The following is a 54,505-nucleotide window of genomic DNA, read 5'->3' on the forward strand; positions in this document are numbered from 1 at the left end:
CGCTCCGGATGAATATGATGATCTCATATCAGGAACTTGTTCGCACCTTCCCTAACATCTGGCGGTTCCGCGTTCATGGCAGTGATGATGTACAGGATTACCGGGTTACCGGGAATTATATTTGCGACAATACGCAAACTGCCCTGGAGCTGGCGAGGAATAATCTCGGTATCGTCTTTGCGCCGAAAGAGAGCCTGAGAAAAGAGTTAAAAAACGGTTCACTTGTTCCCTGCTTCCCGCATCAGGAAGAGTGGTGGCTGGATCTGACGGCCATCTTCCGCAAGCGTGAATACCAGCCATGGCGCGTGCAATACGTTCTGGATGGCGTCCTGAATAATCTTCGCCAGCAAATAGCTCAGGCCGCCCACGGACGGCCTGAGCTGGATGACTAGAACAGCCCCAGCGGTTTATCGGAGTAGCTGACCAGCAGGCATTTCGTCTGCTGATAATGCTCCAGCATCATTTTGTGCGTTTCACGCCCGATGCCTGACTGCTTATAGCCCCCAAAGGCCGCGTGCGCCGGGTAGGCGTGATAGCAGTTGGTCCATACGCGTCCGGCCTGGATCCCCCGGCCCATTTTATACGCCAGATTGCCGTTGCGGCTCCAGACGCCTGCCCCCAGGCCATACGGCGTATCGTTGGCAATCTCCAGCGCCTCCTCCATCGTTTTGAAGGTGGTCACGGCCAGCACCGGTCCAAAAATTTCCTCCTGGAAAACGCGCATATTGTTTTTGCCAGACAGAATGGTCGGCTCAAGGTAATACCCTTCCTGCAGATCGCCGCCGAGCACTTTACGGCGTCCACCGGTGAGGACATCCGCCCCTTCTTTTTTGCCGATATCAATGTAATTGAGGATGGTTTCCAGCTGTCCATGCGACACCTGCGCGCCCATCTGCGTCACGTTATCTAGCGGGTTACCGCTGCGTATCGACTCCACGCGGCGAATGGCCCGTTCCATAAAGCGCTCATAGATGGACTCCTGCACCAGCGCGCGGCTTGGGCAGGTGCAGACTTCGCCCTGGTTAAAGGCAAACAGCGCAAACCCTTCCAGCGCTTTATCGAAGAAGGCGTCCTCTTCCGCCATTACGTCCTCGAAGAAGATGTTTGGGGATTTTCCGCCCAGCTCCAGCGTCACCGGAATGATGTTCTGGGTGGCGTACTGCATGATCTGCTGACCCACTTCCGTCGAGCCGGTAAACGCCACTTTGGCGATGCGTTTTGAGGTCGCCAGATATTCCCCAATCTCCCCCCCGGCCCCGTTGACCACGTTAATCACCCCCGGGGGCAGCAGGTCACCGATAATGTCCATCAGCAGCAGTACTGAAAGCGGCGTTAAGCGGGCCGGTTTCAGGACAATGCAGTTCCCGGCCGCCAGCGCGGGCGCCATTTTCCAGCTCGCCATCAGCAACGGGAAGTTCCACGGGATAATCTGCCCCACCACGCCCAGCGGTTCGTGGAAGTGATACGCCACGGTGTCGCTATCGACTTCACTGATTCCCCCCTCCTGAGCACGAATACAGGAGGCAAAATAGCGAAAGTGGTCAATCGCCAGCGGCACATCGGCCGCCATCGTTTCACGGATCGGCTTGCCGTTATCCCAGGTTTCTGCCGTCGCCAGCAGCTCAAGATTTTGCTCCATCCGGTCGGCAATTTTGAACAGGATCGCCGCCCTGTCCTGCACGGAAGTCTGTCCCCATTTATCTTTGGCTTTATGCGCCGCATCCAGCGCCAGATCGATATCGCGCTTGCCTGAGCTGGCTATCTCGCACAGCGGCTGGCCGGTGACGGGAGTCAGGTTGGAATAGTATTCGCCGTCGACGGGTGCCACCCAGTCGCCGCCAATAAAGTTGTCATAACGGGGTTTTAGCTTGAGAGGGAAACCGTACTCGCCTGGCTGAATGCGTGAAGAGGGAGGATTGTTTGTCATGACCGTCTCCTTGCTGTTGGTGTACAACAAGGGTAGTACCGGCTGGTGATTTTATCGCCAGCCGGGAGTGGTGTTTACGACAGGGGTCACGCTGTTTCTGGAAAGAGCAACGAATCCCGTAATAAATGGTCGTTACCGCGACGGCGGGTAAAACCGATGCGGTTGAAATATTCCAGGATCTGAATGGCAAGCTTTCGCCCCACGTTCAGACGATCGCGGAAATCAGCCGCACAGGTGGAGCCTCGCGCCTGATCCAGTTCGCGGATCAGACTGGCAAACGCGACGATACGATCGTTGCGGTAATAACGATCTTTCACGATCGCAACGATGAGCCCCTGCTGCGCGGCATGGCGCAATACCTGGCGCATCACCTGCTCGTCGGTATTCGTTTCGCGGGCGAGATCGCGAACCCACCAGGGCTCATCGCCAAACAGAGGGGCCGCTTTTTGCCAGATTGCCTCTTGCTCTGCGGTGAACCCGGCTTTGTGATCCGGCAGATGCAGCCAGCCGTGGTGGCTTTTGATCACGCCGCTTTCACGCATGTTTTCTATCAGCAACAGCACCAGCGCATCGTCTTCCATTGGCAGCGCCATACGACGCAGGCGCTCGCGCCCCGGGCCAGGCTCATCCTGATGCTGTTCATGGTAGGTGGCAAGTGTGTTTAACACCTTTAGCTGCCAGCACGCCGCAACCGGCGCGTTCAGCAGGTTATTACCGGCCTGGATAAATCCCGGCTGCTGGGTCAGCGGGAGGAGGCCTTCGTTGCTGAGCTGTCGTGCCCAGGCGAAGTCGGTCAGGTTCACCGCACCGCGTTCAAGATGCACCTCCAGCGCAGCCTTGTCGTTACTGGCCTGCGCCAGTGCCGACAGCCACTGCAAATACTCCGGTTTACGCTTCCCGCGACGCGGCGGGTTGAGCGTCACCACCCGCGCCCCGGCCAGCGTTTCTCGCGCCGAGATATCACGCAGCACCAGACGGTCATTATCTGCCAGCCAGAGTGGCGTATCGAAAACCAGTTCAGCGAGATCGTTTTCCAGCAGCGACACGCGCCCGGTGATATGGCTGGCCGCATGGTGGATATGCAGCGGCTGCCACTGGCTGAGCGGGATATGCGTCTGCAGGGAGACAATCACCCGCTCAGACGGTTCTGGCGGCGCCTCAGACAGCAGCCAGTCGCCGCGGTTTAGCTGCGCTTTCTCCGCATCGCCGGCAATATTGAGGGCGATACGCTGCCCGGCATGGGCATGATCAACGGGCTGGTTTTGTGCATGCAACCCGCGCACCCGCATCGGCTTGTTAATACCCGTCAGCCATACGGTATCGCCCACCTTCACTTCCCCACTCAGGGCGGTACCGGTCACCACCAGACCCGCACCTTTAACGGTAAACGCCCTGTCGATGGCCAGACGAAAGCGATGATGGCTGGCATGTTCCCGCGACGAAAGCTGCTGCAAATGGTGGCGAAGTGCGTCGATCCCGCGCCCTTCTGTGGCGACTGTTTCAAACAGCGCAGCATCGGTAAAGCCATATTCGCGCAACGTGGCCTGCACCGCCTCGCGCACCTCGTTAATACGCGTCGCGTCCACACGATCGGCTTTAGTCAGCGCCACGGTTAGCTGTGGGTTGCCCGTCAACTGCAGGATCGCCAGGTGTTCACGCGTTTGCGCCATAACGCCGTCATCACATGCCACCACCAGCAGGGCATGGTCAATACCTCCGACCCCCGCCAGCATGTTGGAAAGAAACTTTTCGTGTCCGGGGACATCAATAAAGCCCAGCACGCGGCCATCGGGCTGCGGCCAGTAGGCATAACCCAGATCGATGGTCATACCGCGCTTTTTCTCTTCCGGCAGGCGATCGGCATTCACGCCCGTGATGGCCTGCAACAAGGTGGTTTTTCCGTGGTCAACATGACCGGCGGTGGCAATAATCATTTCAACAGCATCTCCAGAAATCGCTCTTCATCTTCAAGACAGCGTAGATCCAGCCACATTCGGCCATCGTAAATTCGCCCGATAACCGGCGTAGGCAGAGCACGCCAGCGCGCAGAGAGCGCATCAAGCCTGCTGCCGCGGCCATCGCGCGGGGTGAAGGTCAGGGCCGCGCTGGGCAGCCGATCCACCGGTAACGAGCCACTGCCAATTTGCGACTGGCAGGACTCAATGCGCACGTCGAAATCGGCGTAATGCGACGCGACATTCGGCAACAGTAACTCGGCCTGCGCGCGAATCGAGGCGGCATCACGCGTTAACAGACGCAGCGTTGGCAGGCGTTCCGCCAGTTTCTCCGGGTGGAGATAGAGCCGCAGTGTCGCGTCCAGCGCGGCAAGCGTCATTTTATCGGCACGCAGGGCGCGCTTCAGCGGATGCTGCTGCAGTTTCGCAATCAATTCACGCTTACCGACGATGATCCCGGCCTGCGGCCCGCCCAGCAGCTTATCACCGGAAAAACTGACCAGGCTAACGCCCGCCGCAATCATCTCCTGCACCATCGGCTCTTTCGGCAGACCATACTGGCTCAGATCCACCAGCGAGCCGCTGCCGAGATCGGCAACGACCGGCACATTCAGCTCCTGGCCTATCGCCGCCAGCTCGGCCTCTTCAACGGCTTTAGTGAACCCTTCGATATGATAATTACTGGTGTGGACCTTCATCAGCAGGGCGGTGTTTTCATTAACCGCCGCACGGTAATCTTTCGCATGGGTCCGGTTAGTGGTACCCACTTCATGCAGGGTACAGCCCGCCTGGCGCATCACGTCCGGGATGCGAAACGCGCCGCCAATCTCCACCAGTTCGCCGCGCGAGACGACCACCTCTTTGCCGCTGGCGGTCGCTGCCAGCATCAACAGGACCGCCGCCGCGTTGTTATTCACAATGCAGGCATCTTCAGCACCGGTGAGCTGGCAAAGCAGATCCGCCAGGGCCCGATCACGATGCCCGCGTCCTGCACCGTCGAGATCGTACTCCAGCGTGACAGGCGAACGCATGGCCTGCGTTACGGCATCTACCGCCTCTTCCGCCTGCTGCGCACGCCCGAGATTGGTATGCAGGACAGTCCCCGTCAGGTTAATCACCGGGCGCAACGCGCTTTGCCCTTTCTCAACCAGTCTCTGTTCCAGCTCCTGCTCCCACGCCACGCACCAGCCGGGCAAGGCATTTTCTGCCTGAATATGGCGCCGGGCCTCGTCCTGAAGCAGACGTAACATCTCAACCGTCGCGGTATGACCGAACCGCTCGACAGCGGAATGAATAAGGGGTTCACGAAGGAGTCGGTCGGTAGCGGGGATCTGGCTGTACAGGGAGTGATGAGTAGTCATGAAAGCGCCTGGCGAGTAAATATCATCCCCCCTCCCGACGGGAGAGGGAGTTAACATGTGGAGGGATTGTACCGCCTCCTGACACGAAGTGTTATAACCCGCGTCAAGCCTTTGGCGGTTCGGTACGGGCGAAGCTCTCGCGCTGGAAGAGCGTTTCGGCGAGCTTCACCAGCAGCGGACGGTCGACGCACCAGCCAGGGGAGACGCGACGAAAGTTGAGATAACCAATGGCGCAGGCGATAGCAATCGTCGCCAGATTCAGGCTATCCGTTGCTATTTTGCCCTCCTGGATGAGCTGCTCGCACCTGTCCAGGCTGCGGCTGATTTTCTCACGCTGGCGCAGCAGCTCCGTTTCCGACTGCTGAGCAACGGGCCTTGCCTGCTCGCGCACGGAAGTTAACGCCGCATCCATGATGCCATCGGCCAGCGCTTCAATTTGCTTCACTGCCAGGGCCGCCTTCGGATCTGCCGGTAACATGGCTGGCGCAACGCCGAGCAGCTCGATGTACTCAGCGATAATCGGGGAATCAAACCAGTATTCGCCCTCGTCCGTTACCAGCGCCGGGACTTTCCCCAGCGGGTTGTACTGCGCAACGCCGTTTTCGGCGTTGTAGGGCTGTTCATTAACGAATTCAAATTCAATCCCTTTCTCCAGCAGGAGAATCGAGATCTTTCGCACGAAGGGACTGGTGTAGCTGCCGATGAGTTTCATTGCCTGATCCTTGATGCCAGAAAAAGTCAGTATGGATCAAGCGCTGAAAAAAGGGCAGGTATGCATGTCGCATTCCTGCCCGGCGAGGATTAATGATCAAGATAGAGATAGTGCATCCAGCTGGTCATGCGCAGCAGGACTTTACGCATCACCGAGACGTGCGCGAAATGGTCGGAATAGACCGCCACCTGCGCGTAAATACCGTCCGGCAACGCATCAACGTCGGCGTTAGGCTCCAGTTCTATCAGCGCCTGCACGCCATCCGTGCCCGGTGTTACCGTTAGCGATTGCAGTGCCCCCTGCGCCTGATATGAGCCCCCTGGCACCACCGGCAGAATGCTGGTGAGCTTGCCGGAGAAGACCTGTCCCGGCAGAGCGTTAAACACCACTTCCGCTTCATCGCCCGGCTTCAGACGCAGCAGCGAGTTCTGACGGAACTGGGCCACAATCTGGCGTTTCTGTTCAGGAATAAAGACCATGACCGGGCGCAGCGGCAGCGCGGCGGCATACGTTCCCGGGCGAATCAGCACCTGGGTGATGTAGCCATTGCTCGGCGCACGTACCACGGTCTGATCCAGGTTGTATTTGGCTTCGGCCAGCTGGGCGCGTAAAGAGGCAATCTGCGACTGTTCGCCGTTCACCATGCTGTCTAACTGGCTTTTGATCTGCGTCTGTTCCGCCACTGAGCCTTTTACCAGCGCGTCCTGAGCCAGATAGTTCTGCCGCGCGTTGTCGATATCGCTCTCAGAGAACGGGTTTACCTTCGCCTGGCTGCCTTTGAGATAGCGCTGGTAATCTTTATACAGACGGTCCCGCTCGGCGGACACGCGCGTGGTGTTGGCTACTGCTTCCGACAGTTGCGCTTTGAGCACGTCGATATTGTGCGTCGCGGTCACCAGGTCGGCCTGCAGTATGTCGACCCGTGCCTGATAGCGGCCCGGGTCAAGTTTAAATAACACTTCGCCTTTTTTAATAAGCTGGTTATTTTTATCAGTGACTTCGCTGACCACGCCGGTCACCTGCGGCGTAATCGGAATGGAAATAACCGCTTTTTGCGCCGTAAACGTATACGGGTGGTTATAGTTCATTAATAAAATAAGGCCCGCCACAATAAACACCCCACCTAATGTAGCGGTGGCGAGCGTCCACTGGTTGACCGGAATACGGAATATTTTAAAAATCGCCCAGGCAAACGCCACGTAGGTCAAAATAATCAACAGATCCATAATTAGCGCTCCAGCGTTTTCGTATCAGCAGTGGGCTGTACCGCTGCCAGCTTTTTTTCTAATTCGGCCACGCGTTTGGCCAGCGCATCCATACCCGGCACCTCATCAGGTTTGGTGATGTGGTTTTGCATGCCCCAACCGCGATCTTCCCGGTACAGCGTGGCCCAGATCCACAGGAACGGCCAGATGGCATGGAGCGTAAACAGGCTAATCCAGCCCGCCGTGTGGATTGCATCGGCATGGGGATGATTACGCTTTTTGGCCATGTTATAGGGGATGTCATGAATGGCGATGATTCCATAAAACAGAACCAGAAAAACAAAAATCAATACGCCCAGCGCAAAATAGTTGAGAAACATATTCTCCTCACTTAAACAACGTCAACTCATTAAATTAATAAAACAGTACGCAACCTAATTAATTTATTTTTAAACATAAAAGGTAGACTGGTTATTTCAGAGCCGGGGAGTATCGGTTTTTATAATATCTCCATGCAAGTTTATAAACGTGTCAAAATATATCCTGAATAATAATATACTTAACCTTACATTATGAGCGTAATCCACGTTTTCGCTTTTCGCCATACCACACAGGAAAAGTGGTTTTTTAGCTTTGCGTGTTGCCCAGATCCATCGTGACGCTCATTCGTCAGGCAGAATTTGCCGCCGATCACAGCCGGAGAAATCCGCATAAAAATTTTTTGTGAATTAAATCACAACTCAGAAACAAACTCGCGACAACTAAATGTGATACATCTCACAAAAACAGGGGTGTTTTGCCGATTTTCTCCCCATTGTGTTTTTTTTAGACTGTGGTTTTGTGATTCAGATCACCTCATTTCCCGCCACACCCCCTGCATTTACGTGATTGTGATCACACAATTTTTCGCCGTCTGGACAGTTGAACGATTCAGTGCCAGATTTCACAGCATCAGAACAGGGCCCGGCTACCTCTGCCGCCTCATTAACAATAAACCTCGGGCCGCAAGCCTAAGCGTAAACAGAAGAAGGGGTGTTTTATGTCATCCGATTTCAAGATCAAAGTTCAAAGCTTTGGTCGTTTCCTCAGCAATATGGTGATGCCAAATATCGGCGCGTTTATCGCGTGGGGTATCATCACTGCATTATTCATTCCGACAGGGTGGTTGCCTAACGAAACGCTGGCGAAACTTGTTGGCCCAATGATTACTTACCTGCTGCCGCTGCTCATCGGTTATACCGGTGGTCGTCTGGTGGGCGGTGACCGTGGTGGCGTAGTGGGTGCCATCACAACCATGGGTGTTATCGTCGGTGCGGATATGCCGATGTTCCTCGGTGCGATGATCGCCGGTCCTCTGGGTGGCTGGGCGATTAAGAAATTCGACGTTTGGGTTGATGGCAAAATCAAATCCGGCTTCGAGATGCTGGTGAACAACTTCTCTGCGGGCATCATCGGGATGATCCTCGCGATTCTGGCGTTCCTCGGCATTGGCCCGGCAGTTGAAGTCCTGTCCAAGATTCTGGCGGCGGGCGTTAACTTCATGGTGGCGCACGACATGCTGCCGCTGGCGTCTATCTTTGTTGAACCGGCGAAAATCCTGTTCCTGAACAACGCCATCAACCACGGTATCTTCTCACCGCTGGGTATTCAGCAGTCTCATGACCTCGGCAAGTCCATCTTCTTCCTGATTGAAGCGAACCCGGGTCCGGGTATGGGCGTTCTGCTGGCGTACATGTTCTTTGGTCGCGGCAGCGCGAAGCAGTCTGCTGGCGGTGCGGCTATCATTCACTTCCTGGGCGGTATTCACGAAATTTACTTCCCGTACGTGCTGATGAACCCACGTCTGATCCTGGCCGTTATCCTCGGCGGTATGACCGGTGTGTTCACTCTGAGCGTGCTGAACGGTGGTCTGGTTTCTCCGGCGTCTCCGGGCTCTATCCTGGCGGTACTGGCAATGACGCCGAAAGGTGCCTATTTTGCTAACATCGCGGCTATCTGTGCGGCAATGGCGGTCTCCTTCGTGGTCGCTTCTATCCTGCTGAAAACCAGCAAAGTGAAAGAAGATGACGATATCGAAGCGGCAACCCGTCGTATGCACGACATGAAAGCCGAGTCCAAAGGCGCAACGCCGCTGTCAGCGGGTGATGTTTCTAACGACCTGAGCCACGTGCGTAAAATCATCGTTGCCTGTGATGCCGGTATGGGTTCCAGCGCAATGGGTGCCGGCGTGCTGCGTAAGAAAGTGCAGGATGCGGGCCTGACCAATATCTCAGTGACCAACAGCGCCATTAACAGCCTGCCACCGGATGTTGACCTGGTGATTACGCACCGTGACCTGACCGAACGTGCCATGCGCCAGGTACCGCAGGCACAGCATATTTCGCTGACCAACTTCCTCGACAGCGGCCTGTACACCAGCCTGACTGAACGTCTGGTGGCCGCACAGCGTCACGAAGACAACGAAGTGAAAGTGCGGACCAGCCTGCAGGACAGCTTTGACGAGAGCAATGCTCACCTGTTTAAGCTGGGCGCGGAGAACATCTTCCTCGGTCGTACCGCAGCCACCAAAGAAGAGGCAATTCGCTTTGCCGGTGAGCAGCTGGTTAAAGGCGGCTACGTTCAGCCTGAATATGTCGACGCGATGCTGGAACGCGAAAAACTGACGCCAACCTACCTGGGCGAATCCATCGCGGTGCCGCACGGTACGGTGGAAGCGAAAGACCGCGTGCTCAAAACCGGCGTGGTGTTCTGCCAGTATCCTGATGGCGTGCGCTTCGGTGAAGAAGAAGACGACATTGCCCGCCTGGTGATTGGTATCGCCGCTCGCAATAACGAGCACATCCAGGTGATTACCAGCCTGACCAACGCGCTGGATGATGAGTCCGTCATCGAGCGTCTGGCACAGACTGAAAGCGTTGAAGAAGTGCTGGCACTCCTCAACAAATAACAGCGTATCTTCCCTCTCCCCTTTGGGGAGAGGGCTAAGGTGAGGGGTATACGTTCCTCACCCCAGCCCTCTCGGGTAAAAACATTGATAAAGGTTAACACTATGAAAGCATTACATTTTGGCGCAGGTAATATCGGTCGTGGCTTTATCGGCAAACTGCTGGCAGACGCGGGCATTACGCTGACATTCGCCGATGTGAATCAGGTCGTTCTGGATGCCCTGAATGCCCGTCATAGCTACCAGGTACACGTGGTGGGAGAAAACGAGCAGGTTGAAACGGTCTCTGGCGTCAACGCGGTAAGCAGCATTGGCGACGATGTTATCGACCTCATCGCCAGCGTTGACCTGGTGACCACCGCGGTGGGCCCGGTGGTACTTGAGCGCATCGCGCCTGCGGTCGCAAAAGGCCTGGCAAAACGTAAAGCGCAGGGCATCGATACCCCGCTGAACATCATTGCCTGTGAAAATATGGTGCGTGGCACCACACAGCTGAAAGGCCACGTTCTGGCCGCCGTTGCGGACGAAGACAAAGCCTGGGTTGAAGCGCACGTTGGCTTCGTGGATTCTGCCGTTGACCGTATCGTTCCGCCGTCAGAATCTGCAACTAACGACCCGCTGGAAGTGACGGTAGAAACTTTCAGCGAGTGGATCGTGGACAAAACCCAATTTAAAGGCGCGCTGCCGACCATTCCAGGTATGGAATTAACGGATAACCTGATGGCATTTGTGGAACGTAAACTCTTCACGCTGAACACAGGTCATGCTATAACCGCGTACCTCGGAAAATTGGCCGGTCATCAGACTATTCGTGATGCGATCCTCGACGAGAAGATCCGCGCGGTGGTAAAAGGGGCAATGGAAGAGAGCGGCGCGGTGCTGATCAAACGCTACGGTTTTGATGCTGATAAACACGCAGCATATATCCAGAAAATCCTCGGTCGTTTTGAAAACCCGTATCTGAAAGATGACGTTGAGCGCGTGGGCCGCCAGCCATTGCGTAAGCTGAGCGCGGGCGATCGCCTGATTAAGCCGCTGCTGGGTACGCTGGAATACGGCCTACCGCACGCCAACCTGGTGAAAGGGATTGCCGCCGCGATGCACTACCGCAGCGAGCAGGATCCGCAGGCGCAGGAGCTGGCTCAGCTGATTGATGACCAGGGCGCACAGGCTGCGCTGGCGCAGATTTCCGGTCTGGACGCCAACAGCGACGTGGTTGCGGAGGCGGTTAACGCATATAACGCAACCAAATGATGCACAGTGAGGCGCAGGTGATCCTGCGCCCTGATTACAGATTGTCAGATATGCAGGCAATAATGGAACAAACCCAGGCCTTTGAAAATCGTGTGCTTGAGCGTCTGAATGCTGGCAAAACCGTACGAAGTTTCCTGATTACCGCCGTCGAGTTGTTAACCGAGGCGGTGAATATCCTGGTACTTCAGGTGTTTCGCAAAGACGACTACGCGGTAAAATATGCTGTAGAACCGTTACTGGACGGCGACGGACCGCTGGGCGATTTATCCGTGCGTCTGAAGTTGATTTATGGTCTTGGCGTGCTGAACCGGCAAGAGTATGAAGATGCGGAGCTGTTGATGGCGCTGCGCGAAGAGCTCAATCATGACGGTAATGAGTACACCTTTACCGATGACGAGATCCTTGGCCCCTTCGGCGAGCTGCATTGCGTTACCGCGCTCCCCCCTGCCCCCCATTTTGATAACAGCGACCCGGAACTGTACGCCATGCAAAAGCTGCGTTATCAACAGGTTGTCCGTTCCACGATGGTTCTTTCCCTGACTGAGCTGATTTCCCGAATCAGCTTAAAAAAAGCGTTTCAGAAGTAAGCCTGCTCACATTGGTGTATCCTTCCCTCTAAATTCCCCGTTTTCAGAGTTATTTGTCATGAAAGAAGTCGAAAAGAACGAAATTAAACGCCTGAGCGACCGCCTGGATCTGATCCGCCATCAGATGGCCGGTCTCTCGCTGGTAGACTCCGCCGAGAAGTACGCCGAGCTTGAGAAAGAGACCGCGAAGCTGGAAGCGGAGATCGAGCGCCTGCGCGAAGTGAAAAGCCAGAAGCTGAGTAAAGAAGCGCAGAAGCTGATGAATATGCCGCACCGCCGCGCCATTACCAAAAAAGAGCAGGCCGATATGGGCAAGCTGAAGAAAAGCGTACGGGGTCTGGTGGTGGTCCACCCGATGACCGAGCTTGGCCGCGAGATGGGCCTGAAAGAGATGACGGGTTTTTGTAAGACGGCGTTCTGATTATTCCCCTCTCTGTGGGTGAGGGCATCAGGCCCCACCCTGCTTTTAATTGGCCCAACCAATCCCCCCTTTCTTTCTTCCCTGGTTCACAAATCCATTATTTCCGCTCACAAAACCATTGCCAGCCCATAACATCTGGTTAACCATTTGTTGTCATTACCCCTACAACACAATATTGGCAGGACCACTTTTACACAGACTGTGACGCAGAGATGAGCGGAGACTCACCCGCAGCATAGGCTGTCTGGTCCCCAGGAGACCTGCATGAGCCTCTGGCAACAAAACTACGACCCGGCCGGGAATATCTGGCTGTCCAGCCTGATCGCATCGCTGCCGATCCTGTTCTTCTTCTTTGCGCTGATTAAGCTCAAGCTGAAGGGCTACCTCGCCGCGACGTACACCGTCGCCATCGCGCTGCTGGTGGCGCTGTTCTTCTACAAAATGCCGATCGATCGCGCGCTGGCATCCGTTGTTTACGGTTTCTTCTATGGCCTGTGGCCGATTGCGTGGATCATCATCGCCGCAGTGTTTGTCTATAAAATCTCAGTCAAAACCGGGCAGTTCGACATCATTCGCTCGTCGATTCTCTCCATCACGCCGGACCAGCGCCTGCAGATGCTGATTGTCGGCTTCTCCTTCGGGGCGTTTCTGGAAGGGGCGGCAGGGTTTGGTGCGCCGGTGGCAATCACCGCCGCGCTACTGGTGGGGCTGGGCTTTAACCCGCTCTATGCCGCCGGTCTTTGCCTGATCGTCAACACCGCGCCGGTGGCGTTTGGCGCGATGGGTATTCCGATTCTGGTCGCAGGCCAGGTGACTGGCCTGGACAGCTTCGAGATTGGTCAGATGGTTGGCCGCCAGTTGCCGTTCCTGACCATTATCGTGCTGTTCTGGATCATGGCGATTATGGACGGCTGGCGCGGCGTGAAGGAGACCTGGCCTGCGGTGATGGTGGCGGGCGGTTCGTTCGCGATTGCCCAGTATCTCAGCTCGAACTTCCTTGGCCCGGAGCTGCCGGACATTATCTCTTCCCTGGTGTCGCTGGTCTGTCTGACGCTGTTCCTGAAACGCTGGCAGCCAGTACGTATTTTCCGCTTTGCCGATATGGGCGCGTCGCACGTGGATCAGACGCTCGCCCGCACGGGCTATACCGCCGGGCAGATCGTTCGCGCCTGGTCACCGTTCCTGTTCCTGACCGCCACCGTAACACTGTGGAGCATCCCGCCGTTTAAGGCCCTGTTTGCCCCGGGCGGTGCGCTGTACGACATGGTGATTAACATCTCCGTGCCGTTCCTCGACAAGATGGTCGCCCGTATGCCGCCAGTGGTGCACGACGCCACGCCGTACGCGGCAGTGTTTAAGTTTGACTGGTTCTCCGCCACCGGCACGGCCATCCTGTTTGCCGCACTCCTTTCTGTGGTGTGGCTGCGCATGAAGCCGGCCGCCGCGGTACAGACCTTTGCGGCGACCATTAAAGAATTGATGCTGCCGATCTACTCCATCGGCATGGTGCTGGCGTTCGCGTTTATCTCAAACTACTCTGGCCTGTCATCAACGCTGGCACTGGCGCTGGCCCATACCGGCCACGCCTTCACCTTCTTCTCGCCGTTCCTCGGCTGGCTGGGGGTGTTCCTGACCGGGTCAGATACCTCGTCTAACGCCCTGTTCGCCGCCCTGCAGGCGACGGCGGCTCAGCAGATTGGCGTCTCTGACGTGCTGCTGGTGGCCGCGAATACCACCGGCGGCGTGACCGGGAAGATGATCTCTCCGCAGTCCATCGCCATTGCCTGTGCGGCAGTAGGGCTGGTGGGTAAAGAGTCCGACCTGTTCCGTTTTACCGTGAAACACAGCCTGATATTCACCTGCATGGTCGGGGTGATCACCACCCTGCAGGCCTATGTCTTAACCTGGATGATCCCATGATAGTCATGCCCAGACGCCTGTCCGACGAGATTGCCTCTCGCGTGCGGGCGCTGATTGAAGAACAACAGCTGGAAGCGGGCATGAAATTGCCCGCTGAACGTCAACTCGCCGCCCAGCTTGGCGTGTCGCGCAATTCCCTGCGTGAAGCGCTGGCGACACTGGTCAGCGAAGGAGTACTGGTAAGCCGTCGCGGCGGCGGCACCTTTGTGCGCTGGCAACATGACGACTGGTCCGAGCAAAACATCGTCCAGCCGCTCAAAACCCTGATGGAGAATGACCCGGACTACAGCTTCGACATCCTCGAAGCCCGTCACGCCATCGAAACCAGTACCGCCTGGCATGCGGCCATGCGGGCAACCGAAGCCGACAAAGAGAAGCTCAGGGCCTGCTTCGACGCCACGCAAAGCAGCGACCCGGATATCGCTTCGCAGGCGGATGTCCGCTTTCACCTGGCGATTGCCGAGGCATCACACAACGTGGTGCTGCTCCAGACCATGCGCGGTTTTTTCGACCTGCTGCAATCCTCCGTGAAGCAGAGCCGCCAGCGCATGTATCTGGTCCCGCCGGTCTTTGCTCAACTGACCGAACAACACGAGGCGGTGCTCAACGCCATTCTGGCCGGTGATGCCGAGGCCGCACGCAAGGCGATGATGGCGCATCTGGGCTTCGTCCACACCACCATTAAACGATTTGATGAAGATCAGGCCCGACAGGCGCGTATTACCCGTCTGCCTGGCGACAGTGATATATCCAGGGAGAACAAAGCATGATTATTTCAGCAGCCAGTGACTACCGCGCCGCGGCGCAGCGTATTTTGCCGCCGTTCCTGTTCCACTATATCGACGGCGGGGCCTATGCCGAATATACCCTGCGCCGTAACGTGGAAGATCTGTCGGAGGTGGCTCTGCGTCAGCGCGTGCTGAAGAATATGTCGGATCTGAGCCTTGAGACGAAACTGTTTAACGAAACGCTCTCCATGCCAGTAGCGCTTGCCCCGGTCGGGCTGTGTGGCATGTACGCCCGTCGCGGTGAAGTGCAGGCCGCAGCCGCGGCGGATGCCAAAGGCATCCCGTTTACCCTCTCCACCGTGTCTGTCTGCCCGATTGAAGAGGTGGCCCCGACCATCAAGCGCCCGATGTGGTTCCAGCTGTACGTCCTGCGCGATCGCGGCTTTATGCGTAACGCGCTGGAGCGCGCCAAAGCGGCGGGCTGTTCCACGCTGGTCTTTACCGTTGATATGCCCACCCCCGGCGCGCGCTACCGTGATGCCCACTCCGGCATGAGCGGCCCGAACGCTGCTATGCGTCGTTACTGGCAGGCGGTAACACATCCGCAGTGGGCGTGGGACGTGGGCCTGAATGGTCGTCCACACGATCTGGGGAACATCTCGGCTTATCTCGGTAAGCCTACCGGGCTGGAAGATTATATCGGCTGGCTGGCGAACAATTTCGATCCGTCCATCTCCTGGAAAGACCTGGAATGGATCCGCGAATTCTGGGACGGCCCAATGGTGATCAAAGGGATCCTCGACCCGGACGACGCCCGCGACGCGGTGCGTTTTGGCGCAGACGGGATAGTGGTCTCGAACCACGGCGGACGTCAGCTCGATGGCGTGCTCTCATCCGCACGCGCCCTTCCGGCGATTGCCGATGCGGTTAAAGGCGACATCGCTATCCTCGCCGACAGCGGTATTCGTAACGGGCTGGACGTGGTGCGAATGATTGCGCTGGGTGCCGACAGCGTACTGCTGGGACGCGCTTACCTTTACGCGCTGGCCACCAGCGGCCAGGCAGGGGTAGCAAACCTGCTCAACCTGATTGAGAAAGAGATGAAGGTTGCAATGACTCTCACCGGGGCGAAAACAATCGGCGAGATCAGCAAGGATTCTCTGGTGCAGGAGCTGAGCAAGATCCCTGCGGCACTGGCACCGCTTACCCACGGAGACGCGGCCTGACCCCCTCCGCTTAACCAACCTTACTCACGCGTCCGATCTCCTCCATCGGGCGCGTTTTTGTGTCGTAAATAACATCTAGATAACATATTAGATAAGAATATTTGACATCCCCCGCCACACGCAATTGTATAGACAAGCAAATACAAGAACACAAAAACAACATCACATCAGAGAGGAGCGTATGGCCTATTCAGGTAAGGTGGATATTCAGCAGGTAATCGACGACAGTTCCTTTTCATGGTTTCACTGGCTACTCATTGTGCTGGGCTTTCTGGTGCTGGCAATCGATGGTTTCGATACAGCGGCAATGGGCTACATTGCCCCGACGCTCTCGGCAGAATGGGGGATCCACAAACAGGATCTGGGGCCGGTACTGAGTGCCGCGCTGCTGGGACTGTCGCTGGGTGCGCTGATCGCAGGTCCTGTATCGGACCGGATGGGCCGCAAGCGCGTGCTGGTCTTTTCGTGTTTATTCTTTGGTCTTGCAAGCCTGGGCGCCGCCTGGGCGCAAACCCTGAACACCCTGACGCTGTGGCGATTTCTCACCGGCCTGGGTTTGGGTGCGGCAATGCCTAACGCCATCACGCTGATCTCAGAGTTTGCCCCTAAGCGCTGTCGCGCCATGGCGATCAATACCATGTACTGCGGTTTTCCTCTGGGCGCGGCGGGTGGTGGGGCAATCTCCTCCTGGCTGATTCCTCACCACGGCTGGCGAAGCGTACTGCTGACCGGCGCAATTGCCCCGCTGATCCTGACGCTGCTGCTGGCGCTGTTTTTGCCGGAGTCGGTGAAGTTTCTGGTTCAGCGTGGAAGAGACGTGATGCAGATCCGCCGTATCGCCAGCCGCTTCGCCCGCGGCACGCTGGATGGCGTGACCGGCTTTTTCCTGGCGGAGGAGCGGGTCGCGTCTAAGAAAGGGAGCGTGGCACAGCTGTTTTCTATGCCCTGGCTGCCCGGCACCCTGATGCTGTGGGTGACCTACTTTATGGGGCTGGTGATTTATTACGTCCTGCTGAGCTGGATGCCGACGCTGATGCTGGGGATGGGTTATCCGCTCGCGGAATCTGCCTGGCTCACCTCGCTGTTCACCTTCGGCGGTACCGCAGGCATTCTTCTCGCCGGGTGGATGATGGACCGCTGGGAGGCGCACAGGGTGGTGGCAGGTGGGTTTATGCTGACCATGGCGCTCATCCTGCTGCTCGGCATGGAGCATAATCACATCGCCCTGTTTGGCGGATTGATTTTCCTGATGGGGATCGCCATGAACGGCGCGCAATCAGGGATGCAAACTTTGGCCGCCACCTTCTACCCAACCGAATGCCGCGCGACGGGTATCGCGTGGATGCAGGGAATTGGCCGTTTTGGTGGCGTGGCGGGTACCATGACCAGCGCGCAGCTTCTCTCCATGCAGTGGCAGGCAGACAGTATTTTGATGATCCTCAGCCTGCCCGCGCTGGTCGCTGCAGGTGCCACCGTCTATAAAATGCTGCGCTGCCGCCCACAGGAACCCGGCGTCGCGTAGTGCCCGTCATTTCTGCTATGCTGCCCCCGCAATTAAGGGGGCAGCATGCTTAACATCGTTTTATTCGAACCAGAAATTCCGCCTAATACCGGCAACATTATCCGCCTGTGCGCCAACACCGGGTTTCGCCTGCATATTATCGAGCCGATGGGCTTTACGTGGGATGATAAACGCCTGCGTCGTGCGGGGCTGGATTATCATGAATTTACCGCGGTGGTTCGCCATCATGATTACGCCGCGTTTCTGGAAAGCGAAAAGCCAGAGCGCATGTTTGCCCTGACGACCAAAGGCACGCCCGCGCACAGCGCCGTGAGCTACCAGGCAGGCGACTATCTGATGTTTGGCCCGGAAACCCGCGGCCTGCCGGCCACGATTCTGGACGCCCTGCCCGCTGAGCAGAAAATCCGTATTCCGATGATGCCGGACAGCCGCAGCATGAACCTGTCGAACGCCGTGTCCGTGGTGGTGTATGAAGCCTGGCGCCAACTGGGGTATCCGGGCGCCATTCTCAGAAGTTAAATGCCGTCACCATACTCAAACGTATGGTGAATACCGTTGAAGTGCTGATCCATGTCCATCGATGGTTTATCACTGTCTGGCTTACCGACGATGCGCGCCGGTACGCCAGCGGCGGTGGTGTGCGGCGGCACGGGCTGCAGCACCACAGAGCCCGCGCCGATTTTCGCGCCGCGGCCCACTTCGATATTGCCGAGGATTTTGGCACCCGCGCCAATCATCACCCCTTCACGAATTTTCGGATGGCGATCGCCGCTGGTTTTGCCGGTACCGCCCAGGGTAACCGACTGCAGGATCGACACGTCATCTTCAATGACCGCCGTCTCACCGACAACAATCCCGGTGGCATGGTCGAGCATGATCCCCCGGCCAATTTTGGCCGCCGGGTGAATATCAACCTGGAAGGTAACAGAAACCTGGTTTTGCAGGAAAATTGCCAGCGCGCGGCGGCCTTCCTTCCATAACCAGTGGCCGATGCGGTACGCCTGTAAGGCATGAAAACCCTTCAGGTACAGCAGCGGCGTAGAATATTTATCGACCGCCGGATCACGCGTGCGCACGGCCTGAATATCACAGGCGGCAGAGGCGATCATTTCCGGGTCTGCGGCGTAGGCCTCTTCCACCACTTCACGAATGGCGATGGCGGGCATGATTGAAGACGCCAGCTTGTTGGCGAGCATATAGCTCAGGGCACTACCGAGGTTTTCGTGCTTGAGTAACGTTGCATGGTAGAAACTGGCCAGCATCGGCTCACAGTCGGCCAACGCCCGGGCTTCGGCTTTAATATTATTCCAGACGATATCCAGTTCTTCACACGGCATTGCTTACTCCAGACGATAGTATAATGACCAGCCAGTTCTGCGCTGGCTGGGTCATTCAGGTGACAATGGTTCCGACTAGTTACTGCTGCGCTCGTCCTTGCGCGCACGACCTAATAAGGTCAATGCTGCCTCGCGCGCATTTTTTCCGCAATACAATACCTGATAAATTTCCTCGGTTATTGGCATTTCGACACCAAAACGGTGCGCCAATTCGCGGACTTCTTTGGTATTGCGGTAGCCTTCAACCACCTGACCAATCTTCTCCTGCGCGCCTTTTACATCCATGCCCTGACCGAGCATCATGCCAAAGCGGCGGTTACGCGACTGGTTGTCGGTACAGGTCAGCACCAGATCGCCTAAACCCGCCATCCCCATAAAGGTGGCCGGATCGGCACCCAGTGCCGCCCCGAGACGGGACATCTCGGTTAACCCACGGGTGATCAGCGCTGTACGTGCATTGGCACCAAAGCCAATGCCGTCGGACATCCCGGCGCCAATGGCGATGACGTTCTTCACCGCACCGCCCAGTTGCACGCCGATAAAATCGGGATTGCTGTAGACGCGGAAACTCTTGCCGCAGTGCAGCAGGTGCTGAAGATCGTCCGCAAAGACAGGATCCGTAGAGGCCAGCGAGATTGCCGTTGGCAGGCCTGCGGCCAGCTCTTTGGCAAACGTTGGGCCGGAGATAACCGCCAGCGGAATCTCGGTACCCAGCACTTCGCGGGCAACGTCCTGCAACAGACGACCGGTTTCGGCTTCCAGCCCCTTCGTTGCCCACACAATGCGTGCATCCGGGCGCATCAGCGGCTTAATCTGCTGTAGCACGTCGCCAAACACATGGCTCGGCACCACAATCAAAATATTGCGGCTGGCTGCCAGCGCGGTCGCAAGATCGCTTTCCAGGTGCAGGGAGTCAGGGAACGGAACGTCAGGAAGGAACGCCACGTTGCAGCGGTCGTGCTGCAGCGTTGCGATATGTTTTGGGTCGTGGCCCCACAGGACCACCTCGTGACCATTTCTTGCCAGCGTGATGGCAAGAGCGGTGCCGTAAGAGCCGGCACCGATCACAGTCATTGACGCATTAACAGTGCTCATCAGGCATCCTGATGTTGTTCAGCACCTTCGCCAGCCTGCTGCTGCAGATAGTTCATGAACAGTGCATCAAAGTTAACTGGCGCAAGGTTCAGTTGCGGGAATGTACCGCGAGAAACCAGGCTGGTGATGCATTCACGCGCATACGGGAACAGGATGTTCGGGCAGTATGCACCCAGGCAATGCGCCATCTGGTTGCCTTCAATACCACCGATGGAGAAGATACCGCCCTGCTGAACTTCACACAGGAATGCAGTTTCTTCGCCCAGAGAGGCGGTCACGGTCACACGCAGTACGACTTCATACACGTCATCAGCCAGCTGGGTTGATGCGGTATCCAGATCAAGTTTAACCTCTGGCTGCCAATCTTTCTGGAAAACATGTGGCGCATTTGGCGCTTCGAAAGAGACATCCTTGGTGTAGATACGCTGGATCTGGAAAGTCATTTCGGTGTTGTTTTGTTCTGACATGGAAAAACCCTTTTTAAATTGTCCTAAAGTCTCTTAGCTCAGCAGGGGATCGAGTCCACCACGGGCGTCGAGCGCATACAAGTCATCACAGCCGCCAATGTGCTGCGCATCAATAAAAATCTGCGGAACCGTCGTGCGACCACTACGTTGAATCATCTCTTCGCGTTTTATCGCGTCACCATCGATCGGCAGTTCCTGGAACGTTACGCCTTTGCTGTTCAGCAGCGCTTTCGCACGGTGACAGAACGGGCAGGTCGCTTTGGTGTAGATCTCGATATTGGCCATCACTGAACTCCTTATTTACCGCGCACCAAAGGAAGGTTTTCTCCGCTCCAGCCGGAAATGCCTTCTTTCAGTACAGAGACGTTTTCGAAGCCTGCTTTATGAAGCAGCCTAGCAGATTCCTGCGCCTGCATGCCGGTACCGTCAACAACGATAATCGGCTGGGCTTTATGCTTCTCAAGCTCGCCCACGTTGTTGGCTTTGATTTCAGCTGGCAGCAGGTTGATAGCGCCTGCAATGTGCCCTTTGCGGAAATCGTCACGCTGACGCAGATCGACCACGACGGCATCTTCTTTGTTAATCAGACGCGTCGCTTCACCACGGGTGATAACCTTAATCTTAGACGTCAGGCCCTTAAATGTGGTGAACAGCACAGCGGCCAGCAGGCCAATCCACGCGATGCTCAGAACCGGATGGCGGCTAACGAATTGCATAATTTCTTGCATGGAGGGTAACTACTCCCGACTTAATGATTAAAAAAACCAGGACAGGAGTATACCTGTGCGTTGTGGCAAATACAGCCAGCGACCCTAAGCTAATCCATTTTCTGCGGCATGCCACCTAAAAAAATGCCTCAAAATGGTCGGAGAAGCATCTTGCCCCTGCCCTTTCTTTGATCTTCTGCGGCTATTTGAACGATTCAGCTGTAGTAAAATTACGCAAATTTTTGACTCTTGAGCATGAGGTTGTCGCAATGTCGGTTTCTAAAAAACCTATGGTACTGGTGATTCTGGATGGCTATGGCTACCGTGAAGATCAACAGGATAACGCCATTTTCAACGCTAAAACCCCGGTCATGGATGCGCTGTGGGCGAAACGTCCCCACACTCTGATTGACGCATCCGGCCTGGAAGTGGGTCTGCCGGACCGTCAGATGGGTAACTCTGAAGTCGGTCACGTCAACCTGGGCGCCGGGCGCATTGTCTATCAGGATCTGACGCGTCTGGATGTTGAAATCAAAGAACGCACCTTCTTCGCCAACCCTGTGCTGTGTGGTGCGGTGGATAAAGCCGTTGCCGCAGGCAAAGCCGTGCATATCATGGGTCTGCTGTCTGCCGGCGGCGTTCATAGCCATGAAGATCATATTATGGCGATGGTTGAACTGGCCGCTGAGCGCGGTGCGGAAAAAATCTACCTGCACGCGTTCCTGGATGGCCGCGATACGCCACCGCGTAGCGCTAAAGGTTCGCTGGAAGCCTTCGAAGAGAAATTTGCCGCACTGGGCAAAGGCCGCGTGGCATCTATTATTGGCCGCTACTACGCCATGGATCGCGATAATCGCTGGGATCGTGTGGAACAGGCCTATGACCTGATGACGCTGGCAAAAGGCGAGTTCCAGTTTGCGACTGCCGTTGAGGGCCTTGAAGCCGCGTACGCGCGCGATGAAAACGACGAATTCGTGAAAGCGACCGTCATTCGCGCAGAAGGCCAGGCTGATGCCGCCATGGAAGATGGCGACGCGCTGATCTTCATGAACTTCCGTGCTGACCGTGCGCGTGAAATCACCCGCGCATTCGTTAACAGCGATTTCGACGGTTTCGCCCGTAAGAAAGCGGTGAACATCAACTTCATCCAGTTGACCGAGTACGCCGCTGACATCGACGCCCCATGCGCTTACCCACCGGCTTCACTGGCCAACACCTTCGGTGAGTGGATGGCGAAAAACGATAAGACGCAGTTGCGTATCTCCGAAACCGAGAAATATGCCCACGTCACCTTCTTCTTTAACGGCGGTGTAGAAGAGCCGTTCAAAGGCGAAGATCGCATTCTGATTAATTCACCAAAAGTCGCTACCTATGACCTGCAGCCAGAGATGAGCTCTGCGGAATTGACCGAAAAACTGGTTGCGGCGATCGTTAGCGGCAAATACGACACCATCATCTGTAACTATCCGAACGGTGACATGGTGGGTCATACCGGGGTGATGGAAGCGGCTATTAAAGCGGTTGAAGCGCTGGATCACTGCGTTGAGCAGGTTGCCAAAGCGGTTGAATCCGTTGGCGGCCAGCTGCTGATTACCGCTGACCACGGTAACGCAGAACAGATGCGCGACCCGGCAACCGGACAGGCGCACACCGCCCACACCAACCTGCCGGTTCCGCTGATTTATGTAGGTGATAAAGCACTGAAAGCAGTGGAAGGCGGCAAGCTTTCTGACATCGCGCCAACCATGTTGTCGCTAATGGGTATGCCGATCCCTGAAGAGATGACTGGTAAGCCGCTGTTCATCGTGGAATAATCGCTCCCCATGAGGGGAAAGGCGATTTTTTCAATCACATGGGTCGTGAAACCGCTTAGGTTATCAATCAGACCTCTGTTTTACGCCAGCGCACTCAGCGCTGGCGTATTGCTGTGCGCCGCATCCGCCCACGCGGACGATCGCGACCAGCTGAAATCCATTCAGGCCGATATCGCCGCCAAAGAGCGTGCGGTACGTCAGCAGCAACAGCAACGCGCGTCGCTGCTTGCTCAGCTTAAGCAGCAGGAAGAGGCGATCTCCGCCGCCGCACGTAAGCTCCGCGAAACACAAAACACCCTCTCCCAGTTGAATAAACAGATCGACGAGATGAACGCGTCGATTGCCAAGCTGGAACGTCAGCGCGATGCGCAGGAACGTAATCTTGCGGCGCAACTTGACGCCGCATTCCGCCAGGGTGAACACACCGGCCTTCAGCTGATCCTCAGCGGTGAAGAGAGCCAGCGCGGTCAGCGCCTGCAGGCTTATTTCGGCTATCTGAACCAGGCGCGTCAGGAGACTATCGCGCAGCTAAAACAGACGCGCGAAGAGGTCACCACGCAAAAAGCCGAGCTGGAAGAGAAGCAGAGCCAGCAGCAGACGCTGCTCTACGAACAGCAGGCCCAGCAGGCAAAGCTCGAACAGGCTCGCAACGAACGTAAGAAAACCCTTTCCGGGCTTGAATCCTCCATTCAGGCTGGTCAGAGCCAGTTGAGCGAAATGCGCGCCAACGAATCGAAGCTGCGTAATAGCATCGCCCGAGCGGAAGCCGCGGCAAAAGCCCGCGCCGAAAAAGAGGCTCGCGAGGCGCAGGCCGTTCGCGATAAGCAGCAGGAAGCCTCCCGTAAAGGCACAACCTATAAACCAAGCGAAAGCGAACGCTCATTGATGTCACGAACCGGTGGCCTGGGCTCCCCTCGCGGTCAGGCTTACTGGCCCGTTCGCGGTACAATTCTGCATCGTTATGGCGAACAGCTGCAGGGTGAACTACGTTGGAAAGGGATAGTTATCGGTGCGTCTGAAGGTAGCGAAGTGAAAGCCATCGCCGATGGCCGCGTGATCCTGGCCGACTGGCTGCAGGGTTACGGGCTTGTGGTGGTGGTTGAGCACGGTAAAGGCGACATGAGCCTCTACGGTTACAACCAGAGCGCACTGGTCAGCGTTGGCACTCAGGTGCGCGCGGGTCAACCCATCGCCCTTGTGGGCAGCAGTGGCGGTCAGGGCCGCCCGTCACTCTATTTCGAAATTCGTCGCCAGGGTCAGGCGGTCAATCCACAGCCGTGGTTGGGAAGATAAGTTTTGCTTCAATTTCGTCGAATTGTTCTCTCCGTCGCCAGCGCACTGGCGCTGGTCGCACCGGTATACGCCGGTAAACTCGCCATTGTGATTGATGACTTCGGTTATCGTCCGCACTATGAAAATCAGGTGCTGGCGATGCCGGCAGCCATTTCTGTCGCCGTCCTCCCGAATGCGCCACACGCGCGTGAGATGGCGACCAAGGCCCACAACAGCGGCCACCAGGTATTGATCCATCTGCCGATGGCCCCCATCAGCAAACAACCGCTGGAAAAAGATACTCTGCGCCCTGAGATGAGCAGCGATGAGATCGATCGCATTATCCGCGACGCTTACAATAAAGTGCCGTATGCCGTGGGGTTAAACAACCATATGGGCAGCGCGATGACATCCAGCCTGTACGGGATGCTCAAAGTGATGCAGGCGCTGGAGCGTTACAACCTCTACTTCCTCGACAGCATGACCATCGGCAACAGTCAGGCGATGCGTGCCGCGCAGGGAACGGGGGTGAAGGTGATTAAGCGCAAGGTGTTCCTTGACGATACGCAGAACGAAGCAGACATTCGCGTGCAGTTTAATCGCGCTGTGCAGCTGGCCCGCCGCAATGGCTCCGCGATTGCCATCGGCCACCCGCATCCGTCGACCGTTCGCGTCCTGCAGCAAATGCTGCCGACCTTGCCTTCGGATATCACGCTGGTCCGCCCGAGCGATCTCCTGAACGAACCACAGGTTGATACGTCGACGCCGAACCAGGGGAAACCTGGGTCATCAACGCCGCGTAACCCGTTCCGCGGCGTAAAACGCTGTGTGCCGAAACAAGCCCCTGAACCGGTTTATGCGACCCGGTTCTTCTCTGTGATTGGTGAAAGCATGAGCCAGAGTACGCTGGTGCAATATTTTCAACATCAGTGGCAGGGCTGGGGTAAGAAAGCGTAACTATTTTATAAGGCGAGAGTCCGTGTGCTCTTTTGTAACGGGCTCTTTTCTTTCCTGATATTGATACCAGGATTTGAAATACTTCAAAAAACTGTAGGCGGTGGCATAGAGACCTGTCACCGCCCCCACTCTGCCCTGACGCCAGGCACCCCTAAACAGATACCATTTGAAAAAAGCCCCGATCGCACTGATTACGCCTCGCCCAATAGAGGGACGGGCAGGCTGGTATTTCACCAGACGGGTGGTGTAACTGTTCAGCTTGTTGAATACTTCATGCAGGTTGTAAAACGTGTCGTGGCGCACCCGTCCCGGCATTTTTACTGCGTTAATATTGCCTTCAACTTTGTCATCCACCGGACGGTGGTTAAAACGGGCCCGGGTACGATTAAAAAGCCGTACCGGGAAATCTGGAGAGGAGACAGGGTAAATAGTACGCACTTCTTCACCCAGAACATGCCAGTATCGGGCGATACGCCAGGCACGATCGTCGGCTGGTTCATCCCCCGCTTTCAACGCCAGAATAAAGTCGACCGTTTCCCCATCCAGGATTTCATCACTGTCCATACACAACACCCAGTCATTGCTTGACAGATCGACGGCATAGTTCATCTGCGCGCCGTGCATAGCATAAGGGTGACGGTGAATGGGAAGTCCATATTCGCGACAAATATCCAGCGTGGTATCCGTGCTGCCGGAGTCCACAACGACAATTTCATCTGCCACCATTAACAATGGAGGGATTACCTCGTGCAGTAAACGAGCAGAGTTACAGGTTAATAAACAAACGGTGAGCTTGAACATAATCACTGTAAACTTAAACGGATAATCAACAAACTTTATAAGGGTGTGGGTAAAAAAGCGAAGAAAAAATCGAAATAATCTGATTGCGGATGTCAGAAACGTGAAGAAGTCGTTAAAAAAGCGCCCTAAGGCGCTTTCTCTGTTAATCCCAGCTCAAAATAACTTTCCCGGACTGGCCCGAACGCATCGCGTCAAAGCCTTTCTGGAAATCATCAACGGAGAAACGATGTGTAATAATCGGGGACAGATCCAGGCCAGACTGAATTAATGCCGCCATCTTATACCAGGTTTCGAACATTTCACGGCCATAGATGCCTTTAATGAACAGCCCTTTGAAGATAACTTTATTCCAGTCGATAGACATATCCGACGGCGGAATACCCAGCATCGCAATACGACCGCCGTGGTTCATGGTATCCAGCATGGTACGGAACGCCGGTGGTGCGCCGGACATCTCCAGACCCACGTCAAACCCTTCGGTCATGCCCAGCTCTTCCATCACATCGGCCAGGCTCTCTTTAGAGACATCCACCGCACGGGTGACGCCCATCTTGCGGGCCAGCGACAGACGGTATTCGTTCACGTCGGTAATCACCACATTACGTGCGCCCACGTGCTTCGCCACTGCTGCGGCCATAATCCCGATAGGGCCCGCGCCGGAGACCAGCACATCCTCGCCGACCAGGTCGAAAGAGAGCGCCGTATGTACCGCGTTGCCGAACGGGTCAAAGATGGAGGCCAGATCGTCAGAAATGTTGTCCGGAATTTTGAACGCGTTAAAGGCCGGGATCACCAGGTACTCGGCAAAGCAGCCCGGACGGTTCACGCCCACGCCAATAGTATTACGGCACAGGTGCGTACGCCCACCGCGGCAGTTACGGCAGTGGCCGCAGGTGATGTGTCCTTCACCGGAGACGCGGTCGCCAATGTTAAAACCTTTCACTTCCTGACCAATCCCAACCACTTCACCAACGTATTCGTGGCCGACAACCATGGGTACCGGAATGGTTTTTTGCGACCACTGATCCCAGTTGTAGATATGAACGTCAGTGCCGCAAATGGCGGTTTTACGAATTTTGATCAGCAGATCGTTATGACCGACTTCCGGCTCCGGCACGTCGGTCATCCAAATCCCTTCTTCCGCTTTCAGTTTGGATAACGCTTTCATCACACGTCCTCAGGCAATTACGCCCAGCTGTTTACCGATGCGGGTAAAGGCTTCCACCGCACGTTCAATTTGTTCAGGCGAATGCGCCGCGGACATCTGGGTGCGGATACGCGCCTGGCCTTTTGGTACGACCGGGAAGAAGAACCCAGTCACATAAATGCCTTCTTTTTGCAGCTCACGGGCAAAGTTCTGCGCCACGACGGCATCGCCCAGCATGACCGGGATAATGGCGTGGTCAGCACCGGCCAGGGTAAACCCTGCCGCACTCATTTTTTCGCGGAACAGGCGCGCGTTGGACCACAGACGGTCGCGCAGTTCAGCCCCGGATTCCACCATCTCCAGCACTTTGATGGAGGCGGCAACAATGGCCGGCGCGAGGGAGTTGGAGAACAGGTACGGACGGGAGCGCTGGCGCAGCCACTCCACCACCTCTTTACGCGCAGCGGTATAGCCGCCAGACGCGCCACCAAGCGCTTTGCCCAGCGTACCGGTGATGATGTCCACGCGGCCCATCACGTCACAGTATTCATGCGAGCCACGGCCGTTTTCACCCACAAAACCGACCGCGTGCGAGTCATCGACCATCACCAGCGCATCGTATTTATCCGCCAGGTCGCACACGCCCTTCAGGTTGGCGATCACGCCGTCCATAGAGAACACGCCGTCGGTGGCGATGAGCACATGGCGAGCACCCGCTTCACGCGCCTCTTTCAGGCGTGCTTCCAGTTCAACCATATCGTTGTTGGCATAGCGGAAACGCTTCGCTTTACACAGGCGCACACCATCAATGATGGAAGCGTGATTAAGGGCGTCGGAGATAATGGCATCTTCTGCACCCAGCAGCGTCTCAAACAGACCGCCGTTGGCGTCGAAGCAGGAGGAGTACAGAATTGCGTCTTCCATGCCTAAGAAGTTCGCCAGCTTTTTCTCAAGCTGCTTGTGACTGTCCTGCGTGCCGCAGATAAAGCGTACGGAGGCCATACCAAAACCGTGGGTATCCATACCGCTTTTCGCCGCAGCAATCAGCTCAGGGTGATTCGCAAGACCCAGGTAGTTGTTCGCACAAAAGTTGATCACATGGCTGCCATCGGCAACGGTGATGTCCGCCTGCTGAGCAGACGTGATAATACGCTCTTCTTTAAACAACCCTTCCGCACGCGCGGTCTCAAGGTCGCTGTTTAACTGTTTGTAAAAATCACCACGCATTGCAATTCTCCAGACTCGGCAAATTTCGGCACATATTACCCAAACCTATAGTTCATGACGAGATGACACATTATCTCTTCTCGTTTTTGCAGCATAAATCACGTGTACCCTTGCGCTATGTCGGTGAATGGCTGAAGGGCAGCCATACTAATGATATGATAGAACCATTAGCGTCCGGGATTGTCCCCGGACTCCACACTTCAAAGGTTACAGTTATGATCATCGTTACCGGCGGCGCGGGCTTTATCGGCAGCAATATTGTTAAAGCTCTCAATGACAAAGGCATCACCGACATCCTGGTGGTTGACAACCTGAAAGACGGCACCAAGTTCGTCAACCTGGTGGATCTGAACATCGCTGACTACATGGATAAAGAAGACTTCCTTATCCAGATTATGGCAGGTGAAGAGTTCGGCGAGATCGAAGCCATCTTCCACGAAGGGGCATGCTCCTCCACCACCGAGTGGGATGGTAAGTACATGATGGATAATAACTATCAGTACTCTAAAGAGCTGCTTCACTACTGTCTGGAGCGTGAAATTCCGTTCCTGTATGCCTCTTCGGCGGCCACCTACGGCGGACGTACCTCTGATTTCATTGAATCCCGCGAATATGAGCAGCCGTTGAACGTCTACGGTTACTCCAAGTTCCTTTTCGACGAATATGTGCGTCAGGTGTTGCCAGAAGCGAACTCCCAGATCGTTGGTTTCCGCTACTTCAACGTCTACGGGCCGCGCGAAGGCCACAAAGGCAGCATGGCGAGCGTGGCGTTCCATCTGAACACTCAGCTGAATAACGGCGAAAGTCCAAAACTGTTCGAAGGCAGCGACGGCTTTAAGCGTGACTTCGTCTACGTAGGCGACGTTGCCGCCGTGAACCTGTGGTTCTGGGAAAATGGGGTATCCGGTATTTTCAACCTTGGCACCGGCCGCGCGGAGTCTTTCCAGGCCGTGGCTGACGCAACGCTGGCGTATCACAAGAAAGGCAGCATTGAGTACATTCCTTTCCCGGACAAACTGAAAGGCCGCTACCAGGCATTCACCCAGGCCGATCTGACTAACCTGCGCGCAGCGGGTTATGACAAGCCGTTCAAGACCGTTGCCGAAGGCGTAACGGAATATATGGCCTGGCTGAACCGCGACGCGTAAGTATGAGAATTCTGGTGATCGGCCCGTCATGGGTGGGCGACATGATGATGTCGCAAAGTCTCTATCGCACGCTCAAGGCGCGTTATCCCCAGGCGATAATCGACGTGATGGCACCCGCATGGTGCCGTCCATTGTTATCGCGTATGCCGGAAGTGAATGAAGCCATCCCAATGCCGCTCGGCCACGGGGCGCTGGAGATTGGCGAACGTCGTAAACTCGGCCACAGTCTACGCGAGAAGCGTTATGACCGTGCTTACGTGTTACCCAATTCGTTTAAATCCGCGCTTGTGCCCTTCTTCGCCGGTGTGCCGCACCGTACCGGCTGGCGCGGTGAGATGCGCTACGGTCTGCTGAATGACGCACGCGTGCTGGATAAAGAGGCCTGGCCATTAATGGTGGAGCGCTATGTGGCGCTGGCCTACGACAAAGGCGTAATGTGCAGCGCAAAAGATCTGCCGCAGCCGCTGCTATGGCCACAGCTACAGGTCAGCGAGGGTGAAAAATCCCAGACCTGTAACGCGTTTGGTCTTTCCTCTGAACGGCCAATGATTGGCTTCTGCCCGGGCGCAGAATTCGGCCCGGCAAAACGCTGGCCGCACTATCACTACGCAGAGCTGGCAAAGCAGTTGATTGACGAAGGTTATCAGATCGTTCTGTTCGGCTCAGCCAAAGACCACGAGGCGGGGAACGAAATTCTTGCAGCCCTCAGCACAGAACAGCAGGCCTGGTGCCGCAACCTGGCCGGGGAAACCCAGCTTGAGCAGGCGGTGATTTTACTTGCTGCCTGTAAAGCCGTAGTCACCAACGACTCCGGGCTGATGCACGTCGCCGCCGCGCTCAACCGCCCGCTGATTGCGTTGTACGGTCCAAGTAGCCCGGACTTCACGCCGCCGCTCTCAAATAAGGCGCGCGTTATTCGTCTGATCACGGGTTACCATAAGGTGCGTAAAGGCGATGCCGCGCAAGGTTATCACCAGAGCCTGATCGACATCACGCCGCAGCGCGTTCTCGAAGAACTCAACGAACTGCTGCTGAGCGAAGAAGGATAACGAATGCGGGTATTGATCGTTAAAACCTCTTCGATGGGTGATGTGCTGCATACGCTTCCGTCGCTGACGGACGCCATGCGGGCCATTCCTGGCATTCGTTTTGACTGGGTGGTGGAAGAGGGTTTCGCGCAGATCCCTACCTGGCACGAAGCGGTCGACCGCGTGATCCCGGTGGCCATCCGCCGCTGGCGTAAAGCGTGGTTTTCCACACCGATTAAAGCCGAGCGCAAAGCCTTCCGCGATGCGGTGCAGGCGCAGCGTTACGACGCCATAATCGACGCGCAGGGGCTGGTCAAAAGCGCCGCGCTGGTCACGCGCCTGGCACACGGTGTAAAGCACGGCATGGACTGGCAAACCGCCCGCGAACCACTCGCCAGCCTGTTCTATAACCGTCGTCACCATATTGCAAAGCAGCAGCACGCAGTGGAACGCACCCGCGAGCTGTTCGCAAAAAGCCTCGGTTACACAAAGCCGGAAACGCAGGGTGATTACGCGATTTCGCAGCATTTTCTGCACAATTCGCAACAAAAAGACACGCCTTATTTGGTTTTCCTCCATGCGACGACCCGCGACGACAAGCACTGGCCGGAAGCGCTCTGGCGTGAACTGATAGGCCTGCTGAGAAATACGGGACTACGTATCAAACTTCCGTGGGGCGCGCCACATGAAGAAGCACGCGCCAAACGTCTGGCGGCAGGGTTTGATTATGTGGACGTTCTGCCGCGCATGAAACTTGATGGCGTAGCCCAGGAACTGGCTGGCGCTGCGGCAGTGGTCTCCGTGGATACGGGCCTTAGCCACCTGACGGCGGCGCTGGATCGACCTAATATTACGCTTTACGGCCCAACGGACCCGGGCCTAATCGGCGGCTATGGAAAAAATCAATATATCTGCCGCCCGGAACACTCATCGCAGCTGAGCGACCTCAATGCCGCTGCGGTATTTGCGCAATTAGAGCCTTTGCTGGCAGCAGAGAGAGCCTATGTCTGATTTTTTCTCAGCGGAGCGTCCACCAAAGCGCGTGCTGATCGTTAAGTTGCGTCACCACGGTGACGTTCTGCTTACTTCACCGGTGTTCACCGTATTGAAAAAGAACTGGCCGAACGTAGAAGTCGATGCGCTGGTCTATGACGACACGCAGGCGATGCTGACCAGCCACCCGCATATCGACCAGGTCCATACTATCGGGCGCAACTGGCGTAAAAAGGGGTGGTTTGAACAATTCCGTCTCTACCGCGCGTTGCTCAATACCCTGAAAGGTCGTCAGTATGACGTCCTGATTAACCTGACCGAACACTGGCACGGCGCGCGTCTGGCGCGTCGCCTGAAACCGCGCGTCTCCATTGGCTTTAAGCCGGATAAACGCGGGGGCCTGGCGCGTCGTCGCTGGGTAAAATCGTTCACCACGCTCTATCCGGCGATTCAGGACAACAGCCGCCATATGGTGGAGGTCAATCTGGATGCCCTGCGCCGAATCGGTATTCATCCGCAGTCCGAAAAAGACAAACATACCCTGTTCGTACCCGGTGACGTGGCAGAAGCCTCTGTTGCCGAAAAGCTGGCAGGGTTTGGGCTCACGAGTAAATCCTATATCCTGGTCCACCCAACCTCACGCTGGATGTTTAAGGCCTGGGATATCAAAAAACTGGCAGCAACTATTGATAACCTGGCGGCACGCGGCCTGCCGATTATTCTTTCCGCCGCACCGTCAAAAGAAGAGAAGGCATACATGGATGAGCTGCGCGCTGCACTCACCCGGCCGGTCTTTGATTTAAGCGGTCAGTTGAATTTGAAAGAGCTGGGCGCACTCATGAAGCACGCGCGGGTATACTTCGGAGTAGATTCTATGCCGATGCACCTTGCAAGCGCCGTTGGTACGCCGACCGTCGCCATCTTTGGCCCTACCGGCGCCATCAAATGGGCTCCATGGGGGGTGAATTATCGTGTGATTGTGGCCGGGTTTACCTGCCAGCCATGCGGCAAAGCGGGCTGCGGAGACAGCGGTGTCTCAGACTGTATCACTGCTATCACGCCACAGCAGGTGCTGAGCGCCATTGATACGATGCTTCTGGAAACGGAAACCCCTGCATGAAGCTGGCGATTGTTCGACAGACCTACAACCCCAACGGTGGCGCAGAGCGTTTTGTCTCACGTGCGCTTAACGTACTGGCGCAGGATACGTCGCTTGATGTCACGCTGATTGCCCGCCAGTGGGAAGATGCCGCAGGCTGGAAAACGCTGACGGTCAATCCGCCGTTTCGCAATCGCATCGCTCGTGAATCCGGTTTTGCCACCGAAGCCGCCGCGCATTTTGCTCAATTCGATATTGTGCAAAGCCACGAACGCATACCGGGAGCGACCATCTTCCGGGCGGGCGACGGGGTTCACGCTACCTGGCTTGAGCAATATGGTCGTATTTTGTCGCCTCTGGCGCGTTGGGCGCAGTCTCTGAGCCGCTATCACCGCTACATTCTGCAGGCTGAGACGCAGATGTTTACCCATCCGCAGTTGCGCAAGGTGATCTGTAATTCGAAGATGGTACGCGACGATATCGCCCGCCGCTTCGGGCTGTCGGATGACAAGCTGACGGTGATCTATAACGGTGTCGATACGGACCAGTTCAATCCTGAGGTGCGCTCCCTTTCGCAGCGTAAAGTGCTGGGCATTCCCCACGATGCACCGGTACTGGCATATGTTGGGTCAGGTTTCAGCCGCAAAGGTGTCGCCACCGCGCTGCGCGCCATTGTGGCGCATCCTGACGTTTGGTTGCTCATTGCCGGGCGCGATAAACATGCGAGGAAGTTCGAAAAACTGGCGCGAGCGCTGGGGGTCTCCTCACGAGTGACGTTCCTGGGACCCGTTGCCAACGTGCGTGAAGTGTATGGCACGGCTGATGCACTTATCCTGCCGACACTCTACGATCCCTTCCCAAACGTCTGCGTGGAAGCGCTGGCCTGCGGTTTGCCGCTGCTCACCAGCCAATGTTGTGGCGCGGCGGAGTGGATAACCGAGGGTCAAAATGGTTGGGTGCGGGATGCACTGGACAGCGAAGGTTATAAGCAAGCCATCTCTCTGTGGTTAAAAGGCCGTGAACAGGGTGTCGATTACACTACAGTTGCACGTGCAACTGCTGAGCCTTTCACCCTGGACAGAATGGCGAGAGAGCTACAAACGCTTTATCGCGATTTGCTGCGCTGAGCTGCATCGGAGAAGACCTTCTCCATCGCATCAAGCATACATTCACGTGTAAAGTGCGTACTCAGGTAGTCATATCCCTGTTGCGCGAGTGTCTCGCGAAGGGCTGAGTCGTTATAGAGTTTCATTATGGCATCGTGCAGTGCGTTTTCGTCGCGCTGCGCGATTAACAATCCCGTTTGCCCGTTAATCACTGCATCTCCCGTTCCACCAGCATCCGTTGCAATGGTTGCAATACGGGTAGCTAACGATTGCAGTACACCCTGCGGGACACCTTCCATATCGTGTGAAGGGCTCAGCGCAATATCAAACGCCGGGAACCAGCGTTCCGGATCGGTTTGATGTCCCGCCATCACGACCCGCTGCTGTAACCCCAGCGCTATAATTTCCTGTTCAAGCGTCGCTTTGTGCGGGCCTTCGCCGACAATAGCCAGTTTGATTTGCGAATTGTCGATTTTCGCCAGAGCACGTAGCAGTACACTGTGACCTTTGTTCGGGCGCAAATGCGACACCACGCCCAGCCAGAAATCTGCCCCAGACAGGCCACAATGCACGCGAGCTTCGTGCTTATCTCCTGGATGAAAACGCTGCGTATCGACACCGCTTGGCACAGACGTACTCTGGGATATCGGCACGCCAATATTTGCTACCTGATGACGTAACGCATCCCCCGTGGTCACGATATGCGCACAGGCCGTGCGGAACAGCCAGCGGGTCGTCCAGTTGTTGCGCGGTACGCCAGACGCATGACGAGTGCGAACCAGCGGTACGGGGTCAGGGAGCGTCAGATTAGCCAGTGCAACCAGCCAGGTATCAGCGGAGTTATGGCTATTGATGACGTCAATTGACTGGCGGTTATCCTTCAACCAGCGACGCAGCAACTGAAGATTTTTAAGATTCTTACGCTTCAACGGCATGGTGATCACCGTCAGCCCGGCGTTGCGCGCCAGCGTGTGCAGCGGCGCAGTTTCCGGACAAAGGATCGTCACCTGATGTCCACGCTGAATCATCCCAAGTGATTCGTTGATAATACGCAGAGGCTGTCCGCCTTTGCCGCCGTCTGCTTCAGTATGAACAATATGCATACATTTCCTGTCGTTGAGCTGTAACCGCTGTCCAATCAGCCGATTATATACGTGGGTATTAGGGTAATGCACAGGCGGATTAATCTTGCTTACAAACATTGTCCTTCTGTAGTTATGGCTTCTGTGGTAATTTTCTCAGGCTTTTATTCCATTTGAAATCCGTGGAATTTGCACATGGCATTGTTAACTAACCGGTATTTACGCCGAGATCCTTTACCAGTACCAAAATTATGACAAATACTCGTAACATCCTGACAGGTCTTTTAGTACTGTCTGTACTGGCTTTATGTTTTATCTGGCCAATCCCAAACGATCAGCTACCTTTTCATCGTAATGGTCTGATTTATCCTAATATTGTGGTGGCGCTCGGCCTTTTCTTTACCTCGTCAGTGGCGAAAAAGGCGCTGGATTTAAACAAAATCAAGTTCGTGCTTATTGTGCTGTGGGCATTAACCTTCTTTATCCTGATTAACGGCTTTTTTGTGGCGCCAGATATAAAAGAAATGGTGTCGACCTGGGATGGCCAGTGGCTACGTCCGGTTTTGCTTTTCTGTGCAGGCTTAGTGTTATTACCGGTGATACAGGATCGCTTCCCCTCTTTATCGGCAGCCCGTTTCTTTACACTCGTCGTGCTTTTTTTCTGGGGCGTCGTCTGTATCCACTTACTTGATACCGTCTGGCTTTACTGGCGAGACGGCGTGATCCACTGGGGCGAAACGCGAATTGTTTATAACCGCACGCGCATGAGCTTCCAGATCAATATGATCACAGGTTTCCTGCTCGCCGAACTGCTTGCCCGCGGTCTTCTTCATCAACGCTTCTTACGCCTGAAGACACCATTCCTTGCCTTTATGCTGCTATGTAACCTGACTTGCACTGCGTTAGTTGATACCCGCTGGGGAACTATCGGTCTGGTCGGCAGCCTTTTCTCCACCTTCATTCTGCTCAGCCTGCACAGTATGCGTCGCAGCCGGGTAGTCCTGACTGGCGCGATTCTTATAGGCATCATTATCGTTTCCGCGTTTCTGGGTTATGCTTCCTGGAAAACCGATCCACGCTGGCAAAACCTGGAAAATGATGCGGTAACAGGATGGAACGCACCTTTCACCAGCTTTTGCTATAACAAAACTAACGGAGTGGTACCAAAGAACGATCTCGGTCGTCCCATGGACCACTCTAACGGCTGCCGCGCCAGCTTCTTCCATCAGGGCTGGAAACTGGTTGGCGAGCATCCTGCAGGAATGGGACCGCGCAAAGAGGCATTCCGTTACGTATTACGTCACGACACTCAGGATAATCGCATTAACATCCCGCACAGCCATTATGGCCTGATTGAATTTGGTATTCAGAACGGTATCGCGGGTATTGCGGGCTGGCTTATTTTACTGGCAGGCTGCTGGTATATCGGCTGGCGAGAGTTTCGCCATGGTAACTCGATGGTAGGAATGTTCCTGCTGCTGTTTACGGTTGGTTTCTTTTCCCGAACCATGGTCGATCACAATCTAAAAGATCATTACCTGGAGCAGTATATGCTGTTGACCGGGTTACTTGTGGGAATGTGCGCGTTACGCCCTGCTAAACAGACTGAAATAACTTCCTGATCGTGTTTACATTGCGCCGAGAGTAATAAGCCTCGGCGCAATGTGATCCATCAGAACTCTTTTGCCTGCCGGCTGTCGAAAAGCCATTGCACGTTACTGCAAGGCTCGTTGGCCACATCTCACCGCATGACATTACGGAGTAAGCATGTCTGGAACGCCTCAATTAAGCCTCGTTGTCGCCGTCTATAACGGCGAAAATTTCCTGAGCGCTTTTTTTGACAGCATAAAAAAACAGAATCTGCAAAGTCTGGAACTTATTATCGTTAATGACGGTTCTTCTGACGGTTCTGGGGATATTATCGCCCGCTACGCCAGTGAATTCAGTAACTTCAAGCTCATCGACCAGCCTAATGGTGGTGTCTCTGCGGCCCGTAATACCGGTCTCGCTGTGGCAACGGGCGATTACGTCGCGTTCCCCGATATTGACGATGTGATCTACCCGGGCATGTACCCGCGTTTGCTGGAAATAGCGCTTGCAGGACAATTGGACGTCGCAACCTGTAACGGCACCTATATTTATGACGATGGCCGCCCGTCGAAGAAGATCTTTCCTTCGGATAAACTCGCTTCAACCGACGTACTGGACGGCCCGACCTGGCTGCAGATGGCACTCGAATCCCGCAAGTTCCTGCACGTGACATGGCTGAATATCTATCGACACGCCTTTATCAAGGAGCTAGGCTTCAGCTTTGAGCATGGACTGCGCCATCAGGATATCCCCTGGACGACGGAGGTGCTGCTCACCGCCAAACGCGTGCAATATATTGATGAGGTCTATTACGACTACCTGATCCACTCCGCTTCCGTTTCCCATACTCCTGGTACGGACGACACACGCATGCGCTCCTCGCGCCATTATATGAAGATTCTGGAAATGCTGGACGCCATCAACAAGCGCTACCCGGAACAGGTGAAACGCGTACCCGCCTGCCACTGGCAAATCGCCAAAGAGGGTCTGGGGATCCTACACAGCATTAACAACATTGACGATATGGCAAAAAAACGCGAAATCACCCGTGAGCTTTTTGATCGCGGTATCTGGACCATGATCTGGCAAAATGCGCGTGGCTTCCGCCAACGGTGGCGCTTGGGACGTCGCTACTTCCGTCTTAAAAAAATTCTTGGCTAACGGAAATTATGAGCAAAATTAAATTACACGCGGTTTCCCGTGCGGACTTCATTGCTAAAAACTACCCAGATTTCCAGGCTCTTCTGGATAGTCATGTCAATCCTGACGATATTCCGGAACGATTCTACTGCGGTGGCCGTGGTGGCTGGACGTTCCAGACCACACTGGCCCTGAAGCATTATTATGGTGACGCAATAGAATGTTCGTTTGGCTCTGAATGCAGGCCCGATGCTATTAACCTGATGCATAACGACGACTTTGGTTCTCGCGTGAAACCATGGCGTGGCTTCACCGTGGTCGCACGTGCGGACCGTCCTCCCGTCATTGGAGCTGATGTTGTCGTCGACCAAAACCCTGAAGTAGATAGCCATAGCAACCGTATCTTCGTCCCCTACTGGCCACAACCAGGCGTAAAACCGCGAGAGCGCACCGACGAGACAATCAAAACCGTAGCATTCTTCGGCCGCGTGGACAGTTTTCCGGACGAATACCGCGAAGGGAACTTTAAGCAACGTCTTGCCGAACAAGGTATCGAACTCCGCATTTCGTTCGATAACTGGACAAACTACCAGGACGTGGACGTGTGCATCAGCTTTCGTAAATCGCACGATCACAAACTGGCCCGCAAACCTGCCAGTAAGCTCATTAACAACTGGCTTGGGAAAACGGTAATGGTTTGCGACGATGAGCCATCTTACCGCGCTATCCGCGAAAGCGAGCTGGACTATCTGATCGCCAAAAACCCTGATGAAGCGTTCGCTGCCATTATGCGTCTGAAAAACTCTCCTGAACTGTATCGTCAGATGCGCGAACAGGGAGAAAAACGTTTACAGGTCTATTCCCGCGAAGCTGTCGCTGCACGCTGGTTCGCCCTGTTTGAGGATATCTGGCGTAAAGGATTGCACAATCGCCCTACGGTGGTTCGCGCACTGCGCTTTGGTTTTGGTAAAGCCATTCGTCCGCTGACTAAAAAGTTCTGATCGGAATAGAGTTCTTCCATGTTTAAAACAACTTCACAAACTTCGCTCACCCCACGCAATAATCTGTTGCGTACCCTGGGGTTGACGTTGGCATTCTTACTGCTGTTCTCTCTCTCAGAAATTATCATTCTGCTGAAAGATCATGTCTACCAGCCGAAATCCGGGGATATCTCGCTGTATCTGATCATCTCCCTGCTTGCCGCTGCCAGTGCGCGTTTCTTCTTGACTCGCCTGTTGCTGGCGGTCACGTTTATCATTCAGATATCGGAAGCAGTGTACTATCAATTCTACGGTCAGTTCTATGGCCCGAGTGAAGTCTGGCTGGCGTTTGTGGAAACGAAAGACATTGCCAGTGGTATCACCGACAGCCTGGGTTCACTGGGCATCTACTTCGCCATTATGATTGTGGCCGTTGTGTTTGGGCTGGTCTTTGCGCGTCGTCTGGCACCGCTTTGGCACAAATGGATTGCGCTTCCTTGCCTGCTTGCCATCATCGTGATGTTTGTCGGTCAGTTCTACAAAGCAGTCGACGGGCAAATGTACAAATTCAATCCCGATCTGCGCCACTCCCTGCTGCGTAATGGTCTGTCTGCGATGAGTTTTAGCGCTATTCGTCTTATCCCGGAAGCCATATCAGGTGAAAACCAGAGTCTGACCCATTACGATCCCTACCAGGTCAAACCTATTGCGGGAACGCATGCAGGTAAATATTCCATCATTCTGGCAATTGGTGAGAGCCTTAACCCGCACCATGTCAGCGCCCTGGGCTACGAGCGAGACACTACGCCAGAGCTGAAAGCGCTGTTGAAGCAGTATCAAGGCACGGGCCGTCTGATTGTCTCAAACGCGGTATCGACACGTGTGGCTATTCCAATGCTGGTGAATAATCTGCGTGAACCGGATAACTACGGCGCCTACAAATCTAAATCAACCAATATCTTCGCCAATGCGAAAAAACAGGGTTATCAGACCGCATTTATCTCCGCACAGGGTCTGGAAGGTCTCAGTAACTGGATTGGCATTCATGACATTGATCTATGGGAAGATACGCAGATCCGTCCAGCGCCAGATGTCGGTGCTGACGTTGTTCTGACCCCCTCCGTAGAAAAGGCCACGCTGGACTGGAACAAGCCATTCCTGATGATCCTTAACAGCCGTGCACCGCATATCCCGTATGAGCGCAACATCCCGCAGGGCTTTGCCAAATTCTCTACACCGCATCTGAGTGATGACGTGGCTCAGAAGAAAAATGAGTATGACGATGCCGTTCGTCTGTACGACAAAGAACTTGCCTCCGCTATCCGTACAGCAATGGCAAAATCCAAACTGCCGGTCCTGGTGTTTATCACCTCTGACCATGGTGAACGCGTGGGCGATAATGGCTTGTTCGGTCACTCCGTGGTGGAAATGCCGATTGCTCAGGTACCGTTCTTGTACTTCAGTAATGATCCTGCGTACGCCATGAAGAACATCAGCCCACAAATTCCACTAAACCATTATCAAGTGGCGACGCTTATCAACAAAATGCTGGGTTATGACATTAGCAATCCTAACCAAAAAGATGACACCTTCTTCATCACGGGCGGTGATATCCGCGGCCTGTCGGAGCGCGTTACCTACCATCTGAATGCGCTTCCCGAAACGGAGCGTTAAACTGAAGAGTAATAAACGGGCAAGCAATTGCCCGTTTTTTTATTTGCGAATGAACGTAACGCAGACATATGCAAGCCTAAAACACCAAAGAGATAGCTTTAGACGGCCCAAATGCTTAGAATTTGCCCGCCGAAACTAAAAAGACGGATAATCGCTTGGAATTGTTGTATACCGCCCTGCTCTATATCATTCAGCCACTGGTGTGGCTGAGACTGCTGCTTCGTAGCCGTAAAGCGCCTGCGTACCGAAAACGCTGGGCTGAACGCTATGGCTTCTGTCGCAATAAAGTTGCCCCGGACGGTATTTTGCTGCATTCCGTTTCTGTTGGCGAAACGCTGGCAGCGATCCCGCTGGTTCGCGCCCTGCGTCACCGTTATCCGTCACTGCCGATCACCGTCACGACCATGACGCCGACCGGCTCTGAGCGCGTGATGTCCGCCTTCGGTAAAGACGTGCATCACGTCTATCTGCCCTACGACCTTCCCTGCGCCATGAACCGTTTTCTGGAAACCGTTCGCCCTAAACTGGTGATCGTGATGGAAACCGAGCTGTGGCCGAATATGATTTCCGCTCTGCATGCACGTAAGATTCCACTGGTGATCGCGAACGCGCGTCTGTCAGAGCGGTCGGCGAAAGGCTACGGCAAGCTGGGGAAATTTATGCGCCGCCTGCTCAGCAAGATCACACTGATTGCTGCGCAAAACGAAGAAGACGCAGCGCGCTTTATCTCGCTTGGCCTGAAACGCAACCAGCTGGCGGTGACAGGCAGCCTGAAATTCGATATCTCCGTCACGCCTGAACTTGCCGCCCGTGCTATCACGCTGCGCCGCCAGTGGGCACCGCGTCGCCAGGTCTGGATTGCGACCAGCACCCATGATGGCGAAGAGGCGATTATCCTGCAGGCGCATCGTAAGCTGCTGGAGAAATTCCCCGATTTGCTGCTGATTCTGGTGCCTCGCCATCCCGAGCGTTTTAAAGACGCCCGTGAAATGGTGCAAAAAGGCGGCTTCAGCTTCACCCTGCGCAGCAGCGGTGAGATCCCCTCCACCAGCACGCAGGTGGTTATTGGCGATACCATGGGCGAGCTGATGCTGCTGTATGGCATCGCTGATCTGGCCTTTGTTGGCGGCAGCCTGGTGGAGCGTGGTGGCCATAACCCGCTGGAGCCAGCGGCCCATGCCATTCCCGTACTGATGGGTCCACATACCTTCAACTTCAAAGATATCTGTGCGAAATTGCAGCAAGCGGAAGGGCTAATTACCGTGACCGATGCGGATTCGGTGGTCAAAGAGGTCTCGACTCTGCTGACCGACGAAGATTACCGCCTGTGGTACGGTCGTCATGCCGTTGAAGTGCTGCATCAGAACCAGGGTGCCCTCACCCGTCTGCTGCAGCTTCTGCAACCTTATCTGCCGCAGCGGAGCCACTAATGTCAACGCGCCTGTCGGTCGTTCTGATCGCCAAAAACGCTGCCGATCTGCTTCCGGATTGCCTGGCCTCCGTTGCCTGGGCTGACGAAATTATCCTGCTCGACTCCGGCAGTGAAGACAACACGGCGGACGTTGCCCGCGCAGCGGGTGCAAAAGTCTATACCAACACCGACTGGCAAGGTTATGGCATCCAGCGCCAGCGCGCGCAGGGATATGCCACCGGTGATTATGTACTGATGCTCGACACAGACGAGCGCATCACGCCGGAGCTGCGTCAGGCTATTCAGGCGGTGCTCGCCGCACCAACGCCGGGCACGGTCTACAGCATTGCGCGTCGTAACTATTTCCTCGGCCGTTTTATGCGTCACAGCGGCTGGTACCCCGACCGGGTCACGCGCCTCTACGAGCGCGAGCGGTATCAGTACAATGATAATCTGGTCCATGAATCCCTGGCCTGCGACAGTGCGCCAGTCGTCCCTCTGACGGGCGATCTTTTGCACCTGACCTGCCGGGATTTCGCCAGCTTCCAGCGTAAACAGCTCAACTATGCCACCGCCTGGGCACAGGAGCGCCATCAGCGCGGCAAGAAGGCCACGCTGACGGGTATCTTCACCCATACGCTGGGAGCGTTTCTGAAAACGCTGCTGCTGCGTGGCGGCGTGCTGGACGGTAAACAGGGCTGGTTACTGGCCGTGGTAAATGCCCAGTATACTTTCAACAAATACACCGAGCTGTGGGCGCTCAGCCGCGGCTACTCAGAGAAAACGTGAGCCATGAGCACAAAAGCGATTTATCCAGGTACCTTTGATCCGATCACCAATGGTCATCTTGATATCATCACCCGTGCGGCGTGCATGTTCGACAAGGTGATTCTGGCGATTGCTGCCAGCCCCAGTAAAAAACCGATGTTTGACCTGAACGAGCGTGTCGCGCTTGCCACCGAGGCCATTGCGCACCTGCCGAACGTGGAGGTGGTGGGCTTCAGCGATCTGATGGCCAATTTTGCCCGCGCTCAGCAGGCGACGATTCTGATCCGTGGCTTACGCGCGGTGGCAGACTTCGAGTATGAGATGCAGCTGGCGCACATGAACCGTCATTTGATGCCGGAGCTGGAAAGCGTATTTCTGATGCCATCCAAGGAGTGGTCGTTTATCTCTTCCACGCTGGTGAAAGAGGTGGCGCGTCATCACGGGGACGTTACCCATTTCCTGCCGGTTAACGTCCACCAGGCGTTGATGGACAAGCTAAAGTAGCGTTATTTCTGGCACTGACGGCAATAGAATGTGGCGCGCTGGGCATGCTTTGTTGCGATGATCGGCGTTCCACACACCCTGCACGGCTCGCCTTTGCGGCCATACACCTGCAGCTCCTGAGCAAAATAGCCTGGCTTACCATCGCTTTGCAGGAAGTCCTTCAGCGTCGTTCCCCCCTGCTCAATTGAGCGAAGCAGCACCGCTTTAATCACCCGCACCAGCAGCTCACACTCCTGCGCCGACAGCGAAGAGGCCAGCCGATCGGGATGGATCCCGGCTGCAAACAGCGATTCGCTGGCATAGATATTCCCCACGCCGACCACCAGCTTGTTATCCATCAGCCAGGGTTTAATCGGGGTTTTCTTTTTCGCACACTTCGCTTTCAGGTATTCCGCGTTAAACGCTTCTGAAAGCGGCTCTGGCCCCAGATGCGCCAGTACGCTATGTCCTTCCAGCTCTTTGGTCCACAGCCATGCGCCAAAGCGGCGGGGATCGGTATAACGCAACACTTTACCGTTACTCATCACCAGATCGACATGGTCATGCTTTTCCGCAGGCAGCTCTTCAGTGAGGATCCGCAGGCTGCCGGACATGCCAAGATGAATGATGATCCAGCCATCGGGCAGCTCCAGGAGCAGATATTTCGCGCGGCGCTGGACGCTGAGGATCGGTTTATCGCTTAACGCATGGATCTCATCAGAAACCGGCCAACGGAGGCGGCCGTTACGCACGGTAGCATGAAGAATAGTCGCGCCGACCAGATGCGGCTCAATACCGCGGCGGCTGGTCTCCACCTCAGGTAATTCAGGCATGATTCCTCCGTAGTAAGATGCAGAATGCAAAAAACCCCGCAGTTGCGGGGTTTTTCAATACAAGGAGGCTAAAATTATTTGATTTTAGCTTCTTTGTACATTACGTGCTGGCGTACAACTGGATCGAATTTTTTCAGTTCCAGTTTTTCCGGCTTAGTACGTTTGTTCTTCGTGGTGGTGTAGAAGTGACCTGTACCAGCAGAAGAAACCAGCTTGATTTTCTCGCGAATACCTTTAGCCATGATTTATTTCCTCTTTAAGTACTTAGTACTTTTCGCCACGGGCACGCAGTTCGGACAGAACTGTATCGATGCCTTTCTTATCAATTACACGCATACCTTTAGCAGATACGCGCAGGGTGACAAAACGCTTCTCGCTCTCAACCCAGAAACGGTGAGAGTGCAGGTTCGGCAGGAAACGGCGTTTAGTCGCGTTCAGTGCGTGGGAACGGTTGTTACCGGTCACCGGACGCTTGCCAGTAACTTGGCAGACTCGGGACATGTCTATTCTCCAAAAATCAAATTAGCTCGAGCTTCGTATGGGGTATCGGCGCCTCGTCAGGCTTTACAGCCCGGTCATCGCATAGTTCTATTGAACTCTCGATTGCCAGGCCCAAATGCCAAACCCGAGATTCTCAAAGGTGGCGTAGTATACGCTGACTCGGCGGTGTGCTCAAGTCCCGAACAGACAAAGATCCCGATGGATCGCGAGAAATAGCCTAAATCCAGCCATGTTCTGCAAAAGAAAGGTACTCTCCGCGGCCAATTATCAGATGGTCCAGCACACGAATGTCCATGAATTGACAGCATTTGACAATGCGGTCGGTGATCTCTTTGTCAGCTCTGCTTGGTTCTGCACAGCCAGAAGGGTGATTATGCGCGAGTATCACGCCGGCTGCATTCAATTTTATTGCTTCGCGCACAATTTCACGCGGATGAACCTCTACATGGCTTAGCGTGCCCGAGAAAAGGTGGCTATGCTTGAGCACCCGGTTCCGGTTATCGAGAAAGATCACCATAAAGATCTCGCGTTCAATATCGGTTAACTGACTTTGCAGAAACTCGCGCGTCATCGCAGGAGTCAGTATCGGGTCCTCTTCCTGCATACGAACACACTGAAAACGGCGGGCCAGCTCGGCAATCCCCTTAAGCTGGGCATATTTCGCCACACCGATACCCTCCACATGCGCAAACTCCGCCAGTTCCGCCGTCATCAAACCGTAGAGTGAATCAAAATGGCCTATCAGATCTTTTGCCAGCGTAAAGACCGTTTTGCCCGGCGTACCGGTGCGCAAAAAAAGCGCCAGCAGTTCCTCATCTTTTAGCAAAGTGACGCCATAGCGCAGCAATTTTTCGCGCGGTAAGAGCAGTTCATCCTCGTCTTCCATGCTTTTTCTCCCTGTTTTTTGCCCATCTTGCCATAGGCTACTCAGGTACCTGACTCTCGCGTCTCGTTCTTGCGTAACGCCTCGCAAAGTGACCGAAGGACAAGATCACCCCGTTTTTGGGATTGTGATAAAATGCCCGCTCTCTGGTGAAACCCAACAGGAAAGAATCATGATGAGCCTGGCCGGTAAAAAAATCGTTCTTGGCGTTAGCGGCGGCATTGCAGCCTATAAAACGCCGGAACTGGTGCGCCGTCTGCGCGAGCGCGGGGCCGACGTACGGGTCGCGATAACCGAAGGCGGAAAAGCCTTTATCACTCCTCTGAGCCTGCAGGCCGTTTCAGGATACCCGGTATCTGACAGCCTGCTTGACCCTGCCGCAGAAGCCGCGATGGGCCATATTGAGCTTGGGAAATGGGCAGACCTGGTTATCCTTGCCCCCGCCACGGCCGATTTAATTGCCCGCGTTGCCGCCGGGATGGCGAACGATCTGGTTTCGACCATTTGTCTGGCTACGCCCGCCCCTGTTGCCGTTGTGCCGGCCATGAATCAGCAGATGTATCGCAATGCCGCGACCCAGCATAATCTACAGACGCTGACCTCGCGCGGCCTGCTGATCTGGGGGCCGGACAGCGGGAGCCAGGCCTGTGGCGATGTCGGCCCAGGCCGTATGCTTGATCCATTGACTATTGTCGATATGGCCGCGGCCCATTTTTCGCCTGTCAACGACCTGCAACATCTCAACATCATGATTACAGCCGGCCCAACGCGCGAGCCGCTGGATCCGGTACGTTACATTACCAACCACAGCTCCGGTAAAATGGGCTTTGCGATTGCGGCCGCAGCGGCGAAACGCGGCGCGAACGTCACGCTGGTCAGTGGCCCGGTCTCCTTACCTACGCCGCCTTTTGTGCAGCGTATTGATGTCACCACCGCGCTGGAAATGGAGGCCGCGGTACAGGCCCATGCGCAAAACCAGCAGATTTTTATCGGTTGTGCTGCCGTCGCGGACTACCGCGCAGAGACCATTTCTGATGCCAAAATCAAAAAGCAAGGCGATGAATTAACACTAAAAATGGTTAAAAACCCGGATATCGTTGCTGGCGTCGCCGCGCTGAAAACCCATCGTCCTTACGTTGTTGGGTTTGCCGCAGAAACAAATAATGTGGAAGAATATGCCCGGCAAAAACGTACCCGCAAAAACCTCGATTTGATTTGCGCGAATGACGTATCGCTGGCCACGCAAGGATTTAACAGCGACAGCAACGCACTGCACCTTTTCTGGCAGGATGGAGATAAAATCTTACCGCTTGAGCGCAAGGAACTCCTGGGCCAACAATTACTGGACGAGATCGTTACCCGTTATGATGAAAAAAATCGACGTTAAGATTCTGGACCCGCGTGTTGGCGAGCAATTCCCGCTGCCAACCTATGCCACCTCCGGCTCTGCCGGTCTTGACCTGCGCGCCTGTCTCGATGACGCCGTAGAACTGGCTCCGGGTGCGACCACCCTGATCCCAACGGGCCTGGCGATTCACATTGCTGACCCTTCACTGGCGGCGGTGATCCTGCCACGTTCAGGCCTGGGTCATAAGCATGGTGTCGTGCTGGGTAACCTGGTCGGCCTGATCGACTCTGACTACCAGGGCCAGCTGATGGTTTCCGTCTGGAACCGAGGTCAGGACAGCTTCACCATTGAACCGGGCGAGCGTATCGCGCAGATGGTCTTTGTACCTGTGGTGCAGGCAGAATTTAACCTGGTGGCAGACTTTGATGCCACCGACCGTGGCGAAGGCGGCTTCGGCCATTCCGGGCGCAAATAACCGCCCGACAGACACGCATCTCACAGCGCCATAATGTCATAACAAACCGCAAACGCCAGTTTGCGGTCGCTGTGTGGATGCCAGCCTGACAAGTGCTTATTTTCAGGGGTATTTTGCAACATGGCAGAAAAACAAACCGCGAAAAGGAACCGTCGCGAAGAAATACTTCAATCTCTGGCTCTGATGCTTGAATCCAGCGATGGCAGTCAACGCATCACCACCGCAAAACTGGCCGCCTCTGTAGGCGTGTCTGAAGCGGCGCTGTACCGTCATTTCCCGAGCAAAACCCGGATGTTCGACAGCCTGATCGAGTTTATCGAAGACAGTCTGATCACGCGCATCAACCTGATTCTGAAAGACGAAAAAGACACCACCGCGCGTCTGCGTCTGATTGTGCAGTTGATTCTGGGATTTGGAGAACGTAACCCGGGCCTGACCCGTATTCTGACTGGCCATGCGCTGATGTTTGAGCAGGACAGACTGCAGGGTCGCATCAACCAGCTATTCGAGCGTATTGAAGCGCAGCTGCGCCAGGTACTGCGTGAGAAGAAAATGCGTGAAGGCGAAGGTTACAGCATGGATGAAACGCTGCTGGCAAGCCAGATCCTGGCATTTTGCGAAGGCATGCTCTCCCGTTTTGTACGCAGTGAGTTCAAATACAGCCCAACGGACGATTTCGACGCCCGTTGGCCGTTAGTGGCGGCGCAGTTGCAGTAACGTCGTTGCCGGATGGCGGCTTCGCCTTATCCGGCCCACAAATTGCGCAGGCCCGGCAAGCAACGCGTCACCGGGCAATTCCGTTACACGCCAAACTCTTCGCGATATGCCCGCACCGCAGCCAGATGATCCGCCATCTCTGGCTTCTCTTCCAGATACGCAATCAGGTCTTTCAGGTTGATGATTGACGTCACTTTACAGCTGTAATCACGTTCAACTTCCTGAATGGCCGAGATTTCACCACGCCCCCGTTCCTGACGGTCCAGAGAAATCAACACGCCAGCCAGCGTCGCGCCGTTGGCCTGGATAATCTCCATGGATTCGCGAATGGCGGTACCCGCGGTGATGACGTCGTCCACCAGCATCACGCGCCCCTGCAGTGTGCTGCCGACCAGGTTGCCGCCTTCACCGTGGGTTTTGGCCTCTTTACGGTTAAAGCAGTACGGCACGTCGCGGTCATGGTGTTCTGCCAGCGCAACCGCGGTGGTGGTCGCAATCGGAATGCCCTTATAGGCAGGGCCAAACAGCAGGTCGAAATCAATCCCTGAATCCACCAGCGCTTCGGCATAGAAACGGCCTAACAGCGCCAGATCGCGCCCGGTATTGAACAGCCCGGCATTGAAGAAATAGGGGCTCTTGCGCCCGGATTTCAGCGTAAACTCGCCAAACTTGAGGACCTGCTTGTTAAGCGCAAACTCAATAAACTGGCGCTGATACGGTTTCATGGATTCGCTCCTTTGTCTTTTCTGTCTTACAGGCAAAAAAAAGGCGACTCATTGGTCGCCTTTAAAATCAATTTTCTAACGCCGCTTTCTGCGTCGTTACAATAGATTCAATTCCCCCTCGGGCCAGAGCCAGCAAGGTGAGAAGTTCTTCGTGGGTAAACGGTTCGCCTTCTGCGGTGCCCTGCACCTCAATGATACGTCCGTCTTCGGTCATCACCACGTTCATGTCAGTTTCGGCAGCGGAGTCTTCTACGTATTCCAGATCGCAAAGCGCTTCACCGTTAACGATACCGACGGACACCGCGGCAACCATCCCTTTCATTGGGTTTGTTTTCAGCTTACCGGCCGCAACCAGTTTATTCAGGGCATCAGCCAGCGCTACACAGGCACCGGTAATCGATGCGGTACGCGTGCCACCGTCAGCCTGAATGACGTCGCAGTCCAGGGTAATGGTGAATTCGCCCAGCGTTTTCAGATCAACAGCGGCGCGCAGCGCACGCGCGATGAGACGCTGAATTTCCATGGTACGGCCGCCCTGCTTACCCTTTGCCGCTTCACGGGCATTACGGGTATGCGTTGCACGCGGCAGCATGCCGTATTCAGCCGTGATCCAGCCCTGGCCCTGACCTTTCAGGAAACGCGGAACGCCTTCTTCAATGGAAGCCGTGCACAGCACTTTGGTGTCACCAAACTCAACCAGAACGGAGCCTTCAGCGTGTTTTGTATAGTTACGGGTCAGGGTGACGGGACGCACCTGATTGGCGCTACGACCTGCTGGACGCATGATGAATTCTCCGGCTTGAAACGAATGTGGCTGCGCATTATACGGATAAAGGACGCTTATTCCTATCCTGAGAAGCCCCTGAAAGCTATAATCCCCCCATCTCTCCTTTAAAAACGGGAATATCTATGATCCGCAGTATGACCGCCTACGCCCGGCGTGAAATCAAGGGTAGCTGGGGTAGCGCTACCTGGGAAATGCGTTCGGTAAACCAGCGCTATCTGGAAACCTATTTCCGTATGCCGGAGCAGTTCCGCAGCCTTGAGCCTGTGGTGCGTGAGCGTATCCGTACGCGTCTGACGCGCGGCAAAGTGGAATGTAACCTGCGTTTTGAGCCGGATGCCAGCGCGCAGGGCGAACTGATCCTCAACGAAAAACTGGCAAAACAGCTCGTCAATGCGGCGAACTGGGTCAAAATGCAAAGCGACGAAGGCGAAATTAATCCGGTTGATATTCTGCGCTGGCCTGGCGTCATGGCTGCCGGAGAGCAGGATCTGGATGCAATTGCCGCTGAAATCCTTGCCGCCCTCGACAGCACGCTGGATGACTTTATCGTTGCTCGCGAAACCGAAGGCCAGGCGCTGAAAGCGATGATTGAACAGCGCCTTGAAGGCGTCAGCGCCGAAGTGGCAAAAGTACGTACCCATATGCCGGAAGTGCTGCAGTGGCAGCGCGAGCGTCTGGTTGCCAAACTGGAAGAAGCGGAAGTTCAGCTGGAAAATAACCGTCTGGAACAAGAGCTGGTGCTGATGGCGCAGCGCGTTGACGTGGCCGAAGAGCTGGACCGTCTGGAAGCACACGTTAAAGAGACCTACAACATTCTGAAGAAGAAAGAAGCCGTTGGCCGTCGTCTCGACTTTATGATGCAGGAGTTCAACCGCGAGTCGAATACCCTGGCGTCTAAATCAATCAATGCCGACGTAACGAATTCCGCCATTGAGCTCAAGGTACTGATTGAGCAGATGCGCGAGCAGATCCAGAATATTGAGTAACCACACTCGATAGTGTTTAAAAGGCCACTGGAAGTAGTGGCCTTTTCCTTGTAAAAATGCTCGTCCTCTTTTTGATTGTGAGCATACTCCATGAAACAATAGTTATAGGGTACAGCACAGCCGGCAAGAGCCCTTTGACTTCAGCACGCTTTAGCAGCCAATCCCGTCCATTAAGAAGAAATTGGTCATATCTGGTCGCACCAGAACATAAGAAATTGCTTATTATTTTTGATACAATCACCGGCGTTTAATAAAAAGAAAAAATATCGACCGGAAAAGTGAATGGTAAACATAAACTTAACATTAGAGAAAAGCAAAAGCCTCGCCGTTGACCGCGAATTCCGCCAGGATATCAACCTGCTGCGCGGCGTTGCCATTCTTTCCGTGGTGCTTTACCACTTCGCGCCCGCTCTGCTTCCTGGCGGATTTGTTGGTGTGGATATCTTCTTTGTAATCTCTGGTTTCCTGATGACAAAAATTATATCCACCGGCCTCGAAAAGCGTTCGTTTAATCTGATAGGATTTTACGCTGCACGCTCTAAGCGCATAATCCCGGCCTTGCTTATGCTGTGTATTATCATGGCTCTGGTAACCTTATTCTGGCTGCCAACAAACGAATATCGAAATCTCGGGAATTATATTGGCTATATTATTATTTTTATTTCCAATATAAAACTAAAAAAAGAGTCAGGGGATTACTTTGCAACCGACTCGCATGAAAATTGGTTCCTGCATACGTGGTCACTCTCGGTTGAATGGCAGTTTTATCTGGTTTTGCCCTTAGTTATTATAGCGTTATACTCGATAAGAAAACGAGTCAATACCGGATTATGTCTGTTAATACTTACGCTGGGAGCATTTTGGTTTAGCATGAGTGCCACGGCGAATGACGCTACCCGGTTTTATCTGATGCCCTATCGCGCCTGGGAAATGCTCTGTGGCGGCCTCGTCTGGTATGGGGCAAATCGTTTCATCCTCCCGGGAGCATTGCGCACAATAACGGCTCTACTGGGATATATATTAATCGCGGCCTCTGTTTTCTTTATTAGCGCTGAACACGCCTGGCCTGGTGGGCTAACCTTACTGCCCGTCATCGGTACAATGCTAGTTATCTACAGTAACGACAGTTCACTGATTAGCCTTGCTGATCGCAACCTTCGCTGGGTTGGTTTAAGTTCCTATTCTGTCTATTTATGGCACTGGCCTGTTGCTGTGTATCTTTTTTATGCCGGATACCAACACAACGGGCTCTGGGTAGTCAGTGCCATTGCTCTCTCTTTTGTACTCGGATGGGTTTCATGGGTGCTAATCGAGAAACCTGCCAAAAACTATTTGAACCAGCGTAGCGTAGCCGCATTCTGGATAATTTTGTTTAGCTGTATCGGGGCTACCTGGATATATAGTCATCTGGTAAAAAAAGACATTATTGTTAGCCTTCCTGACGCTCAGGTCGAACGGATAGCCGCCGAAGCGAACAATAAAAACTATGCCGCCGATCCAAAAACACACATGAGTTTTTACGGCACCGGTGCACCAGCAGCGATCATTATTGGCGACAGCCACGCCGAAGCCGCGGCAACAGCCCTCGCTGCCGCCGCAGAGGATCGTGGTTCCGTTGTAGGCATAACGTATTCAGGTTGCCCTACGTTGGCAGATGCCACTCTGCTGGAGAGCAAACGCTGCGGCAAGTTTAACCGCTCGCTGAGTAAAAAATTACAAGCCTACCCGACCAATATCCCCGTGGTGATTGTCAACCGCCTGAGCCATTATGCTGAGAAAAGACTGGTGAAATTCAATACGGGATCCCTGGACGATAAAGAATATTTACAACAGTATGCGACGTCCATCGTAAAAATGGCCTGTACGCTTAATCGCGAACGTCCGGTAGTACTGGTCAATCCTGTTCCAGAAATGCATGAAAATGTGCCTCGTACACTCTCCCATCGCTTAATGACGTTTAAAAAAGCACAAGATATTTCTATTCCTCTGGCAGAGTATCAGAATCGAAACAGAGCCATTCTGCAGGCGCAATATCAGGCAGCACAAGCCTGTGGAGTCAGGGTTCTGGATCCTACGCCTTATCTGTGCAGTGCGGGGCGATGCATGGGCAGTAAAAATCTTGAGCCGCAATATTTCGATGATAACCATCTCAGCGAGACGGGGAATAAAGCGCTTGTGCCGATGTTTCGGCAGATTTTCTCTCAACGCACCCAATAAACATGAAAAAAACTAATGCGTAAATGCATATAACATATGCATTTATTGGGTTTCTGGGCCAGTTTTGGGTTAGAAAAAATAGGTCTTCTTCGGTCACACAAAAAAAACTAAATAGTGACTTTCTGCACAAAACGCTACTCTTCTGTCCCACTTACTGGGGGATACATGCTGCTACATATTCTTTATCTCGTTGGGATCACGGCCGAAGCCATGACTGGAGCACTCGCTGCCGGTCGCCGTCGTATGGATACGTTTGGGGTGATCATTATCGCCACTGCCACAGCCCTGGGAGGCGGATCGGTACGCGATATCCTGCTGGGGCATTATCCACTTGGCTGGGTAAAAAACCCTGAATACATTATTATTGTCGCAATTGCTGCCGTGCTGACCACCATTGTTGCGCCAGTTATGCCCCATCTTCGCCGTCTGTTTTTAGTCCTTGATGCTTTGGGTCTGGTGGTTTTCTCCATTATCGGGGCGCAAATCGCGCTGGATATGGGCGAAAGCCCGGTCATTGCCACTATAGCAGCGGTCGTAACGGGCGTATTTGGCGGCGTACTGCGCGATATGTTCTGCAAACGCATTCCGCTGGTTTTCCAAAAGGAGCTTTATGCCGGAATATCCTTTGCATCTGCCGTTCTGTATATCGCACTACAGCATTATGTTTCGAGCCATGATGTTGTGGTAATTACCACGTTATTATTTGGTTTCACGGCTCGTTTACTGGCACTGCGCTTAAAGCTGGGATTGCCGGTTTTTCATTACACTCAGGACACTCATTGAATTCTCAACAAAACCACAACAAAGTAGTAAAAAGCACTTTTTGTCATCTCATATTATCGGCGCAAACACGATAAACTATCGTACCTTTATTTCTCAGAGATTTGCGTTACAACAATGTCCCTTGCCAAAACATCAGCCCTGATGATTAATAAAAAAATCAGCAGCCATTTTTTAATTTTGCTGCTGATTTCCGTGCTGATTCAAATATGGCCAGTATTTTTAACACAACCTGCCCGATTCGCAGTGCGCATTGCGATTTGTACTGCGCTGCTACTGGTTTGCGCTGCAGCAATCTACCGCTCTCTTCCCGGCAAGATCGTCGCATTTGTTTTAACCACCCTGCTCTCGTTAAATTATGCAATTGCATACAGCACCTGGAGCGTCTATCAGAGCGAATTTAACACCGTATTTGCGATGAGTATTCTGGGCACTCATCTGGCCGAAGCGAAAAGCATGTCGGGTTTATACCTGCACTGTTTACCAGCAGCTGCTGCTTACTGTCTTGTCACCTGGTACGCGGTCAAATCAGCTAGCGAGCATGTTTCTCCCCGGGTGAAAGCCATCAGCTTCATTCTGCTTGTTGTCTATTTTGGTTGGTATTCAACGGCAAATTGGCTAAAAAAGCGCCACGATCTTGAAGTTTATTATCCTTTAAGCTCCCGTATTTTAACCAATACGCCTTTTTACACCGGAGCAGAGTTTATTATTGCCCATCGCGACAATGCGCTGGCGCAGAAAATCAGTCATCACAACGTTAATTATCCTTCGTTGCAGAGTTATGAAACGGGCATCGAAAACTATGTTGTTATCGTGGGTGAATCCGCGCGTCGCAGCAATATGCAGCTCTACGGCTTTAACCAGGATACTACTCCTGTGGAATCAGGGCTGGCTAAGGACGCCCTCATTTTTAGCGATGCTATTGCCCCCGCATCAGCCACCGTTCTTTCCGTGCCGATGATATTAAGTAAAGCGGATCCTGACCACTTCACCGCCGATAAGCTTGCTGACAATATCATTAGCGTTGCCAAAAAAACGGGCTATCATACCGAATGGATTAGCGCTCAGGGTAATACAGGAAAAAGCAATAATTACATTGTGGCCATTGCTTCTATCCGACATTCCGCAGCTAATTTAGGAATAAACTACCTCATAGAGTCTACCG

53 protein-coding genes are annotated in these 54,505 nt (G+C 54.6%); 32 read left to right on the plus strand and 21 right to left on the minus strand.

What is annotated here, in order from left to right; genetic code table 11:
• Positions 1 to 392, plus strand: a 392-nt coding sequence (locus HX884_RS08660) for a LysR substrate-binding domain-containing protein (protein WP_256737114.1), incomplete at its 5' end; no start/stop codon positions are given.
• On the opposite strand, the gene HX884_RS08665 is transcribed toward HX884_RS08660, so the two are convergent.
• From HX884_RS08665 to HX884_RS08690, 6 genes are all read right to left on the minus strand, one after another.
• The gene (locus HX884_RS08665; RefSeq protein WP_020686520.1) at positions 389 to 1,927 is read right to left on the minus strand and encodes an aldehyde dehydrogenase family protein; all 1,539 of its coding nucleotides are present in this window, start codon (positions 1,925 to 1,927) and stop codon (positions 389 to 391) included. The two genes, HX884_RS08660 and HX884_RS08665, sit on opposite strands and share 4 nt — an antisense overlap.
• Before the next feature lie 86 nt (positions 1,928 to 2,013).
• Entirely contained in the window at positions 2,014 to 3,861 is a 1,848-nt protein-coding gene (gene selB / locus HX884_RS08670; RefSeq protein WP_178327986.1) for a selenocysteine-specific translation elongation factor, read from the minus strand.
• Positions 3,858 to 5,243 (minus strand): L-seryl-tRNA(Sec) selenium transferase, encoded by a 1,386-nt coding sequence (gene selA, locus HX884_RS08675; RefSeq protein ID WP_038982544.1) that lies wholly within the window; start codon positions 5,241 to 5,243, stop codon positions 3,858 to 3,860. The genes selB and selA overlap by 4 nt, the downstream gene beginning before the upstream one ends.
• Positions 5,244 to 5,346: 103 nt before the next feature.
• Positions 5,347 to 5,955, minus strand: a complete 609-nt coding sequence (locus HX884_RS08680) for a glutathione S-transferase (RefSeq protein WP_013094937.1) — start codon at positions 5,953 to 5,955, stop codon at positions 5,347 to 5,349.
• A gap of 89 nt (positions 5,956 to 6,044) precedes the next feature.
• Complete coding sequence (locus tag HX884_RS08685; protein WP_178327987.1) at positions 6,045 to 7,181, minus strand: HlyD family secretion protein; 1,137 nt, start codon at positions 7,179 to 7,181, stop codon at positions 6,045 to 6,047.
• A 2-nt stretch (positions 7,182 to 7,183) separates the two neighbouring features.
• Positions 7,184 to 7,540: a DUF3302 domain-containing protein gene (locus tag HX884_RS08690; protein ID WP_178327988.1), complete on the minus strand. Its 357-nt coding sequence runs from the start codon at positions 7,538 to 7,540 to the stop codon at positions 7,184 to 7,186.
• Positions 7,541 to 8,199: 659 nt separating this feature from the next.
• On the opposite strand from HX884_RS08690, the gene HX884_RS08695 reads away from it, so the two are divergent.
• The 9 genes from HX884_RS08695 to trmL all read left to right on the plus strand — a co-directional run bounded on the left by HX884_RS08695 (position 8,200) and on the right by trmL (position 18,281).
• Positions 8,200 to 10,107 (plus strand): PTS mannitol transporter subunit IICBA, encoded by a 1,908-nt coding sequence (locus tag HX884_RS08695; RefSeq protein ID WP_020686515.1) that lies wholly within the window; start codon positions 8,200 to 8,202, stop codon positions 10,105 to 10,107.
• Positions 10,108 to 10,209: 102 nt separating this feature from the next.
• A complete protein-coding gene (gene mtlD / locus HX884_RS08700) occupies positions 10,210 to 11,358 on the plus strand; it encodes a mannitol-1-phosphate 5-dehydrogenase (protein WP_013094932.1) in 1,149 nt (382 codons plus the stop codon).
• Positions 11,355 to 11,945 carry a mannitol operon repressor MtlR gene (gene mtlR, locus HX884_RS08705; protein ID WP_013094931.1) on the plus strand — a complete coding sequence of 197 codons (591 nt, stop codon included), beginning with the start codon at positions 11,355 to 11,357 and terminating at the stop codon, positions 11,943 to 11,945. Before mtlD ends, mtlR begins: the two co-directional genes overlap by 4 nt.
• A 58-nt stretch (positions 11,946 to 12,003) precedes the next feature.
• A complete protein-coding gene (locus HX884_RS08710; protein ID WP_023621173.1) occupies positions 12,004 to 12,366 on the plus strand; it encodes a YibL family ribosome-associated protein in 363 nt (120 codons plus the stop codon).
• Between the two features lie 264 nt (positions 12,367 to 12,630).
• Positions 12,631 to 14,286: an L-lactate permease gene (lldP, locus tag HX884_RS08715; RefSeq protein ID WP_023621174.1), complete on the plus strand. Its 1,656-nt coding sequence runs from the start codon at positions 12,631 to 12,633 to the stop codon at positions 14,284 to 14,286.
• Positions 14,283 to 15,056, plus strand: coding sequence for a transcriptional regulator LldR (gene lldR / locus HX884_RS08720; protein ID WP_020686511.1), 774 nt, complete (start codon positions 14,283 to 14,285; stop codon positions 15,054 to 15,056). The genes lldP and lldR overlap by 4 nt, the downstream gene beginning before the upstream one ends.
• A complete protein-coding gene (lldD, locus tag HX884_RS08725; RefSeq protein ID WP_013094925.1) occupies positions 15,053 to 16,240 on the plus strand; it encodes an FMN-dependent L-lactate dehydrogenase LldD in 1,188 nt (395 codons plus the stop codon). The genes lldR and lldD overlap by 4 nt, the downstream gene beginning before the upstream one ends.
• A gap of 181 nt (positions 16,241 to 16,421) precedes the next feature.
• A complete protein-coding gene (locus tag HX884_RS08730) occupies positions 16,422 to 17,762 on the plus strand; it encodes an aromatic acid/H+ symport family MFS transporter (protein WP_020686509.1) in 1,341 nt (446 codons plus the stop codon).
• 45 nt (positions 17,763 to 17,807) lie between these two features.
• Positions 17,808 to 18,281, plus strand: coding sequence for a tRNA (uridine(34)/cytosine(34)/5-carboxymethylaminomethyluridine(34)-2'-O)-methyltransferase TrmL (trmL, locus tag HX884_RS08735; RefSeq protein WP_013094923.1), 474 nt, complete (start codon positions 17,808 to 17,810; stop codon positions 18,279 to 18,281).
• Here the strand turns inward: trmL and cysE are convergent.
• From cysE to HX884_RS08760, 5 genes are all read right to left on the minus strand, one after another.
• Positions 18,278 to 19,099, minus strand: coding sequence for a serine O-acetyltransferase (cysE, locus tag HX884_RS08740; protein WP_013094922.1), 822 nt, complete (start codon positions 19,097 to 19,099; stop codon positions 18,278 to 18,280). The genes trmL and cysE overlap by 4 nt on opposite strands.
• Positions 19,100 to 19,174: 75 nt before the next feature.
• The gene (gpsA, locus tag HX884_RS08745; protein WP_020686508.1) at positions 19,175 to 20,194 is read right to left on the minus strand and encodes an NAD(P)H-dependent glycerol-3-phosphate dehydrogenase; all 1,020 of its coding nucleotides are present in this window, start codon (positions 20,192 to 20,194) and stop codon (positions 19,175 to 19,177) included.
• Entirely contained in the window at positions 20,194 to 20,661 is a 468-nt protein-coding gene (secB, locus tag HX884_RS08750; RefSeq protein ID WP_003860835.1) for a protein-export chaperone SecB, read from the minus strand. Before secB ends, gpsA begins: the two co-directional genes overlap by 1 nt.
• 33 nt (positions 20,662 to 20,694) lie before the next feature.
• Positions 20,695 to 20,946, minus strand: coding sequence for a glutaredoxin 3 (gene grxC, locus HX884_RS08755; RefSeq protein WP_010426371.1), 252 nt, complete (start codon positions 20,944 to 20,946; stop codon positions 20,695 to 20,697).
• Between the two features lie 11 nt (positions 20,947 to 20,957).
• Positions 20,958 to 21,389 (minus strand): rhodanese-like domain-containing protein, encoded by a 432-nt coding sequence (locus HX884_RS08760; protein WP_178327989.1) that lies wholly within the window; start codon positions 21,387 to 21,389, stop codon positions 20,958 to 20,960.
• A gap of 248 nt (positions 21,390 to 21,637) precedes the next feature.
• On the opposite strand from HX884_RS08760, the gene gpmM reads away from it, so the two are divergent.
• The 3 genes from gpmM to HX884_RS08775 are packed head-to-tail and all read left to right on the plus strand — an operon-like array spanning position 21,638 to position 25,411.
• On the plus strand, positions 21,638 to 23,182 hold the full coding sequence (gene gpmM / locus HX884_RS08765) for a 2,3-bisphosphoglycerate-independent phosphoglycerate mutase (protein WP_029881907.1): 1,545 nt from the start codon (positions 21,638 to 21,640) through the stop codon (positions 23,180 to 23,182).
• A gap of 33 nt (positions 23,183 to 23,215) precedes the next feature.
• Positions 23,216 to 24,475, plus strand: coding sequence for a murein hydrolase activator EnvC (gene envC / locus HX884_RS08770; protein WP_246932297.1), 1,260 nt, complete (start codon positions 23,216 to 23,218; stop codon positions 24,473 to 24,475).
• Positions 24,476 to 24,478: 3 nt separating this feature from the next.
• Positions 24,479 to 25,411 (plus strand): divergent polysaccharide deacetylase family protein, encoded by a 933-nt coding sequence (locus HX884_RS08775; RefSeq protein WP_058678536.1) that lies wholly within the window; start codon positions 24,479 to 24,481, stop codon positions 25,409 to 25,411.
• Here the strand turns inward: HX884_RS08775 and HX884_RS08780 are convergent, their stop codons facing one another.
• The 3 genes from HX884_RS08780 to kbl all read right to left on the minus strand — a co-directional run bounded on the left by HX884_RS08780 (position 25,412) and on the right by kbl (position 28,586).
• On the minus strand, positions 25,412 to 26,212 hold the full coding sequence (locus tag HX884_RS08780) for a glycosyltransferase family 2 protein (RefSeq protein ID WP_178327991.1): 801 nt from the start codon (positions 26,210 to 26,212) through the stop codon (positions 25,412 to 25,414).
• Positions 26,213 to 26,354: 142 nt separating this feature from the next.
• Positions 26,355 to 27,380 (minus strand): L-threonine 3-dehydrogenase, encoded by a 1,026-nt coding sequence (gene tdh, locus HX884_RS08785; protein ID WP_029881902.1) that lies wholly within the window; start codon positions 27,378 to 27,380, stop codon positions 26,355 to 26,357.
• Positions 27,381 to 27,389: 9 nt separating this feature from the next.
• Positions 27,390 to 28,586, minus strand: a complete 1,197-nt coding sequence (kbl, locus tag HX884_RS08790; RefSeq protein WP_013094909.1) for a glycine C-acetyltransferase — start codon at positions 28,584 to 28,586, stop codon at positions 27,390 to 27,392.
• A 215-nt stretch (positions 28,587 to 28,801) separates the two neighbouring features.
• Here kbl and rfaD point away from each other — a divergent pair, with 215 nt between their 5' ends.
• The 5 genes from rfaD to HX884_RS08815 are packed head-to-tail and all read left to right on the plus strand — an operon-like array spanning position 28,802 to position 33,981.
• Positions 28,802 to 29,734 carry an ADP-glyceromanno-heptose 6-epimerase gene (gene rfaD, locus HX884_RS08795; RefSeq protein WP_013094908.1) on the plus strand — a complete coding sequence of 311 codons (933 nt, stop codon included), beginning with the start codon at positions 28,802 to 28,804 and terminating at the stop codon, positions 29,732 to 29,734.
• A 2-nt stretch (positions 29,735 to 29,736) separates the two neighbouring features.
• Positions 29,737 to 30,783, plus strand: coding sequence for an ADP-heptose--LPS heptosyltransferase RfaF (gene rfaF / locus HX884_RS08800; RefSeq protein WP_178327992.1), 1,047 nt, complete (start codon positions 29,737 to 29,739; stop codon positions 30,781 to 30,783).
• Between the two features lie 3 nt (positions 30,784 to 30,786).
• Complete coding sequence (rfaC, locus tag HX884_RS08805; protein WP_155022547.1) at positions 30,787 to 31,773, plus strand: lipopolysaccharide heptosyltransferase RfaC; 987 nt, start codon at positions 30,787 to 30,789, stop codon at positions 31,771 to 31,773.
• Positions 31,766 to 32,875 carry a putative lipopolysaccharide heptosyltransferase III gene (rfaQ, locus tag HX884_RS08810; protein ID WP_178327993.1) on the plus strand — a complete coding sequence of 370 codons (1,110 nt, stop codon included), beginning with the start codon at positions 31,766 to 31,768 and terminating at the stop codon, positions 32,873 to 32,875. The genes rfaC and rfaQ overlap by 8 nt, the downstream gene beginning before the upstream one ends.
• Positions 32,872 to 33,981, plus strand: a complete 1,110-nt coding sequence (locus HX884_RS08815; protein WP_178327994.1) for a glycosyltransferase family 4 protein — start codon at positions 32,872 to 32,874, stop codon at positions 33,979 to 33,981. The genes rfaQ and HX884_RS08815 overlap by 4 nt, the downstream gene beginning before the upstream one ends.
• Here HX884_RS08815 and HX884_RS08820 read toward each other — a convergent pair.
• Positions 33,960 to 35,063: a glycosyltransferase family 4 protein gene (locus HX884_RS08820; RefSeq protein ID WP_045294574.1), complete on the minus strand. Its 1,104-nt coding sequence runs from the start codon at positions 35,061 to 35,063 to the stop codon at positions 33,960 to 33,962. The genes HX884_RS08815 and HX884_RS08820 overlap by 22 nt on opposite strands.
• A gap of 230 nt (positions 35,064 to 35,293) precedes the next feature.
• Between HX884_RS08820 and HX884_RS08825 the strand changes: the two genes are divergently transcribed.
• The 7 genes from HX884_RS08825 to coaD all read left to right on the plus strand — a co-directional run bounded on the left by HX884_RS08825 (position 35,294) and on the right by coaD (position 43,109).
• Entirely contained in the window at positions 35,294 to 36,664 is a 1,371-nt protein-coding gene (locus HX884_RS08825) for an O-antigen ligase (RefSeq protein WP_178327995.1), read from the plus strand.
• Positions 36,665 to 36,809: 145 nt separating this feature from the next.
• Positions 36,810 to 37,793 carry a glycosyltransferase gene (locus HX884_RS08830; protein ID WP_178327996.1) on the plus strand — a complete coding sequence of 328 codons (984 nt, stop codon included), beginning with the start codon at positions 36,810 to 36,812 and terminating at the stop codon, positions 37,791 to 37,793.
• Between the two features lie 8 nt (positions 37,794 to 37,801).
• Positions 37,802 to 38,773, plus strand: a complete 972-nt coding sequence (locus HX884_RS08835) for a hypothetical protein (protein WP_045294568.1) — start codon at positions 37,802 to 37,804, stop codon at positions 38,771 to 38,773.
• Between the two features lie 18 nt (positions 38,774 to 38,791).
• The gene (locus tag HX884_RS08840) at positions 38,792 to 40,426 is read left to right on the plus strand and encodes a sulfatase-like hydrolase/transferase (RefSeq protein ID WP_155022543.1); all 1,635 of its coding nucleotides are present in this window, start codon (positions 38,792 to 38,794) and stop codon (positions 40,424 to 40,426) included.
• A gap of 155 nt (positions 40,427 to 40,581) precedes the next feature.
• A complete protein-coding gene (gene waaA / locus HX884_RS08845) occupies positions 40,582 to 41,856 on the plus strand; it encodes a lipid IV(A) 3-deoxy-D-manno-octulosonic acid transferase (protein ID WP_013094897.1) in 1,275 nt (424 codons plus the stop codon).
• Positions 41,856 to 42,626: a glycosyltransferase family 2 protein gene (locus tag HX884_RS08850; protein WP_014830152.1), complete on the plus strand. Its 771-nt coding sequence runs from the start codon at positions 41,856 to 41,858 to the stop codon at positions 42,624 to 42,626. The genes waaA and HX884_RS08850 overlap by 1 nt, the downstream gene beginning before the upstream one ends.
• 3 nt (positions 42,627 to 42,629) lie before the next feature.
• Positions 42,630 to 43,109: a pantetheine-phosphate adenylyltransferase gene (gene coaD, locus HX884_RS08855; RefSeq protein WP_013094895.1), complete on the plus strand. Its 480-nt coding sequence runs from the start codon at positions 42,630 to 42,632 to the stop codon at positions 43,107 to 43,109.
• Between the two features lie 2 nt (positions 43,110 to 43,111).
• Here the strand turns inward: coaD and mutM are convergent, their stop codons facing one another.
• From mutM to radC, 4 genes are all read right to left on the minus strand, one after another.
• Positions 43,112 to 43,921, minus strand: a complete 810-nt coding sequence (gene mutM / locus HX884_RS08860; protein WP_013094894.1) for a bifunctional DNA-formamidopyrimidine glycosylase/DNA-(apurinic or apyrimidinic site) lyase — start codon at positions 43,919 to 43,921, stop codon at positions 43,112 to 43,114.
• Positions 43,922 to 43,995: 74 nt separating this feature from the next.
• On the minus strand, positions 43,996 to 44,163 hold the full coding sequence (rpmG, locus tag HX884_RS08865; protein ID WP_013094893.1) for a 50S ribosomal protein L33: 168 nt from the start codon (positions 44,161 to 44,163) through the stop codon (positions 43,996 to 43,998).
• A 22-nt stretch (positions 44,164 to 44,185) separates the two neighbouring features.
• Positions 44,186 to 44,422, minus strand: coding sequence for a 50S ribosomal protein L28 (gene rpmB, locus HX884_RS08870; protein WP_002436699.1), 237 nt, complete (start codon positions 44,420 to 44,422; stop codon positions 44,186 to 44,188).
• A 217-nt stretch (positions 44,423 to 44,639) separates the two neighbouring features.
• Positions 44,640 to 45,308 carry a DNA repair protein RadC gene (gene radC, locus HX884_RS08875; RefSeq protein ID WP_178327997.1) on the minus strand — a complete coding sequence of 223 codons (669 nt, stop codon included), beginning with the start codon at positions 45,306 to 45,308 and terminating at the stop codon, positions 44,640 to 44,642.
• Between the two features lie 172 nt (positions 45,309 to 45,480).
• Between radC and coaBC the strand changes: the two genes are divergently transcribed.
• The 3 genes from coaBC to slmA all read left to right on the plus strand — a co-directional run bounded on the left by coaBC (position 45,481) and on the right by slmA (position 47,845).
• On the plus strand, positions 45,481 to 46,692 hold the full coding sequence (gene coaBC / locus HX884_RS08880) for a bifunctional phosphopantothenoylcysteine decarboxylase/phosphopantothenate--cysteine ligase CoaBC (RefSeq protein ID WP_094915772.1): 1,212 nt from the start codon (positions 45,481 to 45,483) through the stop codon (positions 46,690 to 46,692).
• The gene (dut, locus tag HX884_RS08885; protein WP_015570042.1) at positions 46,670 to 47,128 is read left to right on the plus strand and encodes a dUTP diphosphatase; all 459 of its coding nucleotides are present in this window, start codon (positions 46,670 to 46,672) and stop codon (positions 47,126 to 47,128) included. Before coaBC ends, dut begins: the two co-directional genes overlap by 23 nt.
• A gap of 120 nt (positions 47,129 to 47,248) precedes the next feature.
• On the plus strand, positions 47,249 to 47,845 hold the full coding sequence (slmA, locus tag HX884_RS08890; RefSeq protein ID WP_178327998.1) for a nucleoid occlusion factor SlmA: 597 nt from the start codon (positions 47,249 to 47,251) through the stop codon (positions 47,843 to 47,845).
• Between the two features lie 83 nt (positions 47,846 to 47,928).
• On the opposite strand, the gene pyrE is transcribed toward slmA, so the two are convergent.
• Both pyrE and rph read right to left on the minus strand, forming a co-directional pair.
• Complete coding sequence (pyrE, locus tag HX884_RS08895) at positions 47,929 to 48,570, minus strand: orotate phosphoribosyltransferase (RefSeq protein WP_045294560.1); 642 nt, start codon at positions 48,568 to 48,570, stop codon at positions 47,929 to 47,931.
• 67 nt (positions 48,571 to 48,637) lie between these two features.
• Positions 48,638 to 49,354 carry a ribonuclease PH gene (rph, locus tag HX884_RS08900; RefSeq protein ID WP_013094888.1) on the minus strand — a complete coding sequence of 239 codons (717 nt, stop codon included), beginning with the start codon at positions 49,352 to 49,354 and terminating at the stop codon, positions 48,638 to 48,640.
• A 125-nt stretch (positions 49,355 to 49,479) separates the two neighbouring features.
• Here rph and HX884_RS08905 point away from each other — a divergent pair, with 125 nt between their 5' ends.
• The 4 genes from HX884_RS08905 to HX884_RS08920 form a co-directional block, all read left to right on the plus strand.
• On the plus strand, positions 49,480 to 50,343 hold the full coding sequence (locus HX884_RS08905) for a YicC/YloC family endoribonuclease (RefSeq protein ID WP_013094887.1): 864 nt from the start codon (positions 49,480 to 49,482) through the stop codon (positions 50,341 to 50,343).
• Positions 50,344 to 50,625: 282 nt separating this feature from the next.
• The gene (locus HX884_RS08910; RefSeq protein WP_178327999.1) at positions 50,626 to 52,560 is read left to right on the plus strand and encodes an acyltransferase family protein; all 1,935 of its coding nucleotides are present in this window, start codon (positions 50,626 to 50,628) and stop codon (positions 52,558 to 52,560) included.
• A gap of 165 nt (positions 52,561 to 52,725) precedes the next feature.
• Positions 52,726 to 53,343 carry a trimeric intracellular cation channel family protein gene (locus tag HX884_RS08915; protein WP_045294554.1) on the plus strand — a complete coding sequence of 206 codons (618 nt, stop codon included), beginning with the start codon at positions 52,726 to 52,728 and terminating at the stop codon, positions 53,341 to 53,343.
• A gap of 114 nt (positions 53,344 to 53,457) precedes the next feature.
• The coding region (locus tag HX884_RS08920) for a sulfatase-like hydrolase/transferase (RefSeq protein WP_178328000.1) at positions 53,458 to 54,505 on the plus strand (1,048 nt) is incomplete at its 3' end.

Source organism: Enterobacter sp. SECR19-1250, assembly GCF_013391025.1.
GTDB lineage: Bacteria > Pseudomonadota > Gammaproteobacteria > Enterobacterales > Enterobacteriaceae > Enterobacter > Enterobacter cloacae.

What these genes read in the sequence shown, in the direction of transcription:
- HX884_RS08665 (WP_020686520.1), bottom strand. Translation starts at nt 1,927, where the DNA reads ATGACAAACAATCCTCCCTCTTCACGCATTCAGCCAGGCGAGTACGGT.
- selB (WP_178327986.1), bottom strand. Translation starts at nt 3,861, where the DNA reads ATGATTATTGCCACCGCCGGTCATGTTGACCACGGAAAAACCACCTTG.
- selA (WP_038982544.1), bottom strand. Translation starts at nt 5,243, where the DNA reads ATGACTACTCATCACTCCCTGTACAGCCAGATCCCCGCTACCGACCGA.
- HX884_RS08680 (WP_013094937.1), bottom strand. Translation starts at nt 5,955, where the DNA reads ATGAAACTCATCGGCAGCTACACCAGTCCCTTCGTGCGAAAGATCTCG.
- HX884_RS08685 (WP_178327987.1), bottom strand. Translation starts at nt 7,181, where the DNA reads ATGGATCTGTTGATTATTTTGACCTACGTGGCGTTTGCCTGGGCGATT.
- HX884_RS08690 (WP_178327988.1), bottom strand. Translation starts at nt 7,540, where the DNA reads ATGTTTCTCAACTATTTTGCGCTGGGCGTATTGATTTTTGTTTTTCTG.
- HX884_RS08695 (WP_020686515.1), top strand. Translation starts at nt 8,200, where the DNA reads ATGTCATCCGATTTCAAGATCAAAGTTCAAAGCTTTGGTCGTTTCCTC.
- mtlD (WP_013094932.1), top strand. Translation starts at nt 10,210, where the DNA reads ATGAAAGCATTACATTTTGGCGCAGGTAATATCGGTCGTGGCTTTATC.
- mtlR (WP_013094931.1), top strand. Translation starts at nt 11,355, where the DNA reads ATGATGCACAGTGAGGCGCAGGTGATCCTGCGCCCTGATTACAGATTG.
- HX884_RS08710 (WP_023621173.1), top strand. Translation starts at nt 12,004, where the DNA reads ATGAAAGAAGTCGAAAAGAACGAAATTAAACGCCTGAGCGACCGCCTG.
- lldP (WP_023621174.1), top strand. Translation starts at nt 12,631, where the DNA reads ATGAGCCTCTGGCAACAAAACTACGACCCGGCCGGGAATATCTGGCTG.
- lldR (WP_020686511.1), top strand. Translation starts at nt 14,283, where the DNA reads ATGATAGTCATGCCCAGACGCCTGTCCGACGAGATTGCCTCTCGCGTG.
- lldD (WP_013094925.1), top strand. Translation starts at nt 15,053, where the DNA reads ATGATTATTTCAGCAGCCAGTGACTACCGCGCCGCGGCGCAGCGTATT.
- HX884_RS08730 (WP_020686509.1), top strand. Translation starts at nt 16,422, where the DNA reads ATGGCCTATTCAGGTAAGGTGGATATTCAGCAGGTAATCGACGACAGT.
- trmL (WP_013094923.1), top strand. Translation starts at nt 17,808, where the DNA reads ATGCTTAACATCGTTTTATTCGAACCAGAAATTCCGCCTAATACCGGC.
- cysE (WP_013094922.1), bottom strand. Translation starts at nt 19,099, where the DNA reads ATGCCGTGTGAAGAACTGGATATCGTCTGGAATAATATTAAAGCCGAA.
- gpsA (WP_020686508.1), bottom strand. Translation starts at nt 20,194, where the DNA reads ATGAGCACTGTTAATGCGTCAATGACTGTGATCGGTGCCGGCTCTTAC.
- secB (WP_003860835.1), bottom strand. Translation starts at nt 20,661, where the DNA reads ATGTCAGAACAAAACAACACCGAAATGACTTTCCAGATCCAGCGTATC.
- grxC (WP_010426371.1), bottom strand. Translation starts at nt 20,946, where the DNA reads ATGGCCAATATCGAGATCTACACCAAAGCGACCTGCCCGTTCTGTCAC.
- HX884_RS08760 (WP_178327989.1), bottom strand. Translation starts at nt 21,389, where the DNA reads ATGCAAGAAATTATGCAATTCGTTAGCCGCCATCCGGTTCTGAGCATC.
- gpmM (WP_029881907.1), top strand. Translation starts at nt 21,638, where the DNA reads ATGTCGGTTTCTAAAAAACCTATGGTACTGGTGATTCTGGATGGCTAT.
- HX884_RS08780 (WP_178327991.1), bottom strand. Translation starts at nt 26,212, where the DNA reads ATGTTCAAGCTCACCGTTTGTTTATTAACCTGTAACTCTGCTCGTTTA.
- tdh (WP_029881902.1), bottom strand. Translation starts at nt 27,380, where the DNA reads ATGAAAGCGTTATCCAAACTGAAAGCGGAAGAAGGGATTTGGATGACC.
- kbl (WP_013094909.1), bottom strand. Translation starts at nt 28,586, where the DNA reads ATGCGTGGTGATTTTTACAAACAGTTAAACAGCGACCTTGAGACCGCG.
- rfaD (WP_013094908.1), top strand. Translation starts at nt 28,802, where the DNA reads ATGATCATCGTTACCGGCGGCGCGGGCTTTATCGGCAGCAATATTGTT.
- rfaF (WP_178327992.1), top strand. Translation starts at nt 29,737, where the DNA reads ATGAGAATTCTGGTGATCGGCCCGTCATGGGTGGGCGACATGATGATG.
- rfaC (WP_155022547.1), top strand. Translation starts at nt 30,787, where the DNA reads ATGCGGGTATTGATCGTTAAAACCTCTTCGATGGGTGATGTGCTGCAT.
- rfaQ (WP_178327993.1), top strand. Translation starts at nt 31,766, where the DNA reads ATGTCTGATTTTTTCTCAGCGGAGCGTCCACCAAAGCGCGTGCTGATC.
- HX884_RS08815 (WP_178327994.1), top strand. Translation starts at nt 32,872, where the DNA reads ATGAAGCTGGCGATTGTTCGACAGACCTACAACCCCAACGGTGGCGCA.
- HX884_RS08820 (WP_045294574.1), bottom strand. Translation starts at nt 35,063, where the DNA reads ATGCATATTGTTCATACTGAAGCAGACGGCGGCAAAGGCGGACAGCCT.
- HX884_RS08825 (WP_178327995.1), top strand. Translation starts at nt 35,294, where the DNA reads ATGACAAATACTCGTAACATCCTGACAGGTCTTTTAGTACTGTCTGTA.
- HX884_RS08830 (WP_178327996.1), top strand. Translation starts at nt 36,810, where the DNA reads ATGTCTGGAACGCCTCAATTAAGCCTCGTTGTCGCCGTCTATAACGGC.
- HX884_RS08835 (WP_045294568.1), top strand. Translation starts at nt 37,802, where the DNA reads ATGAGCAAAATTAAATTACACGCGGTTTCCCGTGCGGACTTCATTGCT.
- HX884_RS08840 (WP_155022543.1), top strand. Translation starts at nt 38,792, where the DNA reads ATGTTTAAAACAACTTCACAAACTTCGCTCACCCCACGCAATAATCTG.
- HX884_RS08850 (WP_014830152.1), top strand. Translation starts at nt 41,856, where the DNA reads ATGTCAACGCGCCTGTCGGTCGTTCTGATCGCCAAAAACGCTGCCGAT.
- coaD (WP_013094895.1), top strand. Translation starts at nt 42,630, where the DNA reads ATGAGCACAAAAGCGATTTATCCAGGTACCTTTGATCCGATCACCAAT.
- mutM (WP_013094894.1), bottom strand. Translation starts at nt 43,921, where the DNA reads ATGCCTGAATTACCTGAGGTGGAGACCAGCCGCCGCGGTATTGAGCCG.
- rpmG (WP_013094893.1), bottom strand. Translation starts at nt 44,163, where the DNA reads ATGGCTAAAGGTATTCGCGAGAAAATCAAGCTGGTTTCTTCTGCTGGT.
- rpmB (WP_002436699.1), bottom strand. Translation starts at nt 44,422, where the DNA reads ATGTCCCGAGTCTGCCAAGTTACTGGCAAGCGTCCGGTGACCGGTAAC.
- radC (WP_178327997.1), bottom strand. Translation starts at nt 45,308, where the DNA reads ATGGAAGACGAGGATGAACTGCTCTTACCGCGCGAAAAATTGCTGCGC.
- coaBC (WP_094915772.1), top strand. Translation starts at nt 45,481, where the DNA reads ATGAGCCTGGCCGGTAAAAAAATCGTTCTTGGCGTTAGCGGCGGCATT.
- dut (WP_015570042.1), top strand. Translation starts at nt 46,670, where the DNA reads ATGATGAAAAAAATCGACGTTAAGATTCTGGACCCGCGTGTTGGCGAG.
- slmA (WP_178327998.1), top strand. Translation starts at nt 47,249, where the DNA reads ATGGCAGAAAAACAAACCGCGAAAAGGAACCGTCGCGAAGAAATACTT.
- pyrE (WP_045294560.1), bottom strand. Translation starts at nt 48,570, where the DNA reads ATGAAACCGTATCAGCGCCAGTTTATTGAGTTTGCGCTTAACAAGCAG.
- rph (WP_013094888.1), bottom strand. Translation starts at nt 49,354, where the DNA reads ATGCGTCCAGCAGGTCGTAGCGCCAATCAGGTGCGTCCCGTCACCCTG.
- HX884_RS08905 (WP_013094887.1), top strand. Translation starts at nt 49,480, where the DNA reads ATGATCCGCAGTATGACCGCCTACGCCCGGCGTGAAATCAAGGGTAGC.
- HX884_RS08910 (WP_178327999.1), top strand. Translation starts at nt 50,626, where the DNA reads ATGGTAAACATAAACTTAACATTAGAGAAAAGCAAAAGCCTCGCCGTT.
- HX884_RS08915 (WP_045294554.1), top strand. Translation starts at nt 52,726, where the DNA reads ATGCTGCTACATATTCTTTATCTCGTTGGGATCACGGCCGAAGCCATG.